This window comes from Fodinicurvata sp. EGI_FJ10296, assembly GCF_040712075.1.
Taxonomy (GTDB): Bacteria; Pseudomonadota; Alphaproteobacteria; order DSM-16000; family Inquilinaceae; genus JBFCVL01.
Window position 1 is genome coordinate 122,285 of record NZ_JBFCVL010000001.1, and the last position, 57,671, is coordinate 179,955.

49 protein-coding genes, 1 pseudogene and 1 riboswitch (2 of these 51 running past the window's edge) are annotated in these 57,671 nt (G+C 61.0%); of the genes and pseudogenes, 28 read left to right on the forward strand and 22 right to left on the reverse strand.

What is annotated here, in order from left to right; all coding sequences use genetic code 11:
- Window positions 1-171, reverse strand: the start of a protein-coding gene (locus ABZ728_RS00535) for an FAD-binding oxidoreductase (protein ID WP_366653595.1). 1,029 nt of this gene lie to the left of the window's left edge; 171 of the gene's 1,200 nt are visible here — the first part of the coding sequence; the start codon lies at window positions 169-171; its stop codon lies off the left edge, out of view.
- Window positions 172-200: 29 nt separating this feature from the next.
- Window positions 201-662: an Lrp/AsnC family transcriptional regulator gene (locus ABZ728_RS00540; protein WP_366653596.1), complete on the reverse strand. Its 462-nt coding sequence runs from the start codon at window positions 660-662 to the stop codon at window positions 201-203.
- Window positions 663-804: 142 nt separating this feature from the next.
- Here ABZ728_RS00540 and ABZ728_RS00545 point away from each other — a divergent pair, with 142 nt between their 5' ends.
- The 7 genes and pseudogenes from ABZ728_RS00545 (at window position 805) to ABZ728_RS00575 (ending at window position 7,704) form a co-directional block, all read left to right on the forward strand.
- On the forward strand, window positions 805-1,092 hold the full coding sequence (locus ABZ728_RS00545) for a DUF6356 family protein (RefSeq protein WP_366653597.1): 288 nt from the start codon (window positions 805-807) through the stop codon (window positions 1,090-1,092).
- A 142-nt stretch (window positions 1,093-1,234) separates the two neighbouring features.
- On the forward strand, window positions 1,235-2,221 hold the full coding sequence (locus ABZ728_RS00550) for an autoinducer 2 ABC transporter substrate-binding protein (protein ID WP_366653599.1): 987 nt from the start codon (window positions 1,235-1,237) through the stop codon (window positions 2,219-2,221).
- A 169-nt stretch (window positions 2,222-2,390) separates the two neighbouring features.
- Window positions 2,391-3,902: a sugar ABC transporter ATP-binding protein gene (locus tag ABZ728_RS00555; protein WP_366653600.1), complete on the forward strand. Its 1,512-nt coding sequence runs from the start codon at window positions 2,391-2,393 to the stop codon at window positions 3,900-3,902.
- Window positions 3,903-3,976: 74 nt separating this feature from the next.
- Window positions 3,977-4,966 carry an ABC transporter permease gene (locus ABZ728_RS00560; protein WP_366653601.1) on the forward strand — a complete coding sequence of 330 codons (990 nt, stop codon included), beginning with the start codon at window positions 3,977-3,979 and terminating at the stop codon, window positions 4,964-4,966.
- A gap of 71 nt (window positions 4,967-5,037) precedes the next feature.
- Window positions 5,038-6,075 (forward strand): ABC transporter permease, encoded by a 1,038-nt coding sequence (locus ABZ728_RS00565; RefSeq protein ID WP_366653603.1) that lies wholly within the window; start codon window positions 5,038-5,040, stop codon window positions 6,073-6,075.
- A gap of 126 nt (window positions 6,076-6,201) precedes the next feature.
- A pseudogene (fbaA, locus tag ABZ728_RS00570) lies at window positions 6,202-7,302 on the forward strand (class II fructose-bisphosphate aldolase); the annotation flags it as partial.
- A gap of 93 nt (window positions 7,303-7,395) precedes the next feature.
- On the forward strand, window positions 7,396-7,704 hold the full coding sequence (locus ABZ728_RS00575) for a HigA family addiction module antitoxin (protein WP_366654334.1): 309 nt from the start codon (window positions 7,396-7,398) through the stop codon (window positions 7,702-7,704).
- 20 nt (window positions 7,705-7,724) lie between these two features.
- On the opposite strand, the gene ABZ728_RS00580 is transcribed toward ABZ728_RS00575, so the two are convergent.
- From ABZ728_RS00580 to ABZ728_RS00600, 5 genes are all read right to left on the reverse strand, one after another.
- Window positions 7,725-8,177, reverse strand: a complete 453-nt coding sequence (locus ABZ728_RS00580; RefSeq protein ID WP_366653604.1) for a hypothetical protein — start codon at window positions 8,175-8,177, stop codon at window positions 7,725-7,727.
- Window positions 8,140-8,616 (reverse strand): type II toxin-antitoxin system antitoxin SocA domain-containing protein, encoded by a 477-nt coding sequence (locus tag ABZ728_RS00585; RefSeq protein WP_366653605.1) that lies wholly within the window; start codon window positions 8,614-8,616, stop codon window positions 8,140-8,142. The genes ABZ728_RS00580 and ABZ728_RS00585 overlap by 38 nt, the downstream gene beginning before the upstream one ends.
- Before the next feature lie 632 nt (window positions 8,617-9,248).
- On the reverse strand, window positions 9,249-10,298 hold the full coding sequence (locus ABZ728_RS00590) for a substrate-binding domain-containing protein (RefSeq protein ID WP_366653607.1): 1,050 nt from the start codon (window positions 10,296-10,298) through the stop codon (window positions 9,249-9,251).
- A gap of 50 nt (window positions 10,299-10,348) precedes the next feature.
- On the reverse strand, window positions 10,349-11,422 hold the full coding sequence (locus ABZ728_RS00595; protein ID WP_366653608.1) for an ABC transporter permease: 1,074 nt from the start codon (window positions 11,420-11,422) through the stop codon (window positions 10,349-10,351).
- Between the two features lie 51 nt (window positions 11,423-11,473).
- On the reverse strand, window positions 11,474-13,012 hold the full coding sequence (locus ABZ728_RS00600; protein ID WP_366653610.1) for a sugar ABC transporter ATP-binding protein: 1,539 nt from the start codon (window positions 13,010-13,012) through the stop codon (window positions 11,474-11,476).
- 192 nt (window positions 13,013-13,204) lie between these two features.
- Here ABZ728_RS00600 and mtnK point away from each other — a divergent pair, with 192 nt between their 5' ends.
- Window positions 13,205-14,548 carry an S-methyl-5-thioribose kinase gene (gene mtnK / locus ABZ728_RS00605; protein ID WP_366653611.1) on the forward strand — a complete coding sequence of 448 codons (1,344 nt, stop codon included), beginning with the start codon at window positions 13,205-13,207 and terminating at the stop codon, window positions 14,546-14,548.
- A complete protein-coding gene (gene mtnA, locus ABZ728_RS00610; RefSeq protein ID WP_366653612.1) occupies window positions 14,545-15,648 on the forward strand; it encodes an S-methyl-5-thioribose-1-phosphate isomerase in 1,104 nt (367 codons plus the stop codon). Before mtnK ends, mtnA begins: the two co-directional genes overlap by 4 nt.
- An 18-nt stretch (window positions 15,649-15,666) precedes the next feature.
- Here the strand turns inward: mtnA and ABZ728_RS00615 are convergent, their stop codons facing one another.
- Window positions 15,667-16,722 (reverse strand): sugar-binding transcriptional regulator, encoded by a 1,056-nt coding sequence (locus tag ABZ728_RS00615; RefSeq protein WP_366653613.1) that lies wholly within the window; start codon window positions 16,720-16,722, stop codon window positions 15,667-15,669.
- A gap of 125 nt (window positions 16,723-16,847) precedes the next feature.
- Here ABZ728_RS00615 and ABZ728_RS00620 point away from each other — a divergent pair, with 125 nt between their 5' ends.
- From ABZ728_RS00620 to ABZ728_RS00655, 8 genes are all read left to right on the forward strand, one after another.
- Complete coding sequence (locus tag ABZ728_RS00620) at window positions 16,848-17,510, forward strand: transglutaminase-like cysteine peptidase (RefSeq protein ID WP_366653615.1); 663 nt, start codon at window positions 16,848-16,850, stop codon at window positions 17,508-17,510.
- A 452-nt stretch (window positions 17,511-17,962) separates the two neighbouring features.
- Entirely contained in the window at window positions 17,963-18,928 is a 966-nt protein-coding gene (locus ABZ728_RS00625) for a polysaccharide deacetylase family protein (RefSeq protein ID WP_366653616.1), read from the forward strand.
- A 14-nt stretch (window positions 18,929-18,942) separates the two neighbouring features.
- Window positions 18,943-19,218, forward strand: a complete 276-nt coding sequence (locus tag ABZ728_RS00630) for a phosphopantetheine-binding protein (RefSeq protein WP_366653618.1) — start codon at window positions 18,943-18,945, stop codon at window positions 19,216-19,218.
- Entirely contained in the window at window positions 19,208-20,056 is an 849-nt protein-coding gene (locus tag ABZ728_RS00635) for a formyltransferase family protein (protein ID WP_366653619.1), read from the forward strand. The genes ABZ728_RS00630 and ABZ728_RS00635 overlap by 11 nt, the downstream gene beginning before the upstream one ends.
- A 35-nt stretch (window positions 20,057-20,091) precedes the next feature.
- Entirely contained in the window at window positions 20,092-21,045 is a 954-nt protein-coding gene (locus ABZ728_RS00640) for a methyltransferase (protein WP_366653621.1), read from the forward strand.
- On the forward strand, window positions 21,042-22,142 hold the full coding sequence (locus ABZ728_RS00645) for a hypothetical protein (RefSeq protein WP_366653622.1): 1,101 nt from the start codon (window positions 21,042-21,044) through the stop codon (window positions 22,140-22,142). Before ABZ728_RS00640 ends, ABZ728_RS00645 begins: the two co-directional genes overlap by 4 nt.
- 3 nt (window positions 22,143-22,145) lie before the next feature.
- Window positions 22,146-23,726 (forward strand): AMP-binding protein, encoded by a 1,581-nt coding sequence (locus tag ABZ728_RS00650; protein WP_366653623.1) that lies wholly within the window; start codon window positions 22,146-22,148, stop codon window positions 23,724-23,726.
- Window positions 23,727-24,337: 611 nt separating this feature from the next.
- Entirely contained in the window at window positions 24,338-26,986 is a 2,649-nt protein-coding gene (locus tag ABZ728_RS00655; protein ID WP_366653624.1) for a hypothetical protein, read from the forward strand.
- Between the two features lie 42 nt (window positions 26,987-27,028).
- Here ABZ728_RS00655 and ABZ728_RS00660 read toward each other — a convergent pair whose 3' ends face one another.
- The 4 genes from ABZ728_RS00660 to ABZ728_RS00675 all read right to left on the reverse strand — a co-directional run bounded on the left by ABZ728_RS00660 (window position 27,029) and on the right by ABZ728_RS00675 (window position 36,811).
- Complete coding sequence (locus tag ABZ728_RS00660) at window positions 27,029-27,583, reverse strand: invasion associated locus B family protein (RefSeq protein ID WP_366653625.1); 555 nt, start codon at window positions 27,581-27,583, stop codon at window positions 27,029-27,031.
- A gap of 19 nt (window positions 27,584-27,602) precedes the next feature.
- Window positions 27,603-28,313, reverse strand: coding sequence for a SapC family protein (locus ABZ728_RS00665; protein ID WP_366653626.1), 711 nt, complete (start codon window positions 28,311-28,313; stop codon window positions 27,603-27,605).
- A gap of 135 nt (window positions 28,314-28,448) precedes the next feature.
- Complete coding sequence (locus tag ABZ728_RS00670; protein WP_366653627.1) at window positions 28,449-35,045, reverse strand: filamentous hemagglutinin N-terminal domain-containing protein; 6,597 nt, start codon at window positions 35,043-35,045, stop codon at window positions 28,449-28,451.
- Window positions 35,046-35,116: 71 nt separating this feature from the next.
- Window positions 35,117-36,811 carry a ShlB/FhaC/HecB family hemolysin secretion/activation protein gene (locus ABZ728_RS00675; protein ID WP_366653628.1) on the reverse strand — a complete coding sequence of 565 codons (1,695 nt, stop codon included), beginning with the start codon at window positions 36,809-36,811 and terminating at the stop codon, window positions 35,117-35,119.
- A 615-nt stretch (window positions 36,812-37,426) separates the two neighbouring features.
- On the opposite strand from ABZ728_RS00675, the gene ABZ728_RS00680 reads away from it, so the two are divergent.
- Window positions 37,427-39,040, forward strand: a complete 1,614-nt coding sequence (locus ABZ728_RS00680) for an HD domain-containing phosphohydrolase (RefSeq protein WP_366653629.1) — start codon at window positions 37,427-37,429, stop codon at window positions 39,038-39,040.
- 222 nt (window positions 39,041-39,262) lie between these two features.
- Window positions 39,263-39,721, forward strand: a complete 459-nt coding sequence (locus ABZ728_RS00685; RefSeq protein WP_366653631.1) for a ribbon-helix-helix domain-containing protein — start codon at window positions 39,263-39,265, stop codon at window positions 39,719-39,721.
- Between the two features lie 34 nt (window positions 39,722-39,755).
- Here ABZ728_RS00685 and ABZ728_RS00690 read toward each other — a convergent pair.
- The 3 genes from ABZ728_RS00690 to ABZ728_RS00700 form a co-directional block, all read right to left on the reverse strand.
- A protein-coding gene (locus ABZ728_RS00690) for an IS5 family transposase (RefSeq protein WP_366653632.1) occupies window positions 39,756-40,516 on the reverse strand; the annotation gives its coding sequence in 2 pieces (ribosomal slippage) (window positions 39,756-40,183 and window positions 40,183-40,516; 762 coding nt in all).
- Window positions 40,517-40,586: 70 nt separating this feature from the next.
- Window positions 40,587-40,994, reverse strand: coding sequence for a GFA family protein (locus ABZ728_RS00695; RefSeq protein WP_366653633.1), 408 nt, complete (start codon window positions 40,992-40,994; stop codon window positions 40,587-40,589).
- Between the two features lie 74 nt (window positions 40,995-41,068).
- On the reverse strand, window positions 41,069-41,536 hold the full coding sequence (locus tag ABZ728_RS00700) for a flavodoxin family protein (RefSeq protein WP_366653634.1): 468 nt from the start codon (window positions 41,534-41,536) through the stop codon (window positions 41,069-41,071).
- Window positions 41,537-41,583: 47 nt separating this feature from the next.
- Between ABZ728_RS00700 and ABZ728_RS00705 the strand changes: the two genes are divergently transcribed.
- From ABZ728_RS00705 to ABZ728_RS00745, 9 genes are all read left to right on the forward strand, one after another.
- Entirely contained in the window at window positions 41,584-42,492 is a 909-nt protein-coding gene (locus tag ABZ728_RS00705) for a LysR family transcriptional regulator (RefSeq protein WP_366653635.1), read from the forward strand.
- A gap of 116 nt (window positions 42,493-42,608) precedes the next feature.
- On the forward strand, window positions 42,609-43,601 hold the full coding sequence (locus ABZ728_RS00710; RefSeq protein ID WP_366653636.1) for a TRAP transporter substrate-binding protein: 993 nt from the start codon (window positions 42,609-42,611) through the stop codon (window positions 43,599-43,601).
- 74 nt (window positions 43,602-43,675) lie between these two features.
- Window positions 43,676-44,146 carry a TRAP transporter small permease gene (locus ABZ728_RS00715; RefSeq protein ID WP_366653638.1) on the forward strand — a complete coding sequence of 157 codons (471 nt, stop codon included), beginning with the start codon at window positions 43,676-43,678 and terminating at the stop codon, window positions 44,144-44,146.
- On the forward strand, window positions 44,143-45,432 hold the full coding sequence (locus tag ABZ728_RS00720) for a TRAP transporter large permease (protein ID WP_366653639.1): 1,290 nt from the start codon (window positions 44,143-44,145) through the stop codon (window positions 45,430-45,432). Before ABZ728_RS00715 ends, ABZ728_RS00720 begins: the two co-directional genes overlap by 4 nt.
- A gap of 36 nt (window positions 45,433-45,468) precedes the next feature.
- Window positions 45,469-46,410, forward strand: coding sequence for a dihydrodipicolinate synthase family protein (locus tag ABZ728_RS00725; RefSeq protein ID WP_366653640.1), 942 nt, complete (start codon window positions 45,469-45,471; stop codon window positions 46,408-46,410).
- Window positions 46,411-46,414: 4 nt separating this feature from the next.
- Window positions 46,415-48,724: a molybdopterin-dependent oxidoreductase gene (locus ABZ728_RS00730; protein WP_366653641.1), complete on the forward strand. Its 2,310-nt coding sequence runs from the start codon at window positions 46,415-46,417 to the stop codon at window positions 48,722-48,724.
- A gap of 8 nt (window positions 48,725-48,732) precedes the next feature.
- A complete protein-coding gene (locus tag ABZ728_RS00735; RefSeq protein WP_366653643.1) occupies window positions 48,733-49,512 on the forward strand; it encodes an SDR family oxidoreductase in 780 nt (259 codons plus the stop codon).
- A gap of 31 nt (window positions 49,513-49,543) precedes the next feature.
- Complete coding sequence (locus ABZ728_RS00740) at window positions 49,544-50,785, forward strand: D-amino acid dehydrogenase (RefSeq protein WP_366653644.1); 1,242 nt, start codon at window positions 49,544-49,546, stop codon at window positions 50,783-50,785.
- Between the two features lie 213 nt (window positions 50,786-50,998).
- Window positions 50,999-52,258 carry an MFS transporter gene (locus ABZ728_RS00745; RefSeq protein ID WP_366653645.1) on the forward strand — a complete coding sequence of 420 codons (1,260 nt, stop codon included), beginning with the start codon at window positions 50,999-51,001 and terminating at the stop codon, window positions 52,256-52,258.
- Window positions 52,259-52,482: 224 nt separating this feature from the next.
- On the opposite strand, the gene ABZ728_RS00750 is transcribed toward ABZ728_RS00745, so the two are convergent.
- From ABZ728_RS00750 to ABZ728_RS00780, 7 genes are all read right to left on the reverse strand, one after another.
- On the reverse strand, window positions 52,483-52,776 hold the full coding sequence (locus tag ABZ728_RS00750) for a HigA family addiction module antitoxin (protein ID WP_366653646.1): 294 nt from the start codon (window positions 52,774-52,776) through the stop codon (window positions 52,483-52,485).
- Window positions 52,777-52,799: 23 nt separating this feature from the next.
- The gene (locus tag ABZ728_RS00755; protein ID WP_366653647.1) at window positions 52,800-53,090 is read right to left on the reverse strand and encodes a type II toxin-antitoxin system RelE/ParE family toxin; all 291 of its coding nucleotides are present in this window, start codon (window positions 53,088-53,090) and stop codon (window positions 52,800-52,802) included.
- Window positions 53,091-53,093: 3 nt separating this feature from the next.
- Entirely contained in the window at window positions 53,094-53,426 is a 333-nt protein-coding gene (locus ABZ728_RS00760) for a hypothetical protein (protein WP_366653649.1), read from the reverse strand.
- Between the two features lie 197 nt (window positions 53,427-53,623).
- Window positions 53,624-54,400 (reverse strand): ABC transporter permease, encoded by a 777-nt coding sequence (locus tag ABZ728_RS00765; protein WP_366653650.1) that lies wholly within the window; start codon window positions 54,398-54,400, stop codon window positions 53,624-53,626.
- Window positions 54,397-55,167, reverse strand: a complete 771-nt coding sequence (locus ABZ728_RS00770; protein WP_366653651.1) for an ATP-binding cassette domain-containing protein — start codon at window positions 55,165-55,167, stop codon at window positions 54,397-54,399. Before ABZ728_RS00770 ends, ABZ728_RS00765 begins: the two co-directional genes overlap by 4 nt.
- Entirely contained in the window at window positions 55,164-56,126 is a 963-nt protein-coding gene (locus ABZ728_RS00775) for an ABC transporter substrate-binding protein (protein WP_366653652.1), read from the reverse strand. The genes ABZ728_RS00770 and ABZ728_RS00775 overlap by 4 nt, the downstream gene beginning before the upstream one ends.
- Before the next feature lie 190 nt (window positions 56,127-56,316).
- Window positions 56,317-56,418: riboswitch (TPP riboswitch) on the reverse strand.
- 255 nt (window positions 56,419-56,673) lie between these two features.
- Window positions 56,674-57,671 carry the 3' portion of an ABC transporter ATP-binding protein gene (locus tag ABZ728_RS00780; protein WP_366653653.1) on the reverse strand. Its footprint extends 34 nt past the window's final position, so the window shows 998 of its 1,032 coding nt (coding positions 35-1,032); its start codon lies off the right edge, out of view; its stop codon occupies window positions 56,674-56,676.

The following is a 57,671-nucleotide window of genomic DNA, read 5'->3' on the forward strand; positions in this document are numbered from 1 at the left end:
CGAGCGGGCGGTTGCACAGAACTGATAGCTCGGATCCCTTTCGATCACGACCACCCGCCCGGAAAATGCGGGATCCAGGGCGAGATGGCAGGCAACGGCGCTGCCCATGGCCGCCCCGCCGATAACAACAATATCGGCGCTTTCAGCCGGCGGGTCTGCTTCAGAACGCATGGCAGATCTTGACTTTCTTCTGTTGTTCTTCATCCGGCCACCGTCAAGGGTAGAGCCGTGGTCTCCTTGATGCACTCCATCGAGAAGCTGGTGCTGACATCGTAAAGCGGCACGGCGGAAATGAGCCGCTTGTAAAACGCATCATAGCCTTTCATGTCCTTGACCACCGCCTTGATCAGGTAATCGGTTTCGCCGCTGAGGCGGTGAGTCTCCAGAATTTCCGGCATGGTGGCGACAGCCTCGGCGAAGCGCTTCAACCACGCCGGCTCGTGCTGGTTTGTCCGCACGAACACGAAGGCCACCATCCCCAGTCCCACCGATTCCGGATCGACCAGCGCGACCCGCTTGCGCAGCACGCCGGTATCCTCCAGCGATCGGACGCGCCGCCAGCACGACGTCGGCGGGAGGTCGAGCCGACGGGCGAGATCCTGAACGGACAGCGAGCCGTCTTCCTGGAGCAGCGCCAGTATCCGCCGATCGGTTGTGTCCATGGTCAGGTTTCCCTGTTTTTCCGTCTATTCGGAACATATGATCCAACTATGCCTGTACCGGCGGCATATTGAAACACGGATTTCGTCCCGGATCGGTATACTGATCAAATAGGTCGCTGCCATCCCGGTGACTGCAGGGGGAATGGCGGCCGGAAGCCACCAACCGATCGAGAAGGTCCTGATCATGAAACTTTTTACCGAGCACCCCGAATCCGTTGGCGAAAGCTATTTGGAACACATGGGTGTGGCCGCAAGCTTCGGCGGGCAGCTTTTTTTGGCGTCGATGGCCTGCTTTGTCCATGCCGTGCTGCCGTTCCTGTTCACGAAGACGGGCAGCGGCATCATCACCAAACTACACACCCGCATGGTCACCGGGCGCAGCCGGGTGCCAGCCAGCGCTGCCGACGACGTCACGACCGCACAAAGCTGAGCGACGCCGAAATCCATCCTGACATTTGACTTTCTATCTTGCAAAAGTCACGCTCGCGCGAAATGATCACATCCAAGTAGGCAGCCACGTGAACGAGCGGCTGAACCAACGATCAAAACGCGACAAACAAGGGATGGAAACTATGACCCGGAAATCTGTGCTACTCGCCGCTTCGGCCGCGCTTACTGTGGGGATGATGGGCACGGCAGGCGCCCAGGACGACGCCTACGACATTGCCACTGTCGTCAAGATCTCGGGCATCCAGTGGTTCAACCGCATGGAAGAAGGCGTGGCCGACTTTGCCGAGGACACCGGCCACAACGCGTTCCAGGTCGGTCCGGCGCAGGCCGACGCCCAGCAGCAGGTCCAGCTTCTCGAAGACATGATCGCGCAGGGCGTCGATGCCATCACCGTTGTTCCGTTTTCGCCGGAAGCGCTGGAACCCGTTCTTGCGCGCGCCATGGAAGCCGGCATCACGGTCATCTCGCACGAAGCGTCGAACATCGAGAACGTCCATTGGGACATCGAGGCGTTCTCCAATGCCGGCTTCGGCGAGAACCTGATGCAGAATCTCGGCGAATGCCTGGGCGGCGAAGGCGAATACGCCATCTTCGTCGGCAGCCTGACGTCGAAGACCCACAATGAATGGGTCGATGCCGCCGTCGCCTACCAGGAAGAGAACTTCCCCGACATGACGCTGGTGGGCTCGAAGAACGAGACCTTCGACGACCAGCAGGAAGCCTATGCCGCCACGCAGGAACTGCTCCGCGCCTATCCCGATGTTCGCGGATTCCAGGGCAGCGCCTCGACCGACGTCGCAGGCATCGGCCTGGCGCTGGAAGAACGCGGCATGGCCGAAGACACCTGCGTCGTCGGCACCAGCCTGCCATCGATCGCCAATCAGTATCTGGAAACCGGCGCCGTGGACATGATTTCGTTCTGGGATCCCGCCCTCGCCGGCTATGCCATGAACCAGCTCGCCGTCATGATGCTTGAGGGCGAGGAAATCGAGGCGGGCATGGATCTCGGCCTCGAAGGCTATGAGAGCATCGAGATGGACGGCAAGGTTCTCTACGGCCAGGCCTGGGTCGAAGTCACCGCCGACAACGCCGCCGATTATCCGTTCTGATCGGGCCGTTCTGATCGGTCCGGCCTGATGAGTTCAATCCGGTCGGATCGATCCGCATCAACGTCCGGCGGCCGGTCCGCCTGCTACCGCAAGACAAGGCAGGCGGACCGCCGTGGGCCGGCGTATTCCGATCGGCGAAAGCTGGTCCCGGCTGCGGGGAGAAGGCGCCATGTCGGCGGCCAAGTCGGCGGATTCGTCCGCGTCGTTCATCAATATCGTCGATGTGTCGAAACGATTCGGCGGCGTGCAGGCGTTGACGGATGTCGGTTTCTCGATCGATCCCGGCGAAATCGTCTGTCTTGCCGGTGAGAACGGAAGCGGCAAATCCACGCTCATCAAGGTTCTTTCCGGTGTCGTCGAGCCCACCACAGGTCGGATCGAGATCGACGGCCAGTCATTCGACACGCTGACGCCGCGACTTTCCGTCCAGCACGGCATTCAGGTCATCTATCAGGATTTCGCGTTGTTCGGGAACCTGTCCGTGGCGGAGAACATCGCCTTCAGCGCCGAATTATCGGCCGGTCGCACCCTCGTGCGGTGGCGAGCGATGCGCGAACTCGCAGCCCGCGTCCTGGACCGGGTCGGTGTGAAGGTCGATCTTGACGCCAGGGTCGATACGCTGGCCCTGGCGGACAAGCAACTCGTCGCCATCTGCCGCGCGCTGTCGTCCGAAGCACGGCTCATCATCATGGACGAGCCGACCACCGCACTGACCGGCAAGGAGGTGGACTCACTGCTGGCGATCATCCGCCGCCTGAAGCAGGACGGCATCGCCGTGCTTTTCGTCAGCCACAAGCTGGCCGAGGTCATGGAGGTCTGCGAGAAGATCGTCGTGCTGCGCAACGGACGCAGCGTGGCAGAGGGTCCGGCCGCCGACTTTACCCTCACCTCGCTGGGTCATCACATGACCGGACGGCACTTCTCCCAGTCGGCGCCCGTACCACTGCCGGCCGACGCGCCCACGCTGCTGAAGGCGCGGGGGCTGGTGCGCGGCGAGAGCCTTCGCAATGTCGACCTGGACCTGCACGCGGGCGAAGTCCTCGGGATCACCGGGTTGCTGGGGTCCGGACGCACGGCGCTGGCCAAGGCGTTGTTCGGCCTGGTCAGGCTCGACGGCGGCACCATCGAAATAGACGGCAAGCCGGTGGAAATCGGGTCGCCAGAGCAGGCGATCGATGCCGGCATCGGCTATGTCCCGGAGGATCGGCTGACCGAGGGGCTGTTCCTGAACCAGTCGATCAGCCGCAATATCGCGATCGGGCGGCTCGACGCCCACACCTCGCCAACGGGTTTTCTCGACCGGAAATCCATGGCCGCCGACGTGCGCCACTGGCTCGATCGGCTGCAGGTCGTCGCGTCGGGCGCCGAGGCACCGGTGGAATCGCTGTCCGGCGGCAACCAGCAACGCGTGGTCCTGGCGCGGTGGCTGTCGACTCATCCGCGCATCCTGATCCTGAACGGCCCCACCGTCGGCGTCGACATCGGCTCCAAGGCCGATATCCACGAAATCATCAGGGGTCTGGCGGACTCCGGCCTGGGCGTCATCGTGATTTCCGACGACATCCCGGAGATATTGGGCGCGTGTCACCGGATCCTGATCATGAAGGACGGTCGGCTGACCGAGGAAATCGCCGGCGGCAGCGTCGACGAGGACGAACTCGTCCGCCGGCTCGCCTCGTGAACGCGGCGCCGGATCACTCCATGACCCGACCCCGGACTCACACAGCACCCCCCACCACGAATCGGAGCCCGGTCTTGAGCAGGATCGACTTCACCCGCAACGAGACGCTGGTCGCCCTGGTGGTTGTCGCTTTCTGCGCGGCCGCAGCGACGGCGTCGGCGAACTTCCTCACCGTCACCACGCTGTTCGACCTTCTGCGGAATTCCATCGTCATCGGCATCTTCGCAATCGGCGTTCAACTGGTGCTGATTTCCGGCGGGATCGATGTCAGCTTCACCGCGATCTCCGCCTTTGCGATGTACACGACGACGCTGACGCTGGTCAGTCTGGGCGTCGATGTGCCGTGGTACGGTGCGTTCGGGCTCGCGATCGCCATCGGAGGCATTCTGGGCGCGATCAACGGCATCTTCATTGCCATCTTCAGGCTTCCGACGCTGATCGTAACGCTCGGCACGCTGTCGATGTTCAGGGGGTTCCTGCTCACCTTCGTCGGCAGCGAACTGATCTCGAACGTGCCGGCGGGCATGCGTGATTTTTCCCGCATGATGATGATGCGGGGAACGACCGAACAGGGATACTTCTACTCGCTGCCCTGGGCCTTCGCTGCACTGGTGATCGTGATTGCGCTGACCTGGTTCATTTTATACCGGACGCTGCTCGGACGGCAGATCTTCGCCATCGGCGGTTCGGTCGACAGCGCACGACGCATCGGCATCAATGTCCGGGCGACGCAGTTCTTCGTCTATATATATGTGGGCGCGATGGCTGGACTGGCCGGGATTCTCCACGCCTCGATGGCCCGGGTCGCCAACCCGTTCGATCTCGTGGGGCTTGAGCTTTCGGTCATCGCGGCGGTCGTTCTGGGCGGCGCGCGGCTGACCGGGGGCTACGGTACCATTACCGGCACCTTGCTGGGCGTGGCGCTGATCGTGCTGGTCAACAACAGCCTGATCCTGCTCGGCATACCGTCGACCTGGCAGTCGGTCGTCATCGGCGTCCTGATCCTGCTGGGCACGGGCGTTCCGGCCTTTCAGGCAAAACGCGCCCGCCAGCGCGCCGGATGACCCGGCTGCGGCGTCAACAGTTCCACCGCCCCTGTTTCTTCTCGCCATGGGGCGATCCATAGGAGTCCGACGTGACGAAGTCCGATACCCAGTCTTCACAGGCGATCGGCCCCGACACCGGGATTGCGGCCCGGTTGTCGTCGTTCGCCGCCTCGCAGATCGGACGGCTGGCGATCATCACCGCGCTGATCTTCGTCGCCATGACCGTACTTTCGCCGGAGCGGTTCCTGTCGACTGCGAACATGACGTCTATGGCGTTCCAGTTCCCCGAATTTGCCATTCTTGCTCTGGCGATGATGCTGGCGATGCTGACCGGCGGGATCGACCTTTCCGTCATCGGCGTTGCCAATCTGTCGGCGATCTGCGGCGCGCTGACACTGTCGACGCTTGCCGGCGTCAGCGCCACCGGACTGGACGCCGGGCTGATCATCGTTCTGGCGATCGTCATCGCCCTGACGGTCGGTTTGCTGGCCGGGCTGATCAACGGCATCGCCATCGGCCATTTCGGTCTGCCGCCGATCCTGGCGACCCTGGGGTCGGGGCTGGTGTTCACCGGGCTGGGCGTGGCGATCACCGGCGGCAGCGCCGTCATCGGCTTTCCCGGTGGCTTTTCCATGATCGGCAACGGGCGCTTCATCGGCATTCCCGTCCCGGTGATCATCTTCGCGGTTCTGGCCGGCGCGATCGCGTTGATGCTCAACCGGACCGGCTATGGCACCCGCATCATGTTACTGGGCGCCAACCCGCTCGCGGCACGCTTTTCCGGCATGAACGACCTCAGGATCACGATCCGCAGCTACATGATGGGCGGCGCACTCGCGGCGACAGCAGGGCTCGTGATCATGAGCCGGGCCAACAGCGCCAAGGCCGACTACGGGTCCAGCTATCTTCTGCTGACCGTGCTCATCTGCGTTCTCGGCGGCATCAATCCGTATGGCGGCTTCGGACGTATCGCCGGACTCGTTCTGGCGGTGCTTTCGCTGCAGTTCTTCTCCAGCGGCCTCAACATGCTGCAGGTCTCGAACTTCGCGCGCGAGTTCATCTGGGGTGCGCTTCTCCTCGTGGTCATGGTGGTCAACAGCTCAATGCTGACCGGCAACCGGCGATAGCGCCGCAACGCATAGCACCCATTCCTTTCGGTCGTATGCTGGCGCGGTTGAGCCGCGCGATGGTTGTGGTTAGGGTCGGCCCGAGCACTCCGCCGACGATTCCGCCACAGCCAGGAACCCGCCCCTATGTCCCAGAACGACCTTTCCCGATCCGACGCTCCGGTGCGCCTGAAACCCGGCGTCGTGACCGGCGACGATTATGTCGCCCTGCTGGCCGCCTGCAAGGCCGGCGGTTACGCCCTGCCCGCCGTCAACGTGATCGGCACGAACAGCATCAACGCGACGCTCGAAGCCGCGGCGCGCAACAAGTCCGACGTGATCATCCAGTTGTCCAACGCCGGGGCGCGGTTTTTCGCCGGCGAAGGAATGGCCGACAAGGCCGAGGCGCGGACGCTGGGCGCGATTTCCGCCGCCCGCCATGTCCATTTGCTGGCCGAGCATTACGGCGTTTGCGTCGTGCTGCACACCGACCATGCCAACCGCGAACTGATCGGCTGGGTCGATGCCCTGGTCGACGCCAGCACGCGCGAGCGGGAGGCGACCGGCCGGCCGCTGTTCAGCTCTCATATGCTGGATCTGTCGGAGGAGCCGATCGACGACAATCTGGCCGAATGCGAGCGGATGTTGAAACGGCTTGCGCCGCTGGGCATGAGTCTGGAGATCGAACTCGGCGTCACCGGCGGCGAGGAGGACGGCATCGGCCAGGAACATGACGGCGCGGCCGACAACCCCAAGCTCTACACCCAGCCTGAAGACGTGCTCCAGGCCTATGAACGGCTGTCGCCTCTGGGCCACTTCACGGTCGCGGCCTCGTTCGGCAACGTCCACGGCGTCTACAGCCCCGGCAATGTCAGACTGCGGCCGGAAATCCTGCGCAACTCGCAGGCCCTGGTGGCTGAAACGCACAACACGGCGCCCAATCCGCTCGACCTGGTCTTCCATGGCGGATCCGGTTCCGAGACTCAGAAGATCGAGGAAGCGCTCGACTATGGCGTGTTCAAGATGAACATCGACACCGATACGCAGTTCGCCTTCGCGAACGCCGTCGGCCGCTTCGTCGGCGATAACCCCCGGGCGTTCGAATTCCAGGTCGATCCGGATTCCGGCAAGCCCTACAAGAAGCAGTACAACCCGCGCGCCTGGCTGAGAAAGGGCGAGCAGGGCATGGCCGACCGCCTCGACCAGGCCTTCGCCGACCTCAAGGCCACCGGCAAGACGCTGACGAAGGACCAACGGACGCCCGGCGATGCCAGCCGCTCGGGCGTCCGCCGGTCTCCGCCCGTGGGCCCGGACGTGGCTGCCTGCTCAAGGAACCACGCCATGACCGGCTTCCTTCCTCCCGCACACCCGGGTGAAATCCTTCGCGAGGAGTACCTCGCGCCGCTGAACATGAGCGCCGGTGCCTTGGCGAAGAAGCTGGGCGTGCCCCGGACACGCATCGAGCGCCTTGTCAGCGAGCAGTCCCCCGTTACGCCGGATACGGCACTTCGTCTTGCAAAGTACTTCCGGACGTCACCGGAGCTATGGCTCAACATGCAGGGCGGCTACGATCTCAAACGCGAAGCCGCCGCCAAGGCCGAGGATCCCAAATGCGTGTTCGCCCTCTTCAACTTCATCCTCTGGGATTAAAACTACAGATTTCCCGTACATCAAACCTTGAAACATTTGTGCTCGCGGTCCAACCAAATAAGAAAAAAGACATCATCTACAAAAAATCCGTGCATTCTCAACTTGTTCGAAGGGTCAACTTTGATCTCATACAACGTCATATCTGGACTTATTTCTTCTGGTCTCGAGAATCGCCCTTCATCAGGATCTCCCTTGTGGGAGTCACAAAGTGATTTTTTTTGCTTCAACAAGTTAGCGTTGTAGCCCCGAATCTTTTCCAACGTTCCGCTAAATTTCTTTAGCTCTTTATTTTGCCATTTTGAAAAACACTCGCAGCTACTTTGGAAGTATCGAAGGCTTACAGATACCCCTCTATTTCTTAAATGCTGGTAAAGCGCGTCAGGCTCAACAATATCATCGGCTGATTCGCTAGTTTCTGGCCCAAAGATTGGTGCCTTATCGGCTTTTCTTTGCCTTTTTGATCCTCTTTTCATAATATTTCTTAATCACGTCTTTCGGGATAACATTGTTGCATCTGGCTTCCGCAGGAAGGTCACCACGAGCATTTATCCAAGGATCATGTTGATGCGTAATCCTCTCCAGCTCTTTTGCGCTAAATTTAGCGAAATTCTGATAAACAGCCTCAAGATATGAGACGACCTGCCCCTCTAACTCTGGCATTCTGTCGGCCGGTGGGAGCGCCTCCCACCTATTACCGCTATATTCCTTGAATACTGAAGGCAGAACCGGACCGTGAGTCCAAGCCTCAAAATCCTCGCCAAACAGTGACACACCCTTATTAGCTAGATAATATGACTGCGCAAAATACAAAAGTTTCTGCACCTTTAAATGCGTGATCGATTCACCTGATTCCCTGTCAATTCTGTTGATAAACCATTTTGCCATATCAGACGGAGTGCATAGATCAGCCATCGATTACTCCTTCATTAGATCATTTCAATAAATATTAAAATTGGATGCTGGAACAACATACGCTCACCACATAAAAATTGGCGGACAATCTTACAGCGCATTACTTTTACAGACCTAATTTGAAGTTATACGAGTATTTCTTCAACCCACTTACCCACGCTCTTGAGAGAGTTTTATGCCTCGAACCAGCCTCGAGTCAGGAGGAGACGAGCGCGTCATCGATATCATAGAACCGAATCTAATCCAAGATGTGGTAGCAATCTGCTCGTAGCTCAAGGAATGTCCGGTTTTGTAGGTCACGATTCACCCAGTCTCTGAAATATCTGCACACTGGGCATGGCTCTCCGCCATCTTGCAGTGGGTGAGAGATCGTGGATTTAATAAGACTTACGGTGCACCGTGTTAGAGTCTGAGCTATCGTGCGCCAGCAGAACACGCGTCCGGTTCGGATCCGTTGCCAGCTTCGGGCTCAACTGAATCTCATGGCTTCGGCGCCGAACACTGCGCTCGGCATTCGCCGACATCATTGCTATGCGCAAGTTATCGATAGATTGGCCCCTCCAGTCGTTCGGCGGGACGGAACCGGCCCGGCAGGCCGGCAGGCCGGCAGGCAAGCGTATCCCGGCCGCAGGTTACGGCAGCGGCATCCAGTCGGGAATGGCGACATCGGCATGTTCGAACTGCGGCATGCCGGCCGACAGTTCTTCCATGTTGGAAATGTCGTTCTCCAGCAGCATTTCCTGCGTGATCAGGGTCGGCGGCACGATCACCTGCTCGCCCGGATCCTCGCCGGCCATCTGCATGGCGAGCGCTCGGACCGACACCTCGCCCACCACGGCGGGGTTGGTGGCCGCTGTTGCCACCCACGGGCTCGACGGTTCGGTCATGGCCGCGATGTCGGCGGTCGAGATGTCGGCGGAATAGATCCGGATGAAATCGGCCATCCCGGCTTCGTCGACGGCGATCTTCACGCCCTTGGCGAACTCGTCATAGGGGGCGAAGACAACTTCGATATTCGGATTGGCCCTGAGCACGGCGGCGGCCTGATCGGCCACCGAATTGGCAATCGGATTGTCGAGCGTGCCCCAGCGCGCCACTTCCTCGATGCCGGGATAGGTCTCCCTGAACTCCTCCCAGACTTCGTCGCGACGGTCCAGCGGCGCGATGCCGGCGACATAGACATAGCCGGCGGCGAAGCTGTCGCCGTTGTCGGCGATCGCCTGTTCCAGCGCCAGCCGCGCCAGATCCCTGTCGGACTGCTCGATCTGCGGGATCGACGGGTTCCCCATGTTGACGTCGAAGGCAACGATGGGGATTCCGGCATCCACCGCCGCCTGGCCCAGATCGGCCAGGCTTTCGGTCAGGCCGTGCTGAACGATGATGCCGTCGACGCCAAGGCTGATCGCCTGATCGAGCATGTCGGCCTGTGCCGCCGCATCCTGTCGGGAATCGAACACCCGCAGCGTCACACCCAGGGCTTCGGCCTGACGTTCCACCCCGGCCAGATAGGCCTGAAAGAAATCGCCCGTCGACAGATAGCGCACCAGCGCGATTTCGACTTCACCCTGGCTGCCGTCAAATGGCGCCGGCATGTCCTGGGCGACAGCCGACGTCGCGCCGAGACCCAATGCCGTTCCGCTCAATACCGCCACAGTGACGGCCCTAACCGTACAAAAACGCATGATGGTCGCTCCCTTCTTTTGTTGTCCATTATTTGATTTGAGATCGTGTGCTATCGCCGGCCGGCCCGCAACCCGAATGTGAATACCAGCGCCAGCACCAGAACCACGCCCTTGATGAAGTCTTGCGTGTAGTAGGGCGCGTTCAGCATCGTCAGCCCGTTCAGCAGGGTGCCGACGAACAAGGCGCCAATGACCGTGCCGAAGGCGTTGGGCCGACGCAGCCCCAGCACCGCAAAGCCGATCAGGGCAGCGGCGACGGCATCGAGCAGCAGGGAATTGCCAGACGAGACGTCCCCCCGGCCGACCCGGGCGGCCAGCAGGATGCCGCCGATCGCAGCATACACGCCGGAGATCATGTAGGCAGCGATCTTGTAGCGCTCGACATTCGCGCCGGCCAGTCTGGCAGCCTTTTCATTGCCGCCGATCGCGTACATGACGCGGCCCCACCGGGTCTTCTCCAGAAAAAACCAGAGCGCCACACCAAGCACGGCCATGAACACGACAGGCAGCGGGATAACGTCGAACAGCCGCATGCGGCCCAAGGCCAGGAACGCCTCGGCAAAGCGGCCCTCGGCAGTAACACCGTCCGACAGCGTCATGCCGGTGGCGATCGACCTGCCGCCGGTGGGGATCAACTGCAGACCGATCAGCAGGAACATCATTCCCAGTGTCGCCAGAAGGTCGGGAATGCGCGCCTTCACGATCAGGACGCCATTCAGAAACCCGACCAGAGCGCCCAGAAACAGGCAGAAGACCACGGCAAGGGCGGTCGATCCCTCCCAGATGACCATCACATAGGATGACGCCATCAACGCCATCGCCGCCACCGCGCCGATCGACAAATCGAAGCCGCCGACGACCAGGGTCGCGGTGACGCCGAGCGCCAGCAGCGCAACGATCGAAACGGACTGCAGAATGATGAAGACGTTGCGGGTTGAGATGAAAAACGGTTCCAGAATGGCGAACAGGACGATCATTCCCGCCAGCATCGCCAGCAGCCCGTAGCGGATCGCCATTTCGACGGCGACCTCGTTGCGTCGCCGGCCGGTCTGACCTTTCGGCACCTGCCCGCCTTGACGGGCGCCGCTTTCCGTTTCCTGCCGGGCGGTCATATCGGTCTTCACTCCCATGTATTCATTAGCGGTTGATCGAGATGACGAAGGAGGCCGAGGCGTTCAGGTTGCGGCAGCTCGCCGGCGGGCACCGACGATATCGGCGACCATCGTTTCGCGGTCGACCCGATCAACACGATAGTCTGCAACGATGCCGAAATCACGCATGACCACAATCCGGTCGGCCACTTCCAGCGCTTCGTCGAGGTCCGTGCACAGCACCAGGGTCGCCCGGTCGCCGGCGGTTTCCCGAAGGCCGCGCGCGATATCGCGCCGGGCCGCGATATCGACCCCCTGGAACGGTTCGTCGAGAATGATCAACCGGCAGGGCTGCGACAGCCACCGCCCCACGACGACCTTTTGCTGGTTGCCGCCAGACAGGGACAGAATGGGCGCGTCCGGGCCGCTGCACTTGATGCCGATCCCGTCGATCTGGGCCAGCGCAGCCTCGCGCTCGCGCCGGGGCATGACGACGCCGGCGCGGCTATACCGATCGAGAAACGGGAACGTGATGTTGCGTTCGACCGTCGCATCCGGGAACAGCGAGTTGTTCGCCCTGTCTTCGGGTATCATGAAGACGCCGCCCGCGATCGCGTCCCACGGCGACGCGGGCGCCCAGTTGCGGCCGTCGATTTCGATCCGTCCGGCCGCAGGTCGTCGCAGGCCGAAGATGGTTTCCGCCAGTTCCGTCTTTCCCGCACCGATCAGCCCGGTCAGGCAGACGACCTCGTTCTCGGCCAGCGCAAGGTCGAAGGAAGGGGCGGTTGCGGTCAGTCTCACACCGGACATTTCAACCAGGTGGCGGCCCGCCGGGCGGACTGCATGCTCGATATCCTCCATTGCCACGCCCAGCATCGCCGTCAGGGCAGCGTCGGTATCCAGCGGCTTCGTCTCGAACAGCCCCACCGATCGTCCATCGCGCAGGACCAGGATTCGATCGGCCAGGCGGCGGATGTCGGCCATCCGGTGGGAAATATAGATGATCGCCACGCCCTGATCGCGCAGGGTTTCCACGATATCGAAAAGCCGGCCGGCCTCGCTGTCCGATAGCGACGATGTCGGCTCGTCAAGGATCAGCAATCGCGGATTGCGGCCGATCGCCCGCGCGATCGCGATCAACTGCCGGTCGGCCTGACCGAGTGCGCTGGCCGGCGCATCCAGCGGCAGATCAAGGCCGAGCGTTTCCTGCAGTCGCCGGGCGCCGTCGCGCAGCATCCGCCGGCTGGCCAGAACCCGGGACCCCCCATTTCCGCCAGCCGGTGCGCAAAGTGCGTCGAGCATCAGGTTCTCCGCGACGGTCATTTCCGGAACGACGCCGTCATTGATGCCCTGGTGCACGGTCTGAATTCCCTGGCGGCGGGCGTCGGCGGGCGACTGGAACAACACCGTCTCGCCGCCAATGGCGACCTCGCCGCTGTCGGGATGCTCAGCACCGGAGAGAATTCGCACGAGCGTGGATTTGCCGGCTCCATTGGCACCGAGCAGGACGACCACCTCGCCGCCGCGAACATCGAGGTCGACATCCATCAGCGCATGGTTTTCGCCATATCGTTTGGAAATGCCCCGCAACGTTACCGCGGCCCTACCAGCATTGAGCGCCATGACCCGTTCCCACCCCCGATTTTCGTCTCTGTTGGCGAAACGCTGCACCAGTGCCGCACAGATGTCAATTTAACCTGTCATTTGTCATTCGGTGGCGGCAACGGTATGCATACCGCGGGTCATGGCGGTCGCCAAGATGGAAAACATCTTGTAAACAGGGTGCGAAAGAATACCGATCGGGGAGAGAGCGCAATGCCAGATACCACGTCAGACAACCGGACGACCGGCCCCGCAGCGATTGCCGGCGGCACGGGGCGCTTTACCGGCGGCCCTGATTATCGCCCGCTGAACGAACAGAGTGTGCCCGCGTTCGTGGCCGCGATCGAAAGCTGTGTTGCCACGCTGGGCGGCCAACAGGCCGATTGGACGGTGCGCGAGGTCGGCGACGGTAATCTGAACCTTGTCTTCATCGTCGAGGGGCCATCCGGCGGCCTGGTGGTCAAACAGGCCCTGCCCTATGTGCGTCTGGTCGGCGATAGCTGGCCGCTGCCGCTCGACCGGTCATATTTCGAATATCAGGCGATGAGCGTGCAGTCCCGCCACGCACCTTCCCTGCTGCCGCGTCTGCACCATTTCGACCCGGGCCAGGCCGCCATCGTCATGGAATTGCTCAGCCCCCACATCATATTGCGCAAGGGACTGGTGGCCGGCAAGACGTACCCCCGGCTGGCAAGCGCGATCGGCACCTTTCTGGCGGAAACGCTGTTCAACACCTCGGATCTTGCCATGCCGGCCGCGGCGAAAAAGGGCCTCCTTGCGGATTTCGCGCACAATACCGAATTGTGCAAGATAACCGAGGATCTGGTTTTCACCGATCCCTACCGCTTTGCCGATCTGAACCGTTGGACGACGCCGCAACTGGACGAAACCGCCGCCGCCTTTCGCGCCGACAGCGCGGCGAAGATCGCGGCGCAGGAAATGAAATGGAAGTTCCTGACCGCCGGTGAGGCGCTTATCCACGGCGACCTGCACACGGGGTCGATCATGGTGACCGAGGACGACACGCGGGTGATCGATCCGGAATTCGCCTTTATCGGGCCGATGGGCTTTGATATCGGTGCGGTGATCGGCAATCTGTTCCTGGCCTATGCCGCGCAGGCCGGGCACGAAACAAGGGTGGGCGAGCGCGATGCCTATCGGGCGTGGCTGCGCCAGACCGTCGGCGCCGTGTGGCGCGAATTCTCCAATCGGTTCCAGGCGCTCTGGTCTGAAAAGGCCGCTGGCGACGCCTATGTAGCCGAACTGTTCGACGATGCCGGCGGCCGAGCGGCGCTCAGGGCGCGCCAGTCGCGGTTCATGGCCGATCTGCTGGCCGACAGTCTCGGCTTCGGCGGCGCCAAGATGATCCGCCGGATTCTGGGATTGGCTCATGTCGAGGATATCGAGAGCATCGGGAACCCCGACCGCCGCGCGGCGGTGGAAAAACGCGCGCTGGCCTTCGGCCGGCTGATCATGGTGGAGCGTCGCGCCTTCGGCGACATCGATGCGGTTTGCGACGCGGCGGCCGACTTGCTCGACGGAAAGGAAACGTCATGAAGATAAACGGAACGCCCTATCGGTCCATCTGGCTCGACGACGACGGCTGGCAGGTCAAGGTGATTGACCAGACCGTGCTGCCTCACCGGCTGGACATTGCCAGCCTGAAAACGCTGGAAGACGCCGCGGCAGCGATCAAGACCATGGTCGTGCGCGGCGCGCCGCTTATCGGGGCGACGGCTGCCTATGGCATGGCGCTGGCGCTGCGCCGGGATCCGTCCGATGCGGCGCTGGGTCAAGCTTACGACACGCTCTACGCCACCCGGCCGACGGCGGTCAATCTGCGCTGGGCGCTGGACGATATCCGCCAGACGGTCGCGCCGCTGCCCACGGCCGAACGTGCCGAGCGGGCCTATCGCAGGGCCGACGCCATCGCCGACGAAGACGTCGCCGTCTGCTCGTCGATCGGCGATCACGGTCTCGACCTGATCCGCCAGGCCGCCAAAGCCAATCCCGGCCGAACGATCAACATCCTGACCCACTGCAACGCCGGCTGGCTGGCGACGGTCGACTGGGGCACCGCCCTGGCACCGATCTACAAGGCCCATGACGCCGGCATTCCGGTTCATGTCTGGGTGGACGAGACCCGTCCGCGCAACCAGGGTGCCGCACTGACGGCTTTTGAACTGGGCAGCCACGGCGTGCCGCACACGGTCATCGTCGACAACGCGGGCGGCCATCTGATGCAGCACGGCAAGGTCGATCTGTGCATCACCGGCACCGACCGGACAACGGCGCGCGGCGATGTCTGCAACAAGATCGGCACCTATCTGAAGGCGCTGGCGGCGAAGGCCAACAATGTGCCCTTTTACGTGGCGCTGCCGCACACCACGATCGACTGGACGATCGAAGACGGCGTTCGCGACATCCCGATCGAACTGCGGGACGCCCGTGAGGTCACCCACATGACCGGTCGGCTGCCGGACGGCTCCGTGGCGACGGTCGAGATCACCGCCCCCGGCAGCGGCGCCCGCAACGATGCCTTCGACGTGACGCCAGCGGAACTGGTGACGGGGCTGATCACCGATCGCGGCGTTTGCCCGGCAACGTCGGAAGGGCTGCACAGCCTGTTCCCCGAGATAAGGGCGAGCGCGGAATAGGCTACGGCGCCCCGTCGTCTAGCTGGGCCCGTCGTCAAGCAGGGCAAGGGCCGTCGCTTCGTCGGTCGCCAGATGCGTTACATACCCGCCGGCAAGCGCCCCTTGCAGGCAGTCGATTTTCTCCGGCCCGGCCGCCACGGCAAGGCGGACCGGGACGCGGGCGATCTGGTCGAGCGTCATGCCAATCAGGCAGTCATCGATCGGGCCGATCACAGGCTTGCCCTGCCGATCGAAAAACCGGCCGGCAATCACGCCGACCGCACCGCGCTCGATATATGCATGACTGTCGACCGCAGTAACGAGGCCCGCGCCGAAGACGAGGGAATTGGTCTTCACGGTACAGATGCCGAAAAGCGCCAGTGACAATGTCTCCAGCAAATCGAACTGGGTGCGGATGATCGGTTCATTGGCCAGGGCGGCGGCCAATCCGGCGTCGGAAAGCCGCGCCGGCGCGTGAAATGCGGCCATGCGCGCGCCGAGCCGGGAGGCGATTTCCGAGGTGCATTGCTCGGCGGAGAACCCGTCCTCGGAACTCATCGAGCCGACGATCTGGGCGACTGTCAAGTCCGCCACCCGCCGCTGCGGCAAGGTCTGCGCCAGGGCCATCACGGTGCGCCCCCAGGCCACGCCGATCCGGCTCCCAGCGCCCTCTGTCGGGTCAGCTCCGGGGCCAGTTCCGGGGCCCGCAAGCAGGTCGAGCAGCATATCCGTTCCCGCCCGGCCGGCGCGGACCAGCGGCTCGGCCCGGCCGCCGTCATCAGGGGCGACCATGGCCCGCTGCAGACCATAAGTGGCCGACAGCCGGGCGGCGAGGGCTTCGCCCGCCACCATGTCGGGATCGAGGCTGACATGGACCAGCCCGGATTCCCGCGCAGCCTGAAGATGGTTGACGATCGTGGCCCGGGAAACCCCCATCAGGCGCGCGATTTCCGATTGGGTAAGGCCGTCGTGGTGGTACAGCCAGGCCGCTCGCACGACGGGCCGTGACGCTGGTTCTTCGATCCGCGGATAGTCCTGAGACACATACGCCCGCAGACCGGTCCGTTCCTCACGCGCGCCCATCGGCTCTTTCATAGGTATGCTTCCTGTCCGTCTGCCGCCGTTACCGTCGCGTGCCCCGTTTACCGGCTCTTAAGCCAAAATGCCTAGAGTCCGGCCTCATGGACAGCGATCACCAACGAAACATGAGATCGGAATCGATGATACGCCGGATCGGTCGCATCGGCAAAGCGGGACTCCTGGCATTGGCGCTATCCTGGCCGACCCTGTACGCATCGCCCGTCGTTGCGATCGGCCAGGCGCATCCACAGGCGTGGTCGATGGACCTGTCGCCTGAGGGCACGGTCGAGGGTTTCCGCAAATGGTCAAACGTGCTGGATCGTCACCCTGACGATATGGATTTGCTGGACGGCCCTTGCGACGCGTCGAGCTTCAACGCCTGCCATTTGCGGACGTGGCTCGATTTTCTGGAGTCGATCCGCCACCTGAACAAACGCGATCAGCTTGACAGGGTGAACCGGCACTTCAACGCATCGCCCTACATTACCGATATGATCAACTGGAACATGCCGGATTACTGGGCCCGCCCGATCCAGTTCATGGAGATGAGCGGCGACTGCGAAGACTACGCAATAATCAAATACTATTCACTCATCCATCTCGGATTTTCCGCAGATGACCTCCGCATCGTCGTCCTCCACGACAACAACCTCAACGTCGGCCATGCGGTGCTGACAGTGTCGATCGAGGGCGACATCCTCGCACTCGACAACCAGATAGATCAACTCGCGCCGGTCGAACTGCTCGGCCACTATACGCCGATCTTTTCCGTCAACGAGTCGCACTGGTGGCGTCACGGTTAGCGAACTCCGGCATACGGTCACCAGCACCCGCCCCTACCACTGCCCATCCCAATGATCGGTAGGCTGCCGGGAACGGATAGAGAGATCCAACAGGCCCTTTCCGCTTTGGCCGCGGGCGTCTGAAGCGTGCATTCCTCAATAACATTCCCCAACCGAGACGAAGCCGCATATCACGGCGCCATTTTCATCAAAACCCGATCGACGTTTTTTACAAACACCGACCGTTTCGAGTGTGGCCGTCATCTCTATCTTTCCTTCCTCATCGCCGATCGCTGACACAGCATAATTACCCCAATAAATATTCCCACACCTTCTATACCGGAACACATTTTTTCCGCCTCAATAGTATCGTCTTCATTAGATTTCTAACTATTTTACAACACGTTTTTTTGTTGACATATCGCCTCCATATGGTCCAGTTGGCATGCGTCCAACCCTAGGGCAATATTGTCGTGACAAACACCATTAGAAACCGAATGTTTTCTTCAGCTTTTGCAGCCTCTTCACCATTCGGCGTCATGTTCCATCATTTTTTCGACGACCGTCGCCATCCCCGGATTGAGGGTGCTCTATCAGTCGATGAATTCGATCAAATTTTATCGAATCCCGGGCCCTTCACATTCCTGCCTGCTGCGGACTGGCTCGCCAGACTCGAACGCGGAACCCTCCGCAGCAACGAAATCTGCATAACGTTCGACGACGCATTGTTAAGTCAATACGAGTTGGCGGAACCAGTTCTTCGGCACCATGATCTGACAGCCTTCTGGTTTGTTTATTCAAGCGTATTTAACGGTGACGTGCCAATGCTGGAGGTTTACCGTTATTTCCGAAACGTACAGTATAACAATACATCTTTATTCTACAGCGACTATTTTTCTGCAGCTACAGCCCTCTTCGATCTGGATATTGAAAGTATACGTGAGCTCGAAAGCGCTCAACATTACCTAATCGATTTCTCGATTTACAATAAATCGGATCGTCTATTCAGATTCGTACGGGATCGCGCTTTGGAGCCTGATCAGAACGATCTGATCATGCAAAGGCTCATGGCCGCACATGAGTTCGACCCAGCGTCCGTGGCTCAAGATCTGTGGCTCACAAATGATCATATCCGTCAACTATCAAATAACGGGCACATCGTTGGGCTTCATTCGTACAGCCATCCAACAAATTTATCCAGTTATAGTGAAGAACAACAGCGTGACGAGTATATTCAGAATGCGGAACATCTGACGAAAGTTACGGGTAATGTTCCGAACATAATGGCTCATCCAAGCAATTCATATAGCGAAGTTACCATACAAATACTAAAAGACCTCAACATAAAGTATGGGTTCCGTTCTAACGACAATGTCAAGCGCCCGTATAATTTTGAATTGCCGAGGGTTGATCACAAGCTGTTTTTTACCCCGTCGTAGGGAAGACCGAAGCGATGACAGAAATGAACATACAAATCAGCGGACTGAGACGTTTTTGCCTGGGATTTTTTGCCGAGGCAGACGTTGACCATGACGGCTCTCTCGAACAGATCGCAAACGATCAGGATCTGATTGAAACTGGTGTTGTCGATAGTCATACGTTCATAGATCTGTGTCTGGCCATAGAAGCTGAGTATGGGCGGACCATAGATCTAGCAATTATCGACGCCTCCAGCCTCAGTAGCATCAATGGAATATACAATTATATAGCAAATGCCGATGGTCAGTAAACAAAGAGTTGCGTTTGTTGGCGATGGGGCGCTTATATCGCGACTGTTCGCCGACAAACAAATCTCCTCTAATATACTTCCTGTGGCTATATATGCACGAGACGTACATGGGAATAAATTTCCCGACGCAAGAATTCGGCCAGCGGAAGATCTGAATACCATCGAGGAAAAGCGGGTTCTTGAATCGATGGAACCCGATTTTTTGTTTAGCATTGGTAATTTTGACGTCATAGTATCACGGCCAATATTACGTGCATTAAATGGAAATGCGATTAATTTACACTATGGGTTGCTTCCCTACTATGGCGGACGTCACGGCTATCAGTGGGCGATTAGAAATGGTGAAGCGCAGTCGGGTGTAACGCTCCACTCCATGACGCACCCATTCGATAGCGGGCGAATAATTTCCACTTCTGTCTTTGATATCTCCGAGGTCGACACCGGTTTATCGGTATACAAGAAGTGTGTTACCGCAGGAAGGAAGATTGCCGAGCAGTTTCTCCTCGATCCGAATCCTTCCAAATGCTCGTTGGGAAATGCCCAAACTTCAGGCCTAAGAAAGATATACTACTCATCGGACATAGGCACCGGGGAGATCGATTTCGACCTGTCCGCCCGAGAAATTCGAAACTTCGTCAGGGCTGCCGATTTTCGGCCCTTCCAGTCGCCCAGCTATGTGCCCTGGTACCGAGACCGGGATGGACGCGAGTACCAGGTCTACTCGTGTCGCGTTTGCCAGCCAGAGGAACTGCCAGGAGCAGACGATGGTCGGGCTAAGTGGAGAAAGTGCCGGGACGGGTACGTAATTTTTGACCACGTTCGCGAAAAGAACTGGTGATTTTTCGAGTTGGTTCGAGAGGAGATTGTGGTCACATGCACTTCGACGGTCCCTGGAGCTCATATGCCAGCCTGACGCGGATCATTGGGTCGGTAGTCGATGTTTGGCCGCAACACCAATCCAAATTGGCACGGGATTTTTCGCTTTATGGAGATCGCGACCGCGCGATGCTGGACTCCATAGCTGCCGATATTCTTTCCGCCCTCGGTGGCGATGTTCGAGAAGCGGCTGGCGACTATCGTTGGACTTGCTCCCGAATGCTGGACGCTGAAATGCGCTTTCGCCGGGACGGATCCTCCGCAAACGCCAGCGTCGACGATCTTCTCAGCGGCATCTATGGAAGCAAGGATGACACAAAACGGTATATGAACGGCCTGCTGTTATCACAGATCCTGTGGCCACAGCACGCGGGTCCGCTTCTCTATTTCCGCAGCGAATACCTGGCATCGGTTTTGCCCGGCGCGGTTCACCTTGAAATAGGCCCGGGGCACGGCCTTTGGATGGCCGGTATCTTGCAGAGGGATTCGTCTGCGCAACTTGTAGGGTGGGACATAACAAGAGAGTGCCTTTCGTTCACGGAATCGACCTTCCAGCGCCTTTGTCCTGATCTGAAGCCCCGCCTCGAGATCCGTGACATTTGTGACAACACCTGGCACCGCCCATCGACAGAATCTGAGGGGCTCTTTGATTCAGTGATAGCAAGCCAGTTGTTTGAGGTTGTAAGCGAGCCGAAGGTGGCCGCCCTGAACATCCACAGGTCACTTGCGCCATCTGGGCGCACTTTCATCTGCTCACCCATCAATGTTGCGGCACCCGACCACCTCAGGAGGTGGATGCACGAGGACGACCTTCTGGCAGTTCTGCGTTCGGCCGGTCTGCACCCCACCAAGCTGCTCCGCTTCGGCAATCAGCCTGGTGCCCAGAAAATTGGCGCGGGATATTCTCTTGTTGTCGAAGCGGCCAGATCCAACGTGGGCGAAACTCGATGACCTATGAGATCAGGTTCCCGACGTATGATGAGACGCCGGCTATCGTCCAGTTCATCGCCTCCACCTGGGGGCCACAGCACATATTGGCAAGAGACGCGGAACTGCTGCGATGGCAGTTATCCTGGGAGTTCTGTCCGAACGAGCGCGGCAGCGGACTCTCTGCGCTCACCGTCTGGAACGCGGGCGAAATAGTAGGAATGCAGGGCCTGATTCATGCGCCCTTTCGGATTGGAGCCGAACGTCTTACGTCGGTATGGCTCTGCAACTTGATGGTCGCCGAACACCATCGACCGTGCGGCGTGGGCGCCAGGCTGATGACAGGCGTACACAACCTTCCTGTTGATGTAATTGCCACGTCTGGTATCAACCCCGAAATACTCCCTCTATATCGCAAAATGCGGTATCATGTAATCGATTCACTAGACCGTTACATTCACGTCATCGACGCCGCTCGGTTCAATGAACTAGCCAAATGCCAAAGCCCAAAGCATAAATCTGCTCGCCCCATGACCGTTGCAGCGCACAATCTCAGGTTGCAACAAGACGATGACTTCGATGATTTCTGGCCACAATTTTCAGATCAAAGCCTCAGCGCTGGTTATGTCGGGATTGACAGGACCAGGGAATATATGCGCTGGCGATACGTTCAGCATCCCCGATTCGACTACAAAATTTTCACTGTCCGTAATAGTGACGGCTGTATACGCGGTATTATCGTATACCGCATAGAGAAGATTTCCGGCTTTGACGGGAGCGTGATGCGTGTACTTGAGGTCGACGCCATTGACCGAGATTTGATACCAATTCTACTCGACGAAACGGTTCGAATTGGGATATATAGCGGCGTCATTTTCGCCGACTATTATTCATCTACGGATATTATAGCCGACTCTGCACGGCAATCAAGCTGGACTCGGTCAGTTGATTTTTCCAAGGCTGTCCCCTCGTACTTTCAGCCGCTCGATTATCGCCCTCAACAGGTGTCTATCGCTGCCCGAGCCCTGAGAGCGGGATTCCTGCCAGATGACTGGAACGGGCGACTGAACGTATTGAAATCCGACGGCGATCAGGACCGGCCGAACCTTGCAGTGGAGTAGAGAATGACGACCGGCCTTCGTAGTAGATTAAAAAGCATTTTCGACCAATCGACCGACAGACCGCTTGTCGTATACAGGAACAAAACGGTTACATATGGCGCTGCACTAACTCAGATTTCGGCTCTTCATAAGCAGTTCTCGGACATCGTCGAGCTAGGTGGACGAATTGGTGTAATGTCTGAACGGGGCCCATCAGCATATGTCGGCACCTTGGCGGCCTTTATGACCGGGCGGACATATGTAACGCTGTCACCGAAAATGCCGGCTCATAGACTACGACAGATTGCACAGTCGGCCGACCTTTGTGCCGTCCTGCTGTCCACTTCGCAAATCCCTCTATTCCAGCGGGTTTTTTCGGGATCCGAGCATCCCGTTACAGGAATAATTATCGACGAATGTCCTGATCCAGGTTCCAATCCCGACATGGGAACAAACCGACTGGTGGTAGCAGGAGAGCCCGCCGATCCTGCCAGCCTTTGGGTCGACGGATGCGAAGATCCCGACGTCGCGTATTTGTTATTCACATCGGGCTCCACGGGCAATCCCAAGGGAGTGCCCGTTTCCACCAAAAGCCTCTGCTCCTATATCGATAGCGTTACGGATTTCTACGGCTTTTCTTCTGACGATCGTCATAGCCAGACATTCGACCTCAGCTTTGACCTTGCCATGCACGATCTTCTGGTAGCGACGAGTACAGGCGGAGCGCTTGTGCCATTCCTCGACGCAGACCTGTTGAGTGCCAGCCATCATGCAGAGACTCATGATGTGACATGCTGGTTTTCCGTTCCTTCGCAAGCAGCGCTTATGTCCAAGGCCCGGACCCTTACGCCCGGATCCATGAAGTCGGTTCGCCTTTCGCTCTTTTGCGGTGAGCCGCTTTCTTGCGACCTCGCGAAGAAATGGCAAGCCGCTGCTCCAAACAGTATCATCGAGAATCTCTATGGACCGACCGAGGCGACTATCGCAATGTCTCGGTATCGATTTCACCCTCAACAGGACAACGACGAAGCAAGACGTGGATTGGTGCCTATCGGATCTCCGTTTCCAGGCATGAAGGTCAGGTTCGACACAGCGCCAAGTCCGGCTCCGGATGATATCAAGATAGCCGGCGAACTGATGCTAGCGGGCAGACAATTGGCGACCGGCTACTGGAAGTCGGACAGCCAGACCGCGAGATCCTTCGTAACGCTCGATGGGGAGCCAGAGACGGTCTGGTACAGAACTGGCGACATTGTCGAACAATCGCCTTCAGGTTGCCTGCATTTCGTCGGTCGGACGGATCAACAGATAAAAATTGCGGGCCACCGACTTGAGATCGGGGAGGTGGAGACCGAGTTGCGGCGCGTTTCCGGTTCACCGGCATCTGCCGTTGTTCCCTGGCCCGTTGAAGGAACGAGCATAAAGGGACTTGTAGGTTTTGTCGAAGGCGCATCAATCGGCGGTAGCCAAATACGTAAATTGCTGAGAGAGCGTCTTCCCGAATACATGATTCCAAAGAAGATTTACACTTTTGACGAACTCCCACGGAGCACAAGTGGAAAGATCGACCGGCGTCGGCTAACAGAAGACCTTGAAAAGAAATGAGTTTCGGCCACCGCAGATGGCTTTTGCATTTCGGCCTATTTGCACCGCAGAAGCTGGGGTATGCAGAACAAGCGGCACGTTGCATCGACGCTATCAGCCATGCGTATGCCGACTGCCAGTTGAGTGGCCGATCCTTGATTGTACAATGTGAACAGAGACGGGAATATGTGTACCGACCGCAGGGGATCTTTTCGCGAACCTTCCTCGGAAAAAGGCGCGAGCACGGGTCGCGTTGGATCGAGCAGGCCAAGAGATCCTCGTCCTCCCATGCCAATGGAGTCGCGTCGGCCGAAGGCACTGTTCACGCTCGACCCTCCATCGCGGAGGAATAGCTGGAGTCTGGTTCCCGCCTCCCACGTAGCTCGGATCACGGCCTTCGGCCGCAGCATGACCGAACAGAAGACTCTGCAACCAGCGACGGAAAGCTCGGACCAAATCGCATGCGCAGTTGGCGCATCCCTCCTCGATGTCAACCGTTACGGCGATTCCCGACAATTTCCATCTATGTGATCGATATTCAGGATCCCATGAGAAAATCCGAGTCACCGGGCTCATTCTTCGGCTCGTAGTGTGTTGTCTACCCTGACTATCAGAAAATACGGGGCGCCCCATTGGTACGTTTATCGGTTCTTTTTATTGCTCGTCCCGCGAAAAAGGTCACGATCTGGCTTAGAAAGCGCGTGATTCACTTCATACTGTGGTCACTCGAATTTCTGTTCTATCTTCCCATCACCGCAGTTTCCGCGATGTTGCCCAGAGTTCTTTTGCATGGGGGAAAAAGGAAAGCAGTAAGACAACGCCTAAAGAATTTATGCTGTTCTTATCGCCATATGGGGGCCGATCTACCAGACCTGACGTCCCGAACTCTCCTTTATGGTGTTGCCGCAGACCGGCACGTGACCACAAACGCAGAAATTCGCCACATTATGGAGGAAATGGCTAATCTGACGACATCGCAATACCGTGAAATAATCGCGATTATTCACCTTTACACAGATCTATTTCCTTCTGACGATGAACGCGCCGAGATCCGGAAGATTTTTCTTAAACCATCTCAAGAAGATACGACGTTCGACAGCGCGCACCTGATTTTCGGTGCACACAATGACTACATATTTGCGACCGACATACCCATTGACATGGTCGATTTCGTGGTCGATCACTGCGTAAAAGATCCTGCCGCGATCGATCGGCTAATAAATCTAGTAATTTTTCCCAATCAATCGAAACTCCCGTCAAGACACGCGAATATACTGTCGATGGTTCGCTACCTCGTCAACGGAACACCGTTCCGGATGCAGCCTGACGCCAGTTATTCATCCGATGCCAAGACTTTTCTATCGGTGTTGTCAGACCTATCCTCCGTCTATTCAAGGCAGACACCTGTCAATTTCGCGAGGATCGACAGCATCGATGAATTGTTGCGGTTAGCGGACGAGAGTACTTTGATTCTCGTCGATAGCACTGCGGGCCACGAGAACGTCGACAGTCTCATGAATAGTAATTGCCACGTAATCTGCGGCGGGCTTCCCAAAGGCTATAGCCATTCTCCGACTTCATGGGACCGGCTGACCAGCCAGCACTGGTACACAGTCGAGGGACATCAGCAGTTCGAAAAACTTCTGGCAACAGCCTCGAATCTGCTTGGTGACTTTGAATCCTTGGCATCCGACAAACCTCTTCAATCGGCGACAGCTCTTTCAATTACCGACCGGCAATTGCCCAATATCTTCATGTGCGAAAAGGCGCTTCATGCTCTAGGCACCAGAAAATACTCCCGTATTATCATCATGTCGCGAGAGCACACCGTACCAACGACCCTTGGCAATCTCGGCCTTGATCAGACGCCCATTTTCTGGCTGCCTACGGGGAAGGCCAGCGGAATTCCGTCCAATGCCAATGTGCCCAGACGTGTATGGGATCTAACGGCACGTCTTGTCGGATCGGCCGAATCCGCCCGACTGGCTACTGCCGAACTGGCCAGATCGCACCCACCGGACGAACCATATCAGGTTCTGTTTTGTACGTGGACGAACCCCAAACATGCGGCCGCTGCGCTTAACACAGCTCGGGAACAAATCGGTCGTGGCAATTTGATCGTTGTCTCGTCGAACATCACGGATGAGCATCGCAGTGGGTTGCGTGAATACGGGCACGACGGGACAACCAGTAAGGTTCGTGAGCCCATATTTCTTCCTTTGGTTCGGTATGGGCGAAGGATGGACATCGGACATTTTGGTGATGATGGGTCGAGAATGACGTCGGCCGCATTCCATGAAAATTACGCTTCCGACCCGCTTTTCTTTCGTGGTGCGGTGGCTCTGGACCTGTGTACCGCCGGCCTCGCGCAATCGTTTGTCGAGCTTCATCCGATCAGCGCTCAACTTCAAGAATTATTCAGCCCTGAATTCGGAATGAAATTCCGCCATGTCATCAATCTTATCGGACGAATGCCGACAGGTGTTTTGGCAAACGCAATTTTCCGGATACGTGACGTCGCAACATGCGACGCCTATTTGTTTACGGTAGCTAATTCAGCGAAACAGGTTCCGAGTTCGGCTGATTTACTGGCCGTCGTTGACACGGTACAGAAAGGGTATGTGTCAAACGCTTGGCAGATGGATCCGACTCGAGTCGCGGCCATTGGCTACCTCTGGTCAGAGCCGGAAGAGGTCCCCGACGTAACAAATGGCAACTCTTCAGCCCACACTTCAATTCCGCACCGCATTCTGGTTGGAACTCAGTCCGGGTTCGATGAGGGGAATCGGCGCCTCGTTAAATGTGTCGCTCTGGCGGTAAAAGATCGGAGCGATGTCAACATTGTCGTTCGGCTACACCCGGCAGAGCCTCGTCGCAATTTCGCGGTGTATCGAGATATCGCCAGAGACCACGGAGGCTGCATTGATGTCGAGGAATCTCGATTGTCTCTTGAAAGCGAAATAGATATGTCTTTCGCTGTTGTAACTCAGACAAGCAACATCGGTATTGAAGCGGCTTCCAGGGGACGCGTTGTCATAAAATATCTTGTAAGCTCCGGCTCTCTCGACAGCACAATAATCGGGACCCCGTATTCGCACAACATAACCGTTGAAGATAACGAGATTACTGAAATGCAGACGGCGCTGTTTGACCGTAAGGTGCGGGAGGCTACGCTTTCCAGAGCCAGGGACTATCTTCAAACGAACTCCGGGCTGAATGGAGGAAATTCGGCTCGCAAACTCGTGGATTTCGTCGAAAATTATGCATGTACGCGGGCCTAGGCAATTGATCACCGCTGGAGACACCGCCTTCGCGATCATGCGTCACGGTTCCAACGAATCCACCAGATTCAGAGCAGCGGCAAAGCCGTCCAGCGAAAGCGGAATGCCGATTTCGGTCATGTCGGCGCTGCGGACGACGATCTGCACCTCATCCTGCGCTGCAAATGTCGACATCAGGTCGTCATCGACCCTCAGCTCGATCTGGCAGCCTCGTTCAGTGCAGATCTGATAGTCCGCTGTTCGCCCTCCATCTGCGCCACCGTCGATGCGCACGCCAGACGGCAGATGAACGCCAAGCGGGAAGACCAGCACCGCCAGGGGGTCGAGGCCGTCACCGGCCCAGCCGGCCGCAGCATGCATAAGTACGGCCGACGATCCGATCGGGCTGACATTCTGGATGATCTCGCACTGACCGAGATCTGCTTCGGGATCGCTTCCCTCGCACCGGACACCCCAGTCGCCGCGCGATTCCATGACGTTGCCGGGAAGCCAGGCCCCAAAGCGAATCGGGCGCTCGTTCTGCTGCGATTGCGCGGCGCCGGTCCAGCTGAACAGTGCCAATGTGATCCCGAGAGCCGCGGCCGATGCTGCGTTCATGTTTGCGGTTCCTTGAGCCTCAAGTCGAAAGGCGGCGAATCCGCGACCAGGCGGCGACGGAAACCAGATGCGCGAACAGCGGTTCGAGCCAATTGTTGGCATGCATTGCCGCTATGGCATCGCTGCCGAGCGCCCTGAATTTTTCCTCATCGACAACCCGAAATCCGGACAGGCTTTTCGACTCTCCACCATCCCAGCGCGCGGTTGCTGTCCGTTCGACAAGCAGCCCGAGCTCATCCAGGTGCTCGATGAACGCCTGTGTCGCCCGGGCCGCCCGGTCATAGGCCGCGCAGAACGATTTGGCGGAGTCAGTCAGCGCGGACGGTTGGCCGTCAGTGAACAGCGGATCGGCACTGGCCCCTGCCTCGGCCGATGGCCGAACCCGGCGGCATCCGACGTCGATGCACAGTTTGCGGTCCTCGCCGCTTTGCGCGACGATGAATGGATACCGGCGAACATAAGCGGGAATATAGTCGGCTTCCAGCCACTGGCCATCGTCACCGACAAAGGCATTCCGGTCAGGCAGCATGCCGATAACGGCCATGGCCAGACCGGCATTCTCGGGGCCGAAAACGATCGGATACCATGGGGCCGCCAGACGGAACTCGTTGGCGTTGAGGGGGACCGCATTGGTGTAGCGGCTGAAGGCGAAGTCCTGTTGCCGGTCGAGACTGAGAGCACCATGAGCCCGCAGCGTCATCACCTGCGGCTGCTCATACAGGAGCGGCATTCGGCCCGCGCCCGTCTGTTTTGTATTCGTATCCGCTGACATGGCACTACGTCTCCGATCGAAGATGGCAAATGGCGGCACTCCGGGGGTGGTCCTGGGGGGATGGCGCATCCCCCCAAGGTGCCGTCGCCAGGTTTACAATACCTGTTCGGCTTCCTCTTCTTCGTCGTCCGCTCCGGCCATGATCCGGTCGACGCCATCGCCGGTCAGGTCCAGGACGACGATGTTGCCGCCTTGCAGCAGGGACGCGATGTTGTCCGAGGTCCGGGCGACGATGATGCGCGACACGCCATCCATGGCCCCCGGACCGGCCGCCGTCGAGATCATGCCAAAGAGCTGATCTTCCGGCAGGGCGAGGAGCTGCGAGGCCTGGCCGTCGCCGGCAACGACGACGAGCACCGATCCGATGCCTTGAGGCTGGAAGCCTTCGACACCGACATCCGACTGTCCGGCGCCACCGGAGACGAAGGTATTGCCGTTGAAGCTGACCACGCCCGGTCCGGTCGGCGTCAGGCTGCCGGCATTGCCGGTCAGGGCGGCGCTGGCGGACGTGATCGTGACGTTCCCGCCAACGTTCACCGATCCGTTTACGTCCGGCGCATTAAAGGTGGCGGACCCGCCGGAATAGCTGCCGGAAACCGACTGACCGCCGGTCGCCTGAATGCTGCCGCTGCCGGCGTTGGCGTTGGCGTTGACCGACTGACCGGCGGAAAGGATCACGTTGCCGCCACCGGTCGAAATGTTCCCGGAGACGTCCTGACCGGAAACAGTCGCGCTGCCGCCGTTGGTCGCGACATCCACGTTGGTGTTGCCGCCTGAACCGGCCGAGACGTTGCCGCTCGTCGAAGTGAGGCCGCCCGACAGGTTGCCACCGCTTCGGGCGTTGACGGAGCCCAGCGCATTGATCGTATTGAAGCTGAGCGAAATGTCCTCCGCAGCATCCAGATCCGACGCTGTTACATAAGCGGTGGTATCGGCGGCCTGGGTGATCCGGTTGACGTTGTTGATCGTCAGATTGCCGATGCGGCTGTTCACGCCTCCGATATTCGCATTGAGCCGCGCCGTTGTCGTATCGGACGAACCGGTCAATGTCAGGTTCCGGCCCTCCCCGGTCACGACGCCGTTCAGGTTGATGTCGCCGTTCGGTGTCCGCAGCGTCGTCGCACCGGTCAGCGAGGTCGGACCGCCGAGCGTGATGTTGCCGGCCGCCGCGGTAACGGCTCCGCGAATGCCCATGGGCGCGCTGGACGTCAGGCTGTTGACGGTCGCATTGTTGAAGACCATCGAACGGTTGGCGTTGACGGACACCGCTTCGTTATAGGTGCCGTTGCGGACATTGATCGTCGAGCCGTTCTGGCTCCCCGAGATCGCCGTGTTGATCGACATCGCCCCGCTGCCGCCCCCGGCCAGCCCAGCCGTGCCAACGAAATACTGATTGGTGTCGGCCGTACCGTTCCAGCCACGAACGACGCTTGAGGCCCGTTCCCCGGGGTTCAGGTTGACGGCGAATGCGACCGCATCCTGCACACCATTGCGATAGAAGGTGAACTCGTCGCCGTTGTCGCGGTGATCGGGGTTCTGAACGGTGTGAGTTGCAAAGGTGAGGTTGAGGTCGCCGATCTCCTGCAGCGGCAATGTCTGACCCGCGGTTTCGTAAGTCTGGGTAAAGACGCCCAGCGCCTCGTTGAAAGTGTTGCTGTCGTCAATCGTGATATTCGTCAGTTGCTGGTCGAAGAACCGATTGGTCTGATATAGCGCCACGCTTCCCCAGTTGTTTCCGCGTGTTGTCGTGTCCCGAAGGGTCACGTCGGCGCTGTCGGTGATCTGAATTCCGGCGCCCGAGGTGTTCTGACCATCGGCGACGACGGAGTCGATCGTCGCGCCAACCACACCATTGAGGTCGATGGGAGACCGGCTGAAGCCTTCGATCGTCACGTTGGACAGGGTGAAATCCCGGACCCGGGCGGTCGCCCCGCCGGAAGGCTGAACCTTGACCCCGTAGTTGCCGCCCGCATTGGTGGCCGTCTGACCCAGCAGGGTGAATCCGTCGAGGGTGACATCATCGGCCCGCACGGCGATGCCGTAACCCGTCGTGGCGCGGGAATCGATGATCGTCTGTCCCTGTCCGGCTCCGAGGATGGAAACGCCGTCGTTGATGGACAGGGTTTCCGCAAACGGGCCCGCACTGACGATGACATCATCGCCGTCGGCGGCATCGCCCAGCGCGGAACCGATGGCGCTGTGGATCGCCGACCCGCCATCGACATAAACGCTGCGATCGAAGTCGTTCGAGGCAACGAGATCGCCGAGATAATCCGCCGACGCGTCGAGGGTCGTTCTCAGATGAGTGTCATTGTCCTCGAATGTGACGTCGCTGAATTCAAGCTCGCCGTTGTCCTCATAGCCGGTAACGCCGAACTGGTTGACGCCGGTTGCCATGTCGGTGATGGAGCCGCCCGTCATTTCGAAGCCGTCGACGCCAATGGCCTCGATGCCGGTTTCGCTGCCGTTGCCGTTCAGCGAGACGCTGTTCAGCGTGACGCCATTGACATCGAAAAGGCCGATACCGTGGCTGCCATTGGCGTTGATCTCCAGGTTCGACAAGGCAAGATCGGTGGTGTTGTAGCCGGAATCGGTTTCCGATTCGGCCAGGAGACCGATCGATCCGTTGGCGGCATTGATCGTGAGATCGGAAATACCGACGCCATCGAGAACTTTTCCGTCCGCCGTTTGCCCGCGCAGCCGGATACCGCCGTCGATGATCGTCTCGCCGACCCCGGCACCCGTCAGGGTCACGCTCTCGTTGATCGACAGTGATTCTTCGTAACTGCCGGCGCCGGCAAGGACGCTATCGCCGGCCGATGCTCTCGCCAGGCCAGCAGCGATCGAGTGATCGACGTAGTTCCCGCCGACGACGACCGACGACCGGTCGAAAGTGTTGTTGTTGAAGATGTCCGCCACCGAATTGCCTTCGGTGTAGACATGGCTGGCCGCGCCGCCCAGCCCATCGCTTTCAAACGTATTGCCGGAAATTACGGTGTTGGGTCCGCGTGCACGCAAGCTGGCCCCATACCGCGTCGTCGTTCCGGCGAAAGTGTTGCCGGTGATCGTGGCATCGGCCGCATCGATGGTAACCAGCGTGTTGCCCTGTTCGTCGCCGTCTGCGTTGATGCCGCCGGCCGTGCCAGTGATCTCATTGTCGGCGAACAGGATGTCGGACGTATTGCCGCCGCCACTGCCACCGCCCATGACGACGAGCTGCCTTGGAACCGACTCTACGACGAACTGATCTTCAAAGCCGTCGCCAGCCGGCGTATCTCCGGAAAAGGTCGTACCGGCAAACTCGTTGCCAACAATCTCAAAATCGCTGATCGTAGCGCTGTACTCACTCATCAATCCGGCATCGCCATTGGCAACGATCCGGTTTCCTTCCACGCGCGCGCCCGAGTGGCCGCCCTGGAAGTACACTGCCGCTTTCTCAAGACCCGGTGTTCCCTCGATTCCCGTGATCTCGAACCCGCGGCCCTCGGCGCCAATCCGCACGCCGGTGGTGTTATTCGTCACCTGTATTGCCCCGAGGGAACTGCCCGTCTGGCCAGCGATCGACGTCTGATCCGCCCCGTCGATCGACAGCAGGTCTATGTTCCGGTCGATCCGGACATTCTGGTTATACTCGCCCGCCGCTACATTCACGGTGTCGCCCCCATTCGCCGCCTGAATCGCGGCGTTGATCGACATCGCCGTCGCGGCGTCCCCGGTCGTGCCGACATAGAACTGATCGTCGGTCGCCGAACCGGTCCAGCCCTGGATCACGCTGATGCCGGCTTTGCTGCGGTCGATAGCCTGCTGGTTCAGGCCGGCTGCGAAGGCGATGCTGTCCTGAAGGCCGGAGCGATAGAAGGCGAAGTCATCGCCATTTTCACGATGATTGGCATTGCGCGCAACATAGTCAGCAAAGGTCAGGTCGAGATCGCCCAGTTCCAAGCCAATATCGGAATAGCTTTGCGTGTATACGCCAATATTTTCGCCGAAAGTATTCGTTCCATCGATACTGATGCCGGTCGTTTGCTGATCGAAGAACCGATTGGCCTGATAGATCCCGACGCTGCCCCAGGCATTGTTCATGGTTTCGCTGTTGGTGATCGTGACGTCGGCACTGTCGGAAATCTGAATGCCGGCCCCGCGCTCGCCCAATCCATCGACGATGACCCGATCCAGGGTCGCGCCCACGACGCCGTTCATGTCGACACCGGCCCGGCTGAAGCCATCGATGCGGAGGTCGGACAGCGTCACATCCCGGACGCGGGCGGTTTCGTCGCTGGTGTCAAGCGGCTGTATCTTGATGCCGTAGTTGCTGTTCGAATTCGTGTCCGTCTGACCGGTGAGCGTGAAGCCACTCAACGTGACGTCGTCGCCCTCGACCGTCAGGCCATAGGACGTGGTTCCTGTTGTGTCGATTTCGGTCTCGGCGGTGCCCGAACCGGCAATGCTGACCGACTTGTCGATCGTCAGGACCTCTTCGTAGCGACCTGCCCCAACATCGAGGGTCGTGCCGTCTTCAGCGGCATCGAGCGCCGGGCTGATGTCGCTGTAGATCCGGGCCGTGAACGGAGACGCATCGTCAGATTCACCCAGTTGCACGTCGCCATTGGCGTCGCGAATGACCACGCTGCGGTTCAGGTTGTTATTCGCAATAAAGTCATTGATCCAGGCCGTGTCAGGCAGCAACGAGCTATCGTCATCGAGTGCCGAGAATATGCTGACCGAACCATCCCAGGGCGTGTCATTCACGGCATTGATGTCGTTGCCGCTCACGGTCGGCAGCCCTGACGACGCGTTGCGCCAAGCAGATCCAACCCCCTCACTCTGGTTCCCGGAGACCGAAATTGCCGATGTGCCGGGGTAGTGCGCGTTGATTTCGTTACCGATTATCCGGATGCCGTCTTCGCCGGCCTCCGCAATGCCGGCACCATTGTTGACGGAAATGCCACCGGCCAGAATGTTGCCTTCGATCAGGCCGGAGCGCGCCTCCGCCTCGTTGAAATAGACCGCCCCGGCTCCGACAACGGTGCGGCCATCACCGAAATCACGAAGCCGTATCTCACTGTCCAGAAGGCTGAAATTGTTGCCGTAAACTTCAACAGCCTTGTTGACGACGGTCAGGTCTTCACCCGCTCCGAAATAATCCGCGTAGTCCGAACCGCGAGCTTCGAGTATCAATCCCTGAATCGACACATCATCAGCGCGGATCTCGAAATTGGCGCCATAGCTCGACTGATGCTGCCCGACGATCACTGCTTCGGCGTCGGTCGCGCTCGTGATTGGATTGCCGTCGCCGTCAACGCCGATGATCGAAACGGAATTGTCGATATACATGCTGTACCATCGACCACCGTTCGCCTGAACGCCCTCTTCATAGGTGCCCGGAGCAACGAAGACCGTGCCCCCTGCATCGACGGCATCGACGGCATTCTGAACCGAGGCATGGTCGCTGGTTACATGAACCTCGTCACTCGGATTGAAGCCGAAATTCTCCAACTCGTACCGGGTATTGAGTGACAGGCGCTGGCCATGCAGCCCGTCCGCACGGGCATTGTCGATGACGATACCGGCCGCCTGCCCACCGCTGCGAAAGCGGCTGTCGAGCGACAGGTCGGCGACGCGCAGAAAGCCGCTCTCCGTGATTTCAAGCCGGCCGGCTTCGACGTCGTTGCCCAGGACCAGATTGACCGTGGTATCGGCATCGGATTCGCCGCGCGGGGCGCCGACCTCGGCACTCACCACCATGTCGCGGGCTTCGACGTCGATGGTGCCGCCATCGGCCATGACGTCACCGCCGACATTGACGGTGCCGTTCTCGCCGCCATTCAGGACGATGCGGCCGTCGGACTGTTCAACGCTGTTCGCGCGCACGACGCCGTCCATATTGACCACGCTGTCGACGACACCGCTGGCTGCGGCGGCCGACATCCGGATCACGCCGCCATCGGCGTTCAGCGTGCCATCATTGGTGGCGCTGACTGCCTGGTCGGCGACCGCGATTTCGATCAGACCGTCACCATACAGATCGACCGTCGCCTGCTCGGCGCCCGCCAATGTGATGACGCCCATGCGCGCGTTGATGGTGCCGGAATTGCGGACATGGGGCGCAACAAAGGCCGCGATACCGCCATCGGCGACCGTGATCTCGCCCTCATTGACGACTGAGCCGTCGGTGGCGCCGAAGATCTCGATCTCGCCCGCCCCGCCGAGGAAGGCATCGGCATCGATCGTTCCGGTGCTGGCGACAAGCCCGCCGACATCGACCCGGGCACTGTCACCGAACATCACCCCGTTCGGGTTCATCAGCCAGACATTGCCGTTGGCCTGAAGATCGCCGAGGATCGAGGAGACATCGTCGCCCGTGACCCGGTTGACGGTGATCGAGTCATTGCCGGCCAGCTGGTCGAAAATGACCGAGGCGTCGCCGCCGATGGAGAATTCCCGCCAGTCGATGACGCCGCGGCTGAGCGCCTGCTGGATCGTCATTGTCTGTCCGTTGACCGAGATGTTCACGTCGCCGCCGACGATCTGGTCGAGGTTCGGCAGCGTCTCCGGCGAAATGGCACCGGCGCCGCTGGATGCGGATATCAGACCGACAGCCGCAAGAAGCCCCGGCACGTATCCCCCGGACAGGGCGGTCCGGGACAAGAAATGACGGCCGATGTCGTTGCGGTTGAAAGTGGCTTTCATGATTCTTATCCCTTGATCTCGAGTATTCATTGAAGAATTTGTCTGGACGGCGGCCGTCAAAACGGTCTGGATCAGAACGTTGCAGCCAGCGAGAAGAAGAAGCGCGTGTCACGGTTGCCTTCGGCCGCAACATCGCGTGTCAGCGGCTGAGCGACTTCCAGCGATCCGCTCAGGGTGTCGAACAGGCCGAACCGGATGCCACCGCCTGCAGATGCCGCGCTTTCGCTTTCCGCGCCGCGCTTTTCGGCCATACCGATGTCGTAAAAGGCATAGAACTGAAGACTGTCCAGCTGGTCGATGGACGAGACATCGGCGGCGTAGCGGGCTTCCAGGCTGCCGGCGATGCCGCCGTCACCGGTGACTTCCGACCCGTCGTAAGCGCGACCGAAACGAGCGCCGCCCACGGCGAACTCCTCGGATGCCAGCAACACATCGCTGGCGATCTGGGCGCGCACCGCCCCATACAGGCTGAAGCCGCTACCCAGGCTCTGCAGCCGGCTGGCGTCCAGTGTCAGCTTGGTGAAGTCGCCCCGGCCCCCGGTTCTGGACACGCCGGTATCGGAAATCGTGGCGTCGAAGATATCGACACCCTGGCTGACTTCGGCGCCGAACGAAGTGATGCCGCGATAGCTGTCGAGGACATCGCCGTCGATGCCAACCCTGACGACCCGAAGCCGGTCCTCGTAGTCAAGCAGCCTGAATTGCGGATCGAACGCGTTTTCGGCGTCGGTATAGTCGAAGCGGGCACCGATGGTCAGATTGGTGTCGCGCGAGCGGATAAGCGGATAATCGGCCCCGATCGTCCAGGACGTCGTCCGGCCGTCGATACCGAATTGCCGCAAGGACGAGCCCGGCTGGGTCTGGCTATGGCTTACCGACCCGTGCAGCACCAAACCGTCGTATCCGATTGGCACCTCTGCCGAACCGCTGATATAGCGCAGTTCGCTGGTGTCTTCCGGTGTCGTCGCGGCAACGATGCTGACGGTTTCGTTGTTGCCGGTCGGGTTGTTCAGTGTCGCGCCGATCGTTGTTCGGACAGGACCGATATAGCGTGTGCCACGATTGTCGGCGGCGACGAATCCTTCGACCCGTTGCTCGTCCACGACCAGCGTCAGGTCTGCTGCACCCGGCTCGACCGGCGAGGCCGACAGCACCGATCGGACACTGACGCCGGGCAGATCGTTGGCGAGGAGAAGATAGCGCTCCAGATCGCGCTGCCTCAACGGACGCGACGCGGAAATCGAAGCGCCGTACTGCTCGATCCGTGCATGACCTGCGGTCGGCTCGCCTTCCGGGTCGGTCACGGCTACCTGGTCAACATAGCCTTCAACGACTCGAAGGGTAACGACACCGTCCTCGATTTCCTGTGCCGGAACAATGGCCTGCGCCAGAATATAGCCGGCATCGCGATAGGCGAGCGTCACCTGATGCGCAAACCCGTAGACATCCGCCAGCGAAACCTCGGAACCGACCTGCCCGGAGAAGATTGGCGCCAGCGCGTCATCGTCGATGGCGTTGTTGCCCTGCAGTTCGATGCCGCCCAGGACAAAAACGACGTCTTCCGCCCCTTCGGGCGCCGCCGGATCACGCGGGTCGGTCGCCGGGATTGACGGCTCGTCGACCGCAGGCGCCGGCATCGGCACGTCAATCGTGCCGGGGTCAACGCTTGGGGGGATCTGGGGATCCTGCGCGGATGCCGGGCCGTACAAGGGCATCATCATCGTGCAACCGAGTCCGATTGCCGCAACTGCAGCCAATCTTGCCATCGTCCTAATTCCTTGGTCTCGTTCCAAATCTGCAGGTTGCGCCGCAACACGACCGCCTCATTGCGAACACGATACGATGCTTTTCGTTTGAATGTAAATTGTTTTTTAACTAATGTTTCCACACATTGCGTTGGAAACCCGCGACCTCGCCGCTCATGCTCAGCCGGACGAAATCCCGAAATGAATTGCTGCTCCTGATCGCAAATATCAGCAATAGCTCTGGACCAAGTCAGCCTTCTTTTGCGATACTCTGAGGCCGAATGAGAAAAAGCTACTTCAATTATTATGGATGGTTAATATCTATTATATATTATAGAGATTAATTCCTTTAAATTTGGCACATGAGCGGAAATGACCACTGACACAAATAGAATAGCCAAATCTCGCGTTGTGGTGACGGCATCTTTCTGCATATTTGTTGTTCTTGCCGCATTGTACGCATTTTATGAAGTTCAGCATCGCTTCGATACTCAGCTCGACATTCGTCTCAATACCGGCCTATCAAATCTCGCGGCCGCAAATCAGTCGGCCGCCGACTCCCTGAATAATGTTGCGAATGACGCAGAGTCGCTGCTTGGGGAAATATCCCGCAATTCGACTATCAGCAACTTGCTGATGGCAATGGAAAACGGCGGCCAGCCGGTCGACGCGGCAGAGATTGGCAGCGGATTCGCGCGGAATTTTCTGACGGCCGAGGCAACCCGGTCCGGCCTTTTCGCCTCTGGCGTGCCGGCGACCATCCGGTCGGATTTGCAGGGCACGCCTGTCGCTGGCGGCATCTTGCTGGTCGACGACGAAGGACGCCCCCTGGTTTCATCCATCGGCGCGCCATCAATGACTGGACAACTGCCGCCCATGGGGGACGCGCCGCAGCTTCTAACATTGGCCGGCACACAATATGTCGCGTTTTCCTCTCGCGTTCCGCCGGACAATGACGCCGTTGTCAATGCCGCCGTGGTCGGTCTGACGCCGCTCGATCGGGTGACGGCGCGTGTCGCGCCGGCCCTGTCGACGACCGCTGCAACCGGCATCTCCAATATCGTGGCGCGGCTCGATGACGCGGCCGTGGTCCTTCTCGCCGGCAATGGTGGACCGGACCGGCGCCTGTCTGTCGATTTCAATTCGAATCGTACAATACTTCAGGCGGCCCAGGCGCCCGGTACCGTGCAACGGGGACTGTCCGCGACCGGGATCCGGACGGCCGGACTCGCTGAACTGACCGCGATTCCGACGATCGCTGTCGTATCCGAACTCGACATCGCTGCGATCGAACAATCCGTTCAGCAGGCGCGGTACGCGTCGCTGGCGGCTGTCATACTGGCAGCCTTGTTCCTGATCGCGACAATACTCTATGTCGGACGACTGGCTACCGCCAGCCACTCGGCAGCAGGGCGGGCTGAAGACGCAGCAGAGCTTTCGGAAAAGAAGTACGAGAATCTGTTATTGAAATCGGTTCTCGACGCCATTGGCGACGAGATCGTCGTGCGCGACAAGAACAACGCCGTCGTATTCCGTAACAAGCCGGGTGCGGTCGGTTCAAATGGCCAGAGCGAAAACAAGCTGACCTACACGCGGCCATTTCTCTCAGAGATCGAAGGGAACCGCGGCTCCATTACCGTCGTTCAATCGCCCACGGCCCATAGCGCGTCACAACTGGCCGATACGGCGGCGGTCGAAAGCGCGCTCAATGCGATCGTCAGCGAGCTCGACAAACGCGACCGATATTCCGCCGATCACTCGCTGCGCGTCGCTGAAACCGCTGCCGCCGTGGCGCGGCGAATGGGTATCGACGCTGTCACGATGCGCCGGATCGGATTGGCCGGGCGACTTCTCAATATCGGCAAGTTGCGGGTATCCCGCGACCTGCTCGCCGATGACAAGCCTTTCGACGCCGAAACCAAGGAAACGGTTCGCCGCGAAATTGCCTCTGTCGCCGATATCCTGCGGTCCAATGGCGGCGACGATCCATTCATCGACATGCTTGAGCAGGCTTTCGAACGGCTCGACGGATCGGGCTTTCCCAAAGGCCTGAGTGGCGGGGCCATCGGTACTCCAGCCCGGATCCTTGCCGTTGCCAACACCTGGGTCGCCCTCACCAGCCCCCGGCCGCATCGATTGTCCATTTCCCGGGCCGATGCCCTCGCCATCCTGCGACGCGACACGCCGCACGGACTGGACCCGGTCGTGGTCGACGCACTTGAAGCAGAATGCGGCGTCGCCGGCGAATAGCCTGGCCGCCGAGGCTCCAGGGGCATCTGTTTTCCCGCCGTGCGGCCACCGCCACAAGACTCGACAACCGGCCCGGCGGGTCGTTAAGCTTGTGCTAAGGTTTTCGTGGAAGTCTGTAGTAGTAAGGTCGCTTTCTTCCAAAGGTGGAAATACAACTTTTACGCGCATTTCTATCGATAGACAACAACACTTCTAAGCACACCGAAATATGGGTTCGCCGACATGCGACACAGCACACCCAAATACGCCGAACCACTGGCCGAGGATCAGACTCCCCGGCGGCGGACGGTGTCAATCCGTGGTCAGCGCACGGATATCCGGGTCGAGCCCATGGTTTGGTCCTGTCTGATCGAAATTGCGTCCGGCACAGACACAACTGTAGAGGATCTATGCGGCCGCATCGACGAGTTGCGCGGCTCCGAAGGACTGGCTGGCGCCATCCGGCTCTTCGTTCTGCATTACTACCGCCTTTCCGCCTTTGCCGGGACGGCCGACGCGGATGACGACGAAATCTTCGACGACGGCCTGCCCCCAACCTACGACCTGCCGCCTTTTGCCCCCCTTGATGCCGATGGCGGTTTCCAGGTGAGAGGCCCCGGCTTCGCGGAGCCGCGCGAACCCACGCGCCTGGACCGGCGGCGCACGGTCGACCGGGCTCTGGAAATTCTGTTTCGGACCTAGCGCCGCCCTTGAACGAGAGTCCTGGACTCAGGACTCATTGATTGAACCAGAAGATGACGGTTGCGGCGATGCAGATGGCAGACATGAAGGTGTGGGCGCATCGGTCGTAGCGGGTGTGGATGCGCCGCCAGTCTCTGAGTTTGCCGAACATGTTCTCGATCCTGTGGCGCTGGCGGTAGAGCACAGTGTCATGGGGGAACGGCACTTTGCGGTTGGCCTTCGACGGGATGCAGGCGGTGATACCACGCTCGGCCAATGCGGTGAGGAACCAGTCGGCATCGTAGCCCCGATCGGCAAGCAGCGCCTTGGCTTTGGGTAAGGCGTTTATCATCAGCGCCGCACCCTTGTAGTCGCTCACGTGCCCTTCGCTGAGTAGCATGACCAGAGGCCGACCCTGGCCATCGCAGACGGCATGGAGTTTTGAGTCCAGGCCGCCCTTGGTGCGTCCGATACCTCGCGGAACAGCCCCTTTTTGAGCAGGCTGGCAGCAGTGCGATGTGCCTTCAGATGGGTGGCATCGATCATCAACTGATCGGGCTTGCCGCTCTTGGCTGCCAGCGCCGCAAAGATCTTGTTGAACATTCCCAAGCGGCTCCCGCGAATGAAGCGGTTGTAGATCGTCTTGGGCGGCCCATACTCCGCGGGCGTATCGCGCCACCGCAGCGGGTTCCGGATCACGAAGATGATCCCGCTGATGACCCGGCGATCATCGACGCGCGGCACACCATTCGACAACGGAAAATACGGCTCGATCCGGCACATCTGCGCCTCCGACAACCAGATCAGATCACTCATGGCAATGCCTCGTCGCGCCGCCATTGAATCAAGCGATTCGATCTACGGCAACCGCCTAGTTGTATTGAACCTAACCTGGAAGACCATCTACTTTCGGGATGCTTTCCAAACGCGCGTCCCATTCCGCTCGGCTTGCAAAGCAGATATGCGCACTTGGTCGGATGTCGATCGCGCTATCAATACTCCCAGCAGGTACAACCACCAAAGCACCCTCCAATTGAACACTCGGAAGAGCAGACCCGCATTTAATGCAAAAGCTTTTTTCGTGTCGGGTCTCCGGAACCCGGTAGGTCTGGATGCTTTCATGACCAGAAACCCAATTTACCGTCGCTGTCGATGAAAACAAATTGGCCGCATATGCAGACCCCGTTCCCTTTCGACAGCGCTTGCAGTGACAAAGAAAGAAGCTCTCATAATCACCTGAAATTTGAAATTTAACGGTGCCACACAAACAGGAGCCAGCAGTGGTCGGGGTCATGATGATATACTCATATTCGTTTGACGCGGAATCGCAGTATTGGTTGCCGTCTGCCAGATTAATGGGTTCTGAGCCTAGAAGATCCCTGCTTCGAGACCGGCGGCCATCATCTGCCCCAGTTCTTCGCACTGGTCGGCAAAGGCATCCTGGTATTCCCCCTGACAGATCAGCGGCGGCTGCACGGCCCGCCAGCGCAAGCCCGTCGCGATGCTTTCGATCGCACGACGTGTGCCAGTGCCGTCCAGCCCGGCCCGGATATAGACGGCATAGGGCAGGCCCTGGGTATCGTCGATCACGGCATAATAAGTGCGGTCGAAGAAGTCCTTGAGAGCGCCGCTCATATAGCCGAGATTCTCCGTCGTGCCGAGGATCACCGCATCGGCGGCGCGGACATCGGCCGCCCCGGCATCGAACGGTGACAGCACGGTCACATCGACACCCGCGATATCCGGATGCCGGGCGCCGCGCTCCACCGCGTCGCGCAGAGCCTGAGTGTTGACCGACGGCACATGGCCGACGATCAATAGCTGTCTTGCCGCCATGGCATGCATCCCGTCATCCTGCCACCCCGCAAAGCGAGGCCGAGCCCGTGAACCAGCGACAGATCAACGCCTTTCGCCTCGTCATGCGATACGGGTCGATCACGGCCGCCGCTCATGCGATGAATGTGTCGCAGCCTGCGGTCAGCCGGTCGATCGCCGATCTCGAACGCAGCGTCGGCTTTCCCCTGCTGCTGCGTCAAGGTGGCAAGGCCGAGCCGACCACCGAGGCGCGCGAATTCATTCAGGAGGTCGAGCGCATGTTCTACGGCCTCGACCGGCTGGCCCAGGCCGCACGCGAGATCAAGGATCTGCGCCGGGCGACCCTGCGCATCGCCTCGATGCCCATGGTGAGCTTCGAGATCGTCCCGGCCGCCCTCAAGGCGTTTCTTGCCGACCATCACGGCATCAAGGTTACTCATGATGTTCATACCTCTGCCCGGATCGTCGATATGGTATCGTCCCACCAGTTCGATCTGGGGATCGCGCAGACCCATGTCGAGCGCCGGGACATCGAGGTGCTGGCCTCGTACCGGACATTCTGCGTCTGTGCCATGGCGCCCGACCATCCGCTTGCCGGACGCGAGAGCATTGGCCAGCGCGACCTGAAGGACGAACCGCTGGTCGCTCTCGCTCACCACACGCTGACCGCGAACCATCTGACCCACAGTTTCGCCGAGGCCAACGTCAACCCGACGATTGCGGTGGAAAGCCAGCCGTCGTATTCGGCCTGCGCAATCGCCGCCGTCGGTGTCGGGGTGGCGATCGTCGACCCGATGACGCCCAGAGTCTTCGGCGACCGGCTGCGGATCGTCCGATTCGAACCGCGAATCCCCTTCGATTTCCACATCGTTGCAGCGGTCGACATGCCTCTTTCACGGGCCGCTCAGTCTTTTCATCATCAATTAACACAGAATCTTGCGGGATTGGAGGCCGCGCATCGACTGGAGATTACGTGAATTTGCCGGAGACATAACCGTTGCGTATGACCCCCATTGATTTTTGTATTTGATTTTATGCCCCCGTGAGGAGTCATGCTTGGATTATAAACCTTCACCAGAACGGGGATAACGATATGCAGAACAGGATCATCCTGGCCGCCACGGCAGCAAGCGCGATCGCGCTGGCCGGCAGCGCGGCGCAGTCGGCGGATTTTACCTTGCGCATTCACACGCTGGTTCAGTCGCCGCACCCCTATAACGACATGGCCGTCTTCATGGAGGAGCGCCTTGAGGCCGAAAGCGACGGCCGCATCGATGTGCGCGTTTTTGATTCCGGACAACTGGGTCAGGATCCGGCCGTCATCGGCGAGATGGGCCTCGGCTCGGTCGACCTGATGATCAGCACCACCAGCAACGCCGCCGAGCAGATTCCGGAATTCGCCATCTTCACGATGCCGTATCTGTTCTCCAGCATGGACGACGTCCTGGAAACGGTTGGGCCCGGGACCGAAATTCACGAGCATTTCCAGCAGGTCTACGACGAACGCGGTGTGGGCATGCGGCTGTTGGCGCTGGGCGCGTCGGGAACCCGCAATCTGTCGACGGCCGAGGTGCCGGTGGAAAGCATCGAGGATCTGCAGGGCCTGCAGATGCGCACGCCACCCTCGCCGATGGATTCCGAAACCTGGTCGGCGCTCGGCATGCTGCCGGTGTCCGTTGACTGGGGCGAGCTCTACGCCGCCATGCAGACCGGCGTCGCCGAGGCGATGGAAAGCTCGCTGCCCGGCTATACCGGCTCCAAGCTGTACGAGGTCGCGCCCAACCTGGCCCTGACCGCGCATACGATCCAGGTTAACCATACCTCGATGTCGACCGCCACCTGGGAGAGCCTGCCGGAAGACCTGCAGGAACTGGTGCAGGAGGTCGCGATCGCCGCCAACGAGCACGGCGTGGAGATGGCCAAGCAATATGACGATGAGCTGGTCGAAACGCTGCAGGAAGAGCACGGCGTCAACGTCACCCGCCCGGACACGCAGGCCTTCCGCGACGCGCTGGCCCCGATCCAGCAACAGTTGGCCGAAGACCTCGACCTGGTCGAGGAATACGAGCTGGTGACCCGCGAGTAACCAACCATCCACCGGCGCCACCGGGCTTCGATCCGGCTGCGCCGGTGGCCCTCTCTCTCGCGCAGGATCCCTCAATGGTCGAACGCGTGACTAACGCCACCGTGCGCTGGATCGAACTTGTCCTGGGGATGGGTTTTCTGGCCCTGATCATGACGGTCGGGCTGCAGGTCGCGGCGCGCAACGTCTTCAGGATTCCGCTGATCTGGACGCTGGATCTGGCGCAGTTGCTGTTTTCATGGCTGATCTTCATCGGCGCCGCCATGGCGTTCCGGCGCGGCGTCCACTACACCGTGGACATCGTGCCCGAAGGCTGGGCAACCCTCAGCGCCGTGCTGCGTGTGATCGGCATCCTCGCCAGCGCCGTGGTGATCTATGTGCTGATCCGCTATGGCTTCGTCCTGGTCGGCATCCGGCAGACGGGCCTGATCCAGTCGCTCGGCATTTCGCGGGCGTGGATGTTCCTGCCCCTGCCGATCTGCGGTCTGCTCATGCTGGTTTTCCTGATCGAAAGCACGATCCGCCTTATCCGAAAAGGCCCGCAATGAGCCCACTGGTCGTCCTTATCGGCAGCTTCTTCCTTCTGATCGCCCTCAGGGTCAATATCGGCTTTTCGCTGATCGTGTCCTCGGTGATCGTGATCGTCATGGAGGATCTGCAGTTCACCTCCGTCGTCAATCAGATGTATGCGGGCATCAACAGCTTCACGCTGCTGGCGGTGCCGTTTTTCATGCTGCTGGGCCGGATCCTGAACGCCGGGTCGATCACCGAGCGGCTGCTGCGGGTTGCCGATGCGACCGTCGGGCATATCCGCGGCGGGCTGGGGCATGTGAACGTGTTCGTATCCATGGTGTTCGCCAGCCTGTCCGGATCGGCGGCCGCCGACACCGCCAGCGTCGGCTCGATCCTGATACCGGCGATGAAGCGGGCCGGCTACGATCCGGCGTTCGCGGTCGCGCTGACCGCCGCATCGTCGACCCTGGGCGTGATCATCCCGCCGTCGATCATCCTTATCGTCTACGGCGCCTTCGGCAATGTGTCGATCGGGGCGCTGTTCATCGCGGGCATTGTGCCGGGCGTGCTGATCGGCATCTTCATGATGGTCTATACCTATATCCTGGCGCTGAAATACGACTGGCCGGCCAACCCGTTCCCCGGCGTGCGTGCGGCGGGCGGGCACCTCAAACGGGGGGCGGCACCACTGATGATTCCGGTCATCGTGCTTGGCGGCATCGTCGGCGGCTACTTCACCCCGACCGAAGCCGCGATCATCGCCGTCGGCTGGGCCATGCTGCTGACCTTTGTCGTCTACCGCGACATTCCGATCAGCCGGCTGCCACGCATACTGGCGGAATCGGTGATCGATTTCTCCGTGCCGTTGTTCACGGTCGCCAGCGCCGGCATCTTCGGCTGGCTGATCGCCTATCTCGGCGCGGCGGAACTCGTGGTCAACTTCATCACCAGCCAGACCCAGAACCCCTATGGCATCATGCTGATGCTGATCGGATTCCTGGTGATCGTGGGCACCGTCTTGAACCCGCTGTCGGCGATCATCATTTTTCTCCCCATTATACAGGGGCTGGGAACCACCGCCGGCTACGACCCCGTCTTTCTCGGGGTGTTGGCAACGATCGTGCTGTCAGTCGGCCTTATAACGCCGCCCTACGGCATCTGCCTGCTGATCGCCTCACAGATCGGCGAGGTGCGGCTCGGCCGGGCCATGATTGCCGTTGCCCCGATTTGCGGCCTGGCGCTGCTGGTCGCCTGTCTGTCATTGGTGTTTCCGTGGATCATCACGGGCCTGCCGCGCTTGCTGACACCGCAGTTTTTCTGAGTAGTCTGTCACTCATTTTTGAAAAGGGGAAAACCAGTGGCCCACATCAAGCCGAAAGGCTCCTTCGTCGCGCTCGTGACGCCGATGAACACCGATGGCTCGATCGATTTCGAGGGTTTCCGCACGCTTCTGAACTGGCACGAGGAAAACGGCACCGAAGCCGTGCTCATCATGGGCTCGACCGGCGAGGTGTCGATGCTGTCGCCGGAGGAACGCCGCCAGATCATCACCGAAACGGCGAAGATGAAGTCTGGCCGCATGCTGTTCTATTACGGCTGCACCGGGAACAATACCGAGACGACCATCGACTATGTCCGCTATGCCAAAGCCGAGGGCGGCGACGGTGCGATCATCGCCGCACCGGCCTATATCTGCGCCGACAACGACGCCATCACGGATTACGCATGGGAAGTCTGCGACGCCGTCGATTTTCCGATCGGGTTCTACAACAACCCGCCACGGGTGAAGACCGACCTGCACTGGAACGACATCCTGAAGCTGGCCAGACATCCGAACATGGTCGTGCTGAAGGAATCGACGACCCGCGTCGGACAGGTCGCACAGGTTTGCGCGGCAAAGCCCGACATGGCGATCATGTGCTGCTGCTCGCCCAATCTGGGGCTGGTGATCCCGACCATGGCGCTGGGCGGCGACGGCACCGCCAACATGACCGGCAACATCATCCCGCGCGAAATGGCCGTGATCTCGAAGAAGTGGGAAACCGGCGAAGACGCATTCGCCTGCCGCGAGGCGTGGCTGACCAACCTGCCGATGCTGCATTTCGCCTATTCCGCCATCAACCCGGTGGCGGTCAAGACGCTGATGCGCGCCATCGGCCTGCCCGCCGGCCCCTTGCGCAAGCCGTTGAAGCCGATCGACGGTCCGGCGCTGCAGGCCGGTCTGGATGCGGTGACACGTCTTGGTCTGGACCAGCGCTATGGCTTCAAGATCAACCCGTCGGCGATCGCCGCCGAGTAGCGCCATGACCGTTCGCACAACGACCAGCCTGTGCCACTGGGGCGCGTTCGACGCCACCGTCGATGACGGGCGGCTGACCGCCGCGCGCCCCTGGTCGGAGCCAAACGCCGGGGCCGAGACCAGCCGGGCCGAGGCCAGCGGGGGCGCGGATCCCGACATGATCGGCGCCTGGCCGGATATGGTCTATTCGCCGCAGCGGATCGACCGCCCCCATGCCCGGCGGTCGTTCCTGAAGCACCGCCACAAGGCCGGCGGCGACGGGCGCGGCCGGACCGACGCCGACAACGAGATGGTGCCGATCAGTTGGGAGACGGCGCTGTCGATCGTCGCCGACGAGCTGACGCGCGTCTACGACGACCATGGCCCGGCATCGGTTTTCGGCGGGTCGTATGGCTGGTCGAGCGCCGGGCGTTTCCACCATGCCCGCACGCAGATCCGCCGCTTTCTGGCCGCCGCCGGCGGGTATACTGACCAGATCGGCAATTACAGCTGGGGGGCGGCTCACGCCATTCTGCCGCATGTGCTGGGCAGCGCCGACGCGGTGGCCGTGGCCGGCGCCGCGACCAGTTGGGAGTCGATCACACGGGAAACCGACACCGTTGTCGCGTTCGGCGGCCTGAACCCCAAGAACTGGCGCGTGACGTCTGGCGGCGCGGGCAATCACCAGATGCCGCGCTATCTGGACCAGGCGCGCGCCGCCGGTGTGGAATTCGTCATCCTGTCGCCGTTTGCCCAGGATGTGCCCGACGGCATCGACGCCCAGTGGATCGCCCCGCGCCCGAACAGCGACACCGCGATCATGCTGGCGCTGGCCCGACAGGCGGTCGTCGACGGCCGCGCCGACCGGTCATTCCTTGCGCGCCATGTCGAGGGGCACGAGCGATTCATCGCCTATCTTGCCGGTGACACCGACGGCGTGGAGAAGTCGCTGGAGTGGGCGGCCGGGATCAGCGACCTGCCGGTCGCAACGCTGCAACAGCTTTGGCACAAGATCCGGCGTGGCCGTGTCATGCTGACTGCCTCGTGGTCGCTGCAACGCGCCGATCACGGCGAACAGCCTTATTGGGCTCTGATCGCGCTGGCCGCGATGCTGGGCCAGATCGGTCAGCCCGGCGGCGGTTTCTCCTTCGGCTATGGCTCGGTCAATGGTGTCGGGGCGTCGGCGCGCCGGGGTTATATCCCGTCCATGCGTGACCTGCCCAATCCGGCGAAAAGCGGCATTCCGGCGGCTGCCTTTACCGATGCCTTTCTAAATCCCGGCCGGGAAACCGCGTTCAACGGCCGGGCGCTGGTCTATCCGGATATCCGTCTGGTCTATTGGGCTGGCGGCAACCCGTTCCACCATGGCCAGGATCTGTTCCGCGTCGAACAGGCCTGGCGCCGGCCGGAAACGGTCATCGTGCACGAACCCTGGTGGACGGCGACGGCGCGCCGCGCCGACATCGTGCTGCCGGCCACGACCAGCGCCGAACGCAACGATATCGGCGGTTCGTCCCGCGACCCGTTCGTCTTCTTCATGCCGAAACTGATCGAGCCGGTCGGCGCGGCGCGCGACGATTTCGACATACTGCGCGATCTGGCCGGACACCTTGGGTGCCGGTCGACCTTCGACGAGGGCCGCGACGAGGACGCATGGCTGCGCCATCTGTGGTCGCGGACGCAGGACCAGGGGGCTCGCGACGGCGTGTCCGTGCCGGATTTCGAGACATTTCGCGACGCCGGCTATTGGCGCGTTCCCGCACAGGACCGGCCGGACGTGCTGCTGTCGGAGTTCCGCGCCGACCCCGATGCCCATGCGCTGGCCACGCCGTCCGGCCGGATCGAGCTGTACTCGACCCGTATCGAGGGCTTCGGCTATGACGATTGCCCGCCCCACCCGGCCTGGATGGCGCCGGGCGAGTGGCTGGGCACGGCGGACGCTGACGAACTGCACCTGATCACCAACCAGCCGGCCAAACAACTGCACAGCCAGCTTTACCAGGCGCGCAAGTCCGACGCCCCGGCAAAGGTCGACATCAACGCCGCCGATGCCGAAGCGCGCGGGATCGGCGACGGCGACACCGTTCGGCTGTGGAATGCGCGCGGGGCCTGCCTCGCGACCGCACGGGTGGGCGATCAGCTGCGCCGCGGCGTGGTCGTGATGCCGACCGGCGCCTGGTTCGATCCCGACCCGGACGAACACGGGCTGGAGCGCAACGGGAACCCCAATGCCCTGACCGCGGACCGGACGACCTCCAGCCTCGGGCGGGCCTGCACCGCGCTGAGCGCTCTGGTCCGGGTGGCCCCATACTCGAACAATCACAACAAGGGATAACGGCAGTCATGGAACTGGGACTCAAGGGGCGCAAGGCGCTATTGACCGGCGCCAGCAAAGGCATGGGCAAGGCCTGCGCGCTGGCCCTGTCGCGTGAAGGCGTCGACGTGACGATTGTCGCCCGCACGGCGGCAACACTCGAAGCCACCGCCGACGACATCCGCAGCCAGACCGGCGGCCGCGTCACCCCCGTTCCGGCCGACATAACGACAGCGGCGGGGCGGGCCGCCGCGCTGGCCGCCTGTCCGGCGCCGGATATCCTGCTGAACAACGCCGCCGGCAAGCCGCCCGGCGATTTCCACGACTGGACCCGCGACGACTGGATCGCGGCGCTGGACCTGATGATGCTGGCCCCGATCGAGATGATCAAGGCCACCGTCGACGGCATGCAGGAACGCCGCTTCGGCCGGATCGTCAATATCGCCTCGCGCAGCGTCAAGATCGCCCAGCCGGAACTGGGGCTGTCGAACGGCGCGCGCTCGGGTCTGGTCGGCTTCGTCGCCGGGATCGCGCGGAAGACGGTCGCCCATAACGTGACCATCAACACGCTGCTGCCGGGGATTTTCGACACCGATGCCCAGCGCGAGCACCTCCAGGGCATGCTGGCCAGCACCGGCAAGACCTTCGATCAGCTCTGGCAGGAACGCGAGCAGTCGAACCCGGCAAAGCGCTATGGCCAGCCAGAAGAAATCGCCGCCTATTTCGCCTTTCTCTGCAGCGCCCATGCCGGGTATATCACCGCCCAGAACCTGCTGATCGACGGCGGCAGCTATCCCGGCACCTATTGATCTTCTCGCAAATCCGCAACGGTAGCGCTCCATGCATGTGATCGTGATCGGCGCCGGCGTCGTCGGCGTAACGACGGCGTGGTATCTCGCCGACAATGGCCACGAGGTGACCGTCATCGACCGGGCGTCGGGTCCGGCGATGGAAACCAGCTTCGCCAATGCCGGCGGCGTCTGCCCCGGCTTCGCCGGTCCATGGGCGGCGCCCGGCATGCCGCTGAAGGCGCTGAAATGGATGTCCCAGGCCAGCGCGCCACTCAAGATCCGGCCCAGGGCCGACTTCCGGCAATGGCAGTGGCTGGCCCGGTTCACGGCCAACTGCACCGATGCCCGCTACGTGCGCAACAAGGCCCGCATGCAGCGCATGGCGCATTACAGCAAGGCATGTCTGGTGGCGTTGCGCCAGAAGACCGGGATCGCCTACGACCACGCGTCCGAAGGCGTGCTGCAGGTGTTCCGCACCGACGACGAAATGGAGGCCGGGGCGCGCAATGCCCAGGTGCTGGCCGAGCTTGAAATTCCGCACCAGGTATTGGGGCCGTCAGACCTCAGCGCCGTCGAACCGGCGCTGGCCAAAAGCGCCACGACGTTTACCGGCGGCCTGCATCTGACCGACGACGAGACCGGCGACTGCCACCTGTTCTGCCAAAAGCTGGCCGCGCTGCTCGCCGAACGTGGCGTCGAGTTCAAGTTCGACACAGACGTGCGCACGCTGACGCGCGACGGCGGCCGCATCACCGGCGTCGTCGCCGACAGCGGCACCATCGCGGCCGACGCCTGTGTCGTGGCAACCGGGGCGTTCGCGGGGGAAATCCTGCGGCCGCTGGGCATCGCGACCACCGTCTATCCGGTCAAGGGCTATTCGCTGACCTGCGACTTGTCCGGAACCGAAGACGAGCAGGCGGCATGCGCGCCGCGCTCGTCAATCATGGACGAACACTCAAAGGTCATGGTCACGCGCCTGGGCAGCCGCCTGCGCGCCGCCGGCGTCGCAGAACTGGCCGGGTTCGACCGCCGTCTGCCCAAAACGGCGACACAAGGCCTGCTCGACACCGTCAGGACGCTGTTTCCGGACGCCGCCGACTATGCCCGCCCGAACTTCTGGTGCGGCTTCCGGCCCATGACACCCGATGGCCCGGCCCGCATCGGCGCGACCCGGTTCGACAACCTGTTCCTCAACACCGGCCACGGCTCCAACGGCTGGACCCAGGCCTGCGGCACCTCGAAGGTCGTCGCCGATATCGTTTCGGGTCGACAGCCAGAGATCGAGGTCTAGGTTTCCCACTCAGACACAATACCGTCATCGATTGTGTTCCGGCATGTCACTTGCATCGCGGGCGCGTCTCGCCGATGGTCGCGGCGGGCGATTTCAGTCCGGAGCATGTTCCGCGCCGTTCACTCCGGCAAGCGAACTGAATCAAGTAACGTCCGAAATCGCTCAGCTCTTGTCGGGCCGGGCACTTCCGGATGAAGTGAGGTGAGAATGACAATGACCGCAGCCACACGGCTGACGGCCGCCGGTTTCGTTGCCACTGCTGTGACCTTCGGTCCCGCACGGATGGGGTTTGGCCTGTTCCTGCCGGCTTTCCGCGAAGATTTCGCGCTTACGACATCGACCGCCGGCATGATCGCGAGCGGGGGCTTTCTGGCGTTTCTCGTCGGGCTTCTGGCATCCGCCTGGATGGCGCGCCAATACAGCGCGCGGGTGCCGGTCATTGCCGGCGCCGTGCTCGCCTCGGTGGGCTTCACCGCGGTCGCGGCGGCCGGAGGTCCGATCCTTCTGGCCGTGGGGATCGCCCTTGCCGGCAGCAGCGCCGGGCTCTGCTGGGCCCCCTTCAACGACGCGGCCGAACGCGTTATGTCCGACAAGGAGCGGCCCAATGCGTTATCGGTGATCTCGACCGGCACCACATTCGGGGTCGTCGCCGCAGCGGTGCTGGCGCAGGCCGTGATCATGGGGGCGCTGGACTGGCGCGGGGCGTGGGTTGGATTTGCCCTCAGCGGTCTCGTCCTGGCCGGGCTGGCGCGGGCAGGGCTGCCGTCGAAACGGGGCACGTCGCCGGCCGGCAAGGCCGTCGACGTAATCCTGAAAGTCGGCCGGACGGCCGTGATCACCGTGGAACCCAGCCCCAAGCCCGCCGCGGCCGAGACCAGCCTCGTGCGGCGCGGCGTGATGCCGCTCTATGCCTCGGCGCTGTGCTTCGGGATGACGAACGCGATCTTTCTGTCGTTTGCGGCCGACCGGGTGGTGGTGGCGGGCGGATTGGCCGGAATGCCAAACGAGGCCGCCTCGGTCGTCATCTTTCTCGGCTATGGAATTTTCGGCGTTCTCGGGCTTGCGACGGGGCGGATCGAGGCCCGGATCGGGCTCGCCGCGCTGTTCTTCATGATCTTCGGGGCGGGGGCACTGTCGCTTGTACTGATCGGCCTGACCCCGACATCCTGGGTCGGGGTGATCGCGGCCTCCGGGCTGCACGGCATGGCGATCATGATGGCGAGTGCGGTATTTTCGTTCTGGAGCGTTCGGCTGTTCCCGGGGCGCAGCACACTTGGCTTTACGGCGGCCCTGCTGAGCATGGCGTCGGGCAGCGTGTTGGGGCCGGCGCTGGCAGGGCTGCTGGCCGCAGCACAGGGACCCGAGGTCATGTTCCTTGTCGCCGCCACCCCGTCACTCGCCGCGACGCTGTGGTTCGGGGCCAAACTGATGCGCGCGCGGCCACGCTTGCCGCCATTGCCGGACCAGGGATAGCAGGTCCGCGCCTATCCGTTTCATCGACCAACCGCGTTACAGCAAAAACCCCTCTTCCCCGGGGCCTCGCAGCGGCGTCCGGGGACCACACTTTCCACGCACTCCCGGCCCGCGATCACCCGCCAACCCCTATCAAAGAAAGGTCACCGGCAATGTAGACTTTGCGGACATGAATGGCGCGGCTGCGTCACCAAAGGTTTCATCCGGCGTCCCGGTTGTGAAGCCTAAGCAGGGATATATTTTTTTACGTCAACGTCCTTTTCCCGCTCACGCATGTGAAATGCATCATAACGCGCCTGCATGCGGAGGAGCGTATCCATCTTTACGCCAAACGCCTTTTCAACGCGCAACGCCATTTCTGGAGAAAGCGAGGCTTTCTCGTTCAAGAGGCTGGAAAGTGCGGGCCGCCCAACACCAAGTGCTTCCGCGGCGGCGGTCACGGATAGATCGTCTGGCAATACCGAGCGCCGTATAAATCCGCCCGGATGGGGGGGCTTCATGCCTATTTTAATAGCCATAGCTCATACTCCGGACCGTGCCGTCAGTGGTAATCTTCGTAATCCACGTCATAAAGGTCGTTTTCATCCGCATCGTACCTGAACGTGATCCGCCAGTTGGGCGTGACGGCCAGGCTGTAGGTTCCTGCGCGGTCGCCGCCTAGAAGATGCGGCTTGTATTTCTGAAGATCGAAAACTTCTTCGATATCTTCCATATCGATCAGGAAGGCCATGATATCGGCGATCTTCGCCAGATAGTCCTGCGGAAGCCCCTTTGGGTTATTGGATTCGGCAAAGCGGCGCAGGCCCTTATGGCGAATATTCCTGATCTCCATATCTCAATCTAGCGTACTGTATCGTGTTGCGCAACACGATACACAACTCGTGTCGGCGACCCATAGTCTGCGCAGCCCAGTTGCCACCCCCCGGCTTTGAGACGTGGGCGCCTGCTCGGCCTCCTCGGCTGTTGCATAAGGTGCAACAACTGCCTCGGCCGAGAGTTCTGCATCCTCAAAGATGGCCTTGATATGCCGCGAAATCACCGACTTGTCGCGACCGAAGAGGTCGGCGATCTGGCTCAGTGACAGCCAGACGGTGCCGTCTACGGCGCGTAGCCGGATTTCGGCCGCGCCGTCCTCGGTGCTGCAAAGGATGAATTCGCCTTCAGACATCGACGCTCAGTTCCTTCAAATATCCAGCCATTCGCCCCCCGAGGGGCAACGGCCGCCACCCCGCCGCGCATGCTATCGAACGGCAACGAAAGCGACAACAGGTTGTTTGATGCGGAATATTAATCACCTTTTGGTAATCGTGACATGAGCCGGGCGCGGAGCCGGAAAAACGGAGCCGTTATTCTTTCAACGACCAATCACCCGCTCGGCTCCGTAAAGCGCCGCGTTAGCGCCGTGGCGGCGCGGTCGATTGCCAGATACAAGAGCACCGTGAACGCCGCGAGCGCGAACAGGGCGGCGAACATCAGATCGGTTTGTGCCCGGCCGTTGGCGAGCAGCATCAGATAGCCCAGCCCCTTTGACGCTCCGACCCATTCGCCGATCACCGCGCCGAAGGGCGCATAGACAGCCGCCAATCTCAGGCCCGAGGCCAGCGATGGCAGGGCATGCGGGGCGCGCAGAAGAAACAGCGTGCGATGATGCGGCGCGCCCATCACCTGCGCCAGATCGAGCCACGCCCGGGGCGTGCGCATCAGCCCGTCAAAGAACGACGAGGCCACCGGGAAATAGATGATCAGCATCACCATGACGATCTTCGAGCCCATGCCATAGCCGAGCCAGAGCGTCAGGATCGGCGCCAGCGCGAAGATCGGGATCGCCTGCGCAAAGACCAGGATCGGCCGCATGACGAGGCGGGCCATGGGCGACATCGCCAGTTGCAGCGCCGTCACCACGCCCAGCGCCGTGCCGAGCACGAGGCCCGTCAGGATCTGGCCATAGGTCACCCAGGCGTTCTCGATAATGATGTCGCTGGAATTCACCAGCGCCTGCCAGACCCGTGTCGGCCCGGGCAGGATGAAATGCGGCACCCCCGTCGCCCAGACGAGTGTCTGCCAAAGCCCGACGGCGACGGCGAAGACGGCCATGCCGCGCAGCAGCGACGCCAGCGGGCGGACCGTTGCGGCACCGGTCATCGGGCGTCATCTCCCCCCGGATCGTACCCGACCGGATCGCGCGCCCGCAGCCGGGCGAACAGGGCCGCCTGCGCCTGCAGGAAGTCCGGGTCTTCGAGATCGCGCACCGGCGCGGTGTCGGGCAGCGCCAACGCCTCCAGCCCCGTCGCGCTCATCAACCACGCGGCGTGCGACAGCCGCGCCGCCTCCGCCGGTTCGTGGGTCACGAGCAGCACCGTGCGCCCGGCCAGCAGGGACCCGGCAAGCTCCTGCATTTCGGCGCGCATCCGGGCATCCAGCGCGGAAAAGGGCTCATCGAGCAGAATGATCGGGCGATCCTCCATCAGCGTGCGCGCCAGCGCCGCGCGCTGACGCTGTCCGCCGGAGAGCGTATGGGGGCGTTTGCGGGCATGGTCGGCAAGCCCGGTCTGTTCAAGCAGCGCGAACGCGCGGTCGCGATCGCTCCGCTCCCCACGCAGTGTGGCGCCAAGGGTGACGTTGCCCAGAATGTCGAGCCACGGCGCCAGCAGATCGCTTTGCGCCATCAACGCCACCCGCCCGGCAATCGGCAGGCCGTCGCTGGCGGTGACGCGGCCGTCAAATCGCACCCCCGTTTCCAGCCCGGCCATCACGCGCAGCAGCGTCGATTTCCCGACCCCGGACGCGCCCAGCAGGCTCGTCCAGCGCCCCGGCGGCAGGTCGAGGGTCAGGGCGGAAAACAACCGCCCCTCGCCGACGAAACCCGCCCCGGTCAGCGTAAGTCCCGGGGCGGACGTTTCTGGAATCATGGTCGCGTCACGTCGATCGCCATCTGATCGACGGAATGCTGTTCGGGGATCATTCCGGCCTCGAACAGAAACGCCTCGAACCCGGCGTATCGGCCGTAATCCAGCGCTGCCGGACGGCTGGCGAAGCGCGGATAGGTGTCGCCCCAGGCGCGGGAATTGAGCTCGTTGTCCAGCTCCGACGAGGTCGCCGCGAAGATGTCCCAGGCCTCCTCCGGGTTGTTGAGAATGTAATGCGTCGCCCGCTCCGTCGCGGTCAGGAAACGCTGAATCGCGTCGGGGTCCATCGTGTCGGGATTGGCCACATAGATCAGCTCGTCATAGGCGGGAATGCCTTCTTCCTCGGGGTAGAAGCAGCGCCCCTCCACGCCCTCGATATCGAGCTGGTTCAGTTCGAAATTGCGAAAGGCGCCGATCACGCCATCGACCTGACCGCTCATCAGCGCCGGGGAGATCGACCAGCCGATGTTGATCTGCTCGACATCGTCGCCGCCCAGGCCGTGATGGGCGAGCATGGCGTCGAGCATGACCTCCTGCACGCCGGCCACGGCAAAGCCGACCTTGCCGCCGGCGAGATCGGCAACACTCTCTACGGGGCCGTCGGCAAGGACCAGCAGGCAGGTCAGCGGTGTGGAAACGAGCGTGCCGACCCGCACCAGCGGCAGGTCCTGATGCAGGTTGAGATGAAGCTGGGGCTGATAGGAGACGGCGATATCCGCCCGCCCGGCAGCGACCATGCGCGGCGGGTCGGTCGGATCGGCCGGCGCGGTCACCTCGACCTCCAGCCCGGCATCCGCGAAATAGCCGAGTTCTTGTGCCAGGATGACTGGACCGTGATCGGGGTTCACGAACCAGTCCAGAACCAGATCGAGCTGGTCCTGAGCGGTGGCGGGCGTGGCGAGCGCCAGCGCGCCGACGAAGCCCAAAGCCGGCGCGAGCGTTTTAGCCGTAATCGCATTCATGAGTGTGGTCCATCCGTCGCAAAATGTGAGTGCGATCCGGACCGTGTGAGCGGAACCCCTGTTCGCGCCGGTGGCAGGCATCACGCGCGGCGCCTTCAAGAACTCTGTCTTGCATGCGGCAAACGTCACCCGTCTCTCCTTTGCGTTCCTGGGGTCCGCGCGAAGAGACAGGTGGTCAGATGACGAAGATGTCGTCGAAATACCCGTTCCCTACGCCGGTATTGCCCGGATCAGGTTCGATGGGTTGGCGGATCACGCCTCTCAGCCCTTGTGGGCACCCCAACGGTGATGACGATGGTAATTAATTCAGGCGTCGTTCGCAAGGCGGGCTTTGCAGGTCCGGCAAGACCGGGGCCCACAACATTAACGTTCTCACGGAAATTGTTGACCCCGGATGGCGCTTCGCGCCTCCGGGGAATAGAAAGGAGAACGGCGGCAAGAAGAATCCCACTGTCCCGGACGCGATGCGGCACGAAGTGACGCGTCGCAGAGCCGGGACCCACACCATCAACGTTCTCGCGGAGCGTGTCGCCCCCGAAAAGCGCGTTCACTCCGGCAGGTGGCAGGCGACGCGGCGACCGTCGGCGCGGGGGGTGAGAAGCGGGCGTTCGGCGGCGCAGATGCCGCCATCGATGATCTTCGGGCAGCGCGGGTGAAAGGGGCAGCCGCTGGGCACGTTGGTGGCGCTGGGAATGTCGCCCTGAATCGCCTCCAGTTTCAGCCCGCCCGCCTCGACGCGCGGCACGCCCGCCAGCAGCGCGCCGGTATAGGGATGCATGGGTTCGGAGAAGATGCGCGCGGTCTCGCCGGTTTCCACGATCCGGCCCAGATACATCACCGCCACCTGCTCGCACAGATACCGCACCACCGACAGATCGTGCGAGATGAAGACATAGGTCAGCCCCAGATCGCGGCGCAATTGCTGCAGGAATTCCAGGATCTGCGCCTGAACGGAGACATCCAGCGCCGATGTCGGTTCGTCCAGGATGATCAGCCGGGGGTCGAGGGCGACCGCCCGCGCAATGCAGACACGCTGCTTCTGGCCGCCCGACAGTTCATGCGGATAGCGGTACATGAAAATGCGCGGCAGTCCGACGATGTCCAGCAGCCGCTGGACGCGCGCGATCAGCTTCTGCCCGCGCGTACCGTCCTGCACGATGATCGGTTCGGCAATCGCATCGAAGATCGTGTGCCGGCTGTTGAGCGACGAATGCGGGTTCTGAAACACGATCTGGATTTCCCGGCGCAGGCGGCGCATTTCCTCGCCCTTCAGCGTCGTGATGTCCCGGCCGTCATAGCGGATCGACCCCGCCGTCGGCTCGATCAGGCGCAGCAACAGCCGGGCCACCGTCGATTTGCCCGAGCCGGATTCGCCCACTACGCCCATGGCCGTGCCTTTGGCGATGTCGAAGTCGACATCATCGACCGCCCGCACGATCTGCGGCGTTTGCCACGGCTTGTTGCGAAACGGAAAGTGCTTGGACAGCCCCCGAACCTGAACGAAGGCGCCGGTATCGCCGGCGTGATCGGGCTCGTGCGGATCGG

Coding starts and splice junctions, on each gene's coding strand:
- ABZ728_RS00540 (WP_366653596.1), bottom strand. CDS start 662: ATGGACACAACCGATCGGCGGATACTGGCGCTGCTCCAGGAAGACGGC.
- ABZ728_RS00545 (WP_366653597.1), top strand. CDS start 805: ATGGCGGCCGGAAGCCACCAACCGATCGAGAAGGTCCTGATCATGAAA.
- ABZ728_RS00550 (WP_366653599.1), top strand. CDS start 1,235: ATGACCCGGAAATCTGTGCTACTCGCCGCTTCGGCCGCGCTTACTGTG.
- ABZ728_RS00555 (WP_366653600.1), top strand. CDS start 2,391: ATGTCGGCGGCCAAGTCGGCGGATTCGTCCGCGTCGTTCATCAATATC.
- ABZ728_RS00575 (WP_366654334.1), top strand. CDS start 7,396: ATGACCGGCTTCCTTCCTCCCGCACACCCGGGTGAAATCCTTCGCGAG.
- ABZ728_RS00580 (WP_366653604.1), bottom strand. CDS start 8,177: ATGAAAAGAGGATCAAAAAGGCAAAGAAAAGCCGATAAGGCACCAATC.
- ABZ728_RS00585 (WP_366653605.1), bottom strand. CDS start 8,616: ATGGCTGATCTATGCACTCCGTCTGATATGGCAAAATGGTTTATCAAC.
- ABZ728_RS00590 (WP_366653607.1), bottom strand. CDS start 10,298: ATGCGTTTTTGTACGGTTAGGGCCGTCACTGTGGCGGTATTGAGCGGA.
- ABZ728_RS00600 (WP_366653610.1), bottom strand. CDS start 13,012: ATGGCGCTCAATGCTGGTAGGGCCGCGGTAACGTTGCGGGGCATTTCC.
- mtnK (WP_366653611.1), top strand. CDS start 13,205: ATGCCAGATACCACGTCAGACAACCGGACGACCGGCCCCGCAGCGATT.
- mtnA (WP_366653612.1), top strand. CDS start 14,545: ATGAAGATAAACGGAACGCCCTATCGGTCCATCTGGCTCGACGACGAC.
- ABZ728_RS00615 (WP_366653613.1), bottom strand. CDS start 16,722: ATGAAAGAGCCGATGGGCGCGCGTGAGGAACGGACCGGTCTGCGGGCG.
- ABZ728_RS00620 (WP_366653615.1), top strand. CDS start 16,848: ATGATACGCCGGATCGGTCGCATCGGCAAAGCGGGACTCCTGGCATTG.
- ABZ728_RS00630 (WP_366653618.1), top strand. CDS start 18,943: ATGACAGAAATGAACATACAAATCAGCGGACTGAGACGTTTTTGCCTG.
- ABZ728_RS00635 (WP_366653619.1), top strand. CDS start 19,208: ATGGTCAGTAAACAAAGAGTTGCGTTTGTTGGCGATGGGGCGCTTATA.
- ABZ728_RS00640 (WP_366653621.1), top strand. CDS start 20,092: ATGCACTTCGACGGTCCCTGGAGCTCATATGCCAGCCTGACGCGGATC.
- ABZ728_RS00645 (WP_366653622.1), top strand. CDS start 21,042: ATGACCTATGAGATCAGGTTCCCGACGTATGATGAGACGCCGGCTATC.
- ABZ728_RS00650 (WP_366653623.1), top strand. CDS start 22,146: ATGACGACCGGCCTTCGTAGTAGATTAAAAAGCATTTTCGACCAATCG.
- ABZ728_RS00660 (WP_366653625.1), bottom strand. CDS start 27,583: ATGAACGCAGCATCGGCCGCGGCTCTCGGGATCACATTGGCACTGTTC.
- ABZ728_RS00665 (WP_366653626.1), bottom strand. CDS start 28,313: ATGCCGCTCCTGTATGAGCAGCCGCAGGTGATGACGCTGCGGGCTCAT.
- ABZ728_RS00670 (WP_366653627.1), bottom strand. CDS start 35,045: ATGAAAGCCACTTTCAACCGCAACGACATCGGCCGTCATTTCTTGTCC.
- ABZ728_RS00675 (WP_366653628.1), bottom strand. CDS start 36,811: ATGGCAAGATTGGCTGCAGTTGCGGCAATCGGACTCGGTTGCACGATG.
- ABZ728_RS00680 (WP_366653629.1), top strand. CDS start 37,427: ATGGCAATGGAAAACGGCGGCCAGCCGGTCGACGCGGCAGAGATTGGC.
- ABZ728_RS00685 (WP_366653631.1), top strand. CDS start 39,263: ATGCGACACAGCACACCCAAATACGCCGAACCACTGGCCGAGGATCAG.
- ABZ728_RS00695 (WP_366653633.1), bottom strand. CDS start 40,994: ATGACCCCGACCACTGCTGGCTCCTGTTTGTGTGGCACCGTTAAATTT.
- ABZ728_RS00700 (WP_366653634.1), bottom strand. CDS start 41,536: ATGGCGGCAAGACAGCTATTGATCGTCGGCCATGTGCCGTCGGTCAAC.
- ABZ728_RS00710 (WP_366653636.1), top strand. CDS start 42,609: ATGCAGAACAGGATCATCCTGGCCGCCACGGCAGCAAGCGCGATCGCG.
- ABZ728_RS00715 (WP_366653638.1), top strand. CDS start 43,676: ATGGTCGAACGCGTGACTAACGCCACCGTGCGCTGGATCGAACTTGTC.
- ABZ728_RS00720 (WP_366653639.1), top strand. CDS start 44,143: ATGAGCCCACTGGTCGTCCTTATCGGCAGCTTCTTCCTTCTGATCGCC.
- ABZ728_RS00730 (WP_366653641.1), top strand. CDS start 46,415: ATGACCGTTCGCACAACGACCAGCCTGTGCCACTGGGGCGCGTTCGAC.
- ABZ728_RS00735 (WP_366653643.1), top strand. CDS start 48,733: ATGGAACTGGGACTCAAGGGGCGCAAGGCGCTATTGACCGGCGCCAGC.
- ABZ728_RS00740 (WP_366653644.1), top strand. CDS start 49,544: ATGCATGTGATCGTGATCGGCGCCGGCGTCGTCGGCGTAACGACGGCG.
- ABZ728_RS00745 (WP_366653645.1), top strand. CDS start 50,999: ATGACCGCAGCCACACGGCTGACGGCCGCCGGTTTCGTTGCCACTGCT.
- ABZ728_RS00750 (WP_366653646.1), bottom strand. CDS start 52,776: ATGGCTATTAAAATAGGCATGAAGCCCCCCCATCCGGGCGGATTTATA.
- ABZ728_RS00755 (WP_366653647.1), bottom strand. CDS start 53,090: ATGGAGATCAGGAATATTCGCCATAAGGGCCTGCGCCGCTTTGCCGAA.
- ABZ728_RS00760 (WP_366653649.1), bottom strand. CDS start 53,426: ATGTCTGAAGGCGAATTCATCCTTTGCAGCACCGAGGACGGCGCGGCC.
- ABZ728_RS00765 (WP_366653650.1), bottom strand. CDS start 54,400: ATGACCGGTGCCGCAACGGTCCGCCCGCTGGCGTCGCTGCTGCGCGGC.
- ABZ728_RS00770 (WP_366653651.1), bottom strand. CDS start 55,167: ATGATTCCAGAAACGTCCGCCCCGGGACTTACGCTGACCGGGGCGGGT.
- ABZ728_RS00775 (WP_366653652.1), bottom strand. CDS start 56,126: ATGAATGCGATTACGGCTAAAACGCTCGCGCCGGCTTTGGGCTTCGTC.